Origin of the sequence: Spongiactinospora sp. TRM90649, assembly GCF_029382225.1 — a bacterium.
GTDB lineage: Bacteria > Actinomycetota > Actinomycetes > Streptosporangiales > Streptosporangiaceae > Spongiactinospora.
Genome location: NZ_JARLTC010000050.1, coordinates 1 through 54,488, shown reverse-complemented (window position 1 = coordinate 54,488; position 54,488 = coordinate 1). Strand labels below are relative to the sequence as shown.

Annotated in this window: 61 protein-coding genes (1 of these 61 running past the window's edge); 37 read left to right on the top strand and 24 right to left on the bottom strand. The window is 71.5% G+C overall.

The annotated features are described in order from the left end of the window. Positions 1–226: the 3' portion of a MerR family transcriptional regulator gene (locus P3X83_RS40420; protein WP_277310715.1), read on the top strand. It extends 194 nt beyond the left edge of the window; the window shows 226 of its 420 coding nt (coding positions 195–420); its start codon lies beyond the left edge, outside the window; it ends in the stop codon at positions 224–226. Between the two features lie 10 nt (positions 227–236). Here P3X83_RS40420 and P3X83_RS40415 read toward each other — a convergent pair whose 3' ends face one another. After that, complete coding sequence (locus tag P3X83_RS40415) at positions 237–1,169, bottom strand: MBL fold metallo-hydrolase (RefSeq protein ID WP_277310714.1); 933 nt, start codon at positions 1,167–1,169, stop codon at positions 237–239. A gap of 79 nt (positions 1,170–1,248) precedes the next feature. Between P3X83_RS40415 and P3X83_RS40410 the strand changes: the two genes are divergently transcribed. After that, a complete protein-coding gene (locus tag P3X83_RS40410; protein WP_277310713.1) occupies positions 1,249–1,932 on the top strand; it encodes a TetR/AcrR family transcriptional regulator in 684 nt (227 codons plus the stop codon). Here the strand turns inward: P3X83_RS40410 and P3X83_RS40405 are convergent. Next, a complete protein-coding gene (locus tag P3X83_RS40405) occupies positions 1,929–3,311 on the bottom strand; it encodes a carboxyl transferase domain-containing protein (RefSeq protein ID WP_277310717.1) in 1,383 nt (460 codons plus the stop codon). The two genes, P3X83_RS40410 and P3X83_RS40405, sit on opposite strands and share 4 nt — an antisense overlap. Positions 3,312–3,464: 153 nt before the next feature. Next, entirely contained in the window at positions 3,465–3,650 is a 186-nt protein-coding gene (locus tag P3X83_RS40400; protein ID WP_277310712.1) for an alpha/beta hydrolase fold domain-containing protein, read from the bottom strand. Between the two features lie 328 nt (positions 3,651–3,978). On the opposite strand from P3X83_RS40400, the gene P3X83_RS40395 reads away from it, so the two are divergent. The 4 genes from P3X83_RS40395 (at position 3,979) to P3X83_RS40380 (ending at position 7,579) form a co-directional block, all read left to right on the top strand. After that, positions 3,979–4,152: a hypothetical protein gene (locus P3X83_RS40395; RefSeq protein WP_277310711.1), complete on the top strand. Its 174-nt coding sequence runs from the start codon at positions 3,979–3,981 to the stop codon at positions 4,150–4,152. 66 nt (positions 4,153–4,218) lie between these two features. Beyond that, positions 4,219–4,332, top strand: a complete 114-nt coding sequence (locus tag P3X83_RS40390; protein WP_277310710.1) for a hypothetical protein — start codon at positions 4,219–4,221, stop codon at positions 4,330–4,332. A 253-nt stretch (positions 4,333–4,585) separates the two neighbouring features. After that, positions 4,586–6,133: a M64 family metallopeptidase gene (locus P3X83_RS40385; RefSeq protein WP_277310709.1), complete on the top strand. Its 1,548-nt coding sequence runs from the start codon at positions 4,586–4,588 to the stop codon at positions 6,131–6,133. 411 nt (positions 6,134–6,544) lie between these two features. Further along, a complete protein-coding gene (locus P3X83_RS40380) occupies positions 6,545–7,579 on the top strand; it encodes a hypothetical protein (protein ID WP_277310708.1) in 1,035 nt (344 codons plus the stop codon). Positions 7,580–7,829: 250 nt separating this feature from the next. Here P3X83_RS40380 and P3X83_RS40375 read toward each other — a convergent pair whose 3' ends face one another. Further along, positions 7,830–8,810: a WYL domain-containing protein gene (locus tag P3X83_RS40375; RefSeq protein ID WP_277310707.1), complete on the bottom strand. Its 981-nt coding sequence runs from the start codon at positions 8,808–8,810 to the stop codon at positions 7,830–7,832. 63 nt (positions 8,811–8,873) lie between these two features. On the opposite strand from P3X83_RS40375, the gene P3X83_RS40370 reads away from it, so the two are divergent. Further along, positions 8,874–10,010 (top strand): epoxide hydrolase family protein, encoded by a 1,137-nt coding sequence (locus P3X83_RS40370; RefSeq protein WP_277310706.1) that lies wholly within the window; start codon positions 8,874–8,876, stop codon positions 10,008–10,010. Positions 10,011–10,157: 147 nt separating this feature from the next. Here the strand turns inward: P3X83_RS40370 and P3X83_RS40365 are convergent, their stop codons facing one another. Beyond that, positions 10,158–10,658, bottom strand: coding sequence for a carboxymuconolactone decarboxylase family protein (locus tag P3X83_RS40365; protein ID WP_277310705.1), 501 nt, complete (start codon positions 10,656–10,658; stop codon positions 10,158–10,160). A 161-nt stretch (positions 10,659–10,819) separates the two neighbouring features. Here P3X83_RS40365 and sigJ point away from each other — a divergent pair, with 161 nt between their 5' ends. After that, positions 10,820–11,776, top strand: coding sequence for an RNA polymerase sigma factor SigJ (gene sigJ / locus P3X83_RS40360; protein WP_277310704.1), 957 nt, complete (start codon positions 10,820–10,822; stop codon positions 11,774–11,776). Positions 11,777–11,799: 23 nt separating this feature from the next. Here sigJ and P3X83_RS40355 read toward each other — a convergent pair whose 3' ends face one another. The 6 genes from P3X83_RS40355 to P3X83_RS40330 are packed head-to-tail and all read right to left on the bottom strand — an operon-like array spanning position 11,800 to position 18,446. Beyond that, positions 11,800–12,297, bottom strand: coding sequence for a MarR family winged helix-turn-helix transcriptional regulator (locus P3X83_RS40355; protein ID WP_277310703.1), 498 nt, complete (start codon positions 12,295–12,297; stop codon positions 11,800–11,802). 46 nt (positions 12,298–12,343) lie between these two features. Then, positions 12,344–13,906 (bottom strand): amidohydrolase family protein, encoded by a 1,563-nt coding sequence (locus P3X83_RS40350; RefSeq protein ID WP_277310702.1) that lies wholly within the window; start codon positions 13,904–13,906, stop codon positions 12,344–12,346. Continuing rightward, on the bottom strand, positions 13,903–14,586 hold the full coding sequence (locus P3X83_RS40345) for an ABC transporter ATP-binding protein (protein WP_277310701.1): 684 nt from the start codon (positions 14,584–14,586) through the stop codon (positions 13,903–13,905). Before P3X83_RS40345 ends, P3X83_RS40350 begins: the two co-directional genes overlap by 4 nt. A 14-nt stretch (positions 14,587–14,600) precedes the next feature. Next, positions 14,601–16,409, bottom strand: coding sequence for an ATP-binding cassette domain-containing protein (locus tag P3X83_RS40340; RefSeq protein ID WP_277310700.1), 1,809 nt, complete (start codon positions 16,407–16,409; stop codon positions 14,601–14,603). Then, positions 16,396–17,253 carry a branched-chain amino acid ABC transporter permease gene (locus P3X83_RS40335; protein WP_277310699.1) on the bottom strand — a complete coding sequence of 286 codons (858 nt, stop codon included), beginning with the start codon at positions 17,251–17,253 and terminating at the stop codon, positions 16,396–16,398. The genes P3X83_RS40340 and P3X83_RS40335 overlap by 14 nt, the downstream gene beginning before the upstream one ends. Beyond that, the gene (locus P3X83_RS40330) at positions 17,253–18,446 is read right to left on the bottom strand and encodes an ABC transporter substrate-binding protein (protein ID WP_277310698.1); all 1,194 of its coding nucleotides are present in this window, start codon (positions 18,444–18,446) and stop codon (positions 17,253–17,255) included. The genes P3X83_RS40335 and P3X83_RS40330 overlap by 1 nt, the downstream gene beginning before the upstream one ends. 97 nt (positions 18,447–18,543) lie before the next feature. Here P3X83_RS40330 and P3X83_RS40325 point away from each other — a divergent pair, with 97 nt between their 5' ends. Next, on the top strand, positions 18,544–19,479 hold the full coding sequence (locus P3X83_RS40325) for a TIGR03619 family F420-dependent LLM class oxidoreductase (RefSeq protein ID WP_277310697.1): 936 nt from the start codon (positions 18,544–18,546) through the stop codon (positions 19,477–19,479). A gap of 339 nt (positions 19,480–19,818) precedes the next feature. After that, a complete protein-coding gene (locus P3X83_RS40320; protein ID WP_277310696.1) occupies positions 19,819–20,607 on the top strand; it encodes an SDR family oxidoreductase in 789 nt (262 codons plus the stop codon). Here the strand turns inward: P3X83_RS40320 and P3X83_RS40315 are convergent. Continuing rightward, complete coding sequence (locus tag P3X83_RS40315) at positions 20,600–21,100, bottom strand: nucleotide disphospho-sugar-binding domain-containing protein (protein WP_277310695.1); 501 nt, start codon at positions 21,098–21,100, stop codon at positions 20,600–20,602. The two genes, P3X83_RS40320 and P3X83_RS40315, sit on opposite strands and share 8 nt — an antisense overlap. Positions 21,101–21,421: 321 nt before the next feature. On the opposite strand from P3X83_RS40315, the gene P3X83_RS40310 reads away from it, so the two are divergent. Further along, on the top strand, positions 21,422–21,829 hold the full coding sequence (locus P3X83_RS40310) for a YciI family protein (protein ID WP_277310694.1): 408 nt from the start codon (positions 21,422–21,424) through the stop codon (positions 21,827–21,829). Next, complete coding sequence (locus P3X83_RS40305) at positions 21,826–23,025, top strand: DUF6596 domain-containing protein (protein ID WP_277310693.1); 1,200 nt, start codon at positions 21,826–21,828, stop codon at positions 23,023–23,025. The genes P3X83_RS40310 and P3X83_RS40305 overlap by 4 nt, the downstream gene beginning before the upstream one ends. Positions 23,026–23,138: 113 nt before the next feature. Here the strand turns inward: P3X83_RS40305 and P3X83_RS40300 are convergent, their stop codons facing one another. Continuing rightward, entirely contained in the window at positions 23,139–24,617 is a 1,479-nt protein-coding gene (locus P3X83_RS40300) for a hypothetical protein (protein WP_277310691.1), read from the bottom strand. 165 nt (positions 24,618–24,782) lie between these two features. Between P3X83_RS40300 and P3X83_RS40295 the strand changes: the two genes are divergently transcribed. The 5 genes from P3X83_RS40295 (at position 24,783) to P3X83_RS40275 (ending at position 28,335) form a co-directional block, all read left to right on the top strand. Beyond that, positions 24,783–25,445, top strand: a complete 663-nt coding sequence (locus P3X83_RS40295; RefSeq protein ID WP_277310690.1) for a response regulator transcription factor — start codon at positions 24,783–24,785, stop codon at positions 25,443–25,445. Beyond that, complete coding sequence (locus P3X83_RS40290) at positions 25,442–26,581, top strand: HAMP domain-containing sensor histidine kinase (RefSeq protein WP_277310689.1); 1,140 nt, start codon at positions 25,442–25,444, stop codon at positions 26,579–26,581. The genes P3X83_RS40295 and P3X83_RS40290 overlap by 4 nt, the downstream gene beginning before the upstream one ends. A 29-nt stretch (positions 26,582–26,610) precedes the next feature. Continuing rightward, complete coding sequence (locus P3X83_RS40285) at positions 26,611–26,946, top strand: PadR family transcriptional regulator (protein WP_277310688.1); 336 nt, start codon at positions 26,611–26,613, stop codon at positions 26,944–26,946. Then, complete coding sequence (locus P3X83_RS40280; protein WP_277310687.1) at positions 26,943–27,335, top strand: DUF1048 domain-containing protein; 393 nt, start codon at positions 26,943–26,945, stop codon at positions 27,333–27,335. Before P3X83_RS40285 ends, P3X83_RS40280 begins: the two co-directional genes overlap by 4 nt. A gap of 193 nt (positions 27,336–27,528) precedes the next feature. Then, entirely contained in the window at positions 27,529–28,335 is an 807-nt protein-coding gene (locus P3X83_RS40275; RefSeq protein ID WP_277310686.1) for a hypothetical protein, read from the top strand. Here P3X83_RS40275 and P3X83_RS40270 read toward each other — a convergent pair whose 3' ends face one another. Further along, positions 28,336–29,028 carry a TioE family transcriptional regulator gene (locus P3X83_RS40270; protein ID WP_277310685.1) on the bottom strand — a complete coding sequence of 231 codons (693 nt, stop codon included), beginning with the start codon at positions 29,026–29,028 and terminating at the stop codon, positions 28,336–28,338. 100 nt (positions 29,029–29,128) lie between these two features. Here P3X83_RS40270 and P3X83_RS40265 point away from each other — a divergent pair, with 100 nt between their 5' ends. Beyond that, a complete protein-coding gene (locus P3X83_RS40265; RefSeq protein ID WP_277310684.1) occupies positions 29,129–30,295 on the top strand; it encodes an erythromycin esterase family protein in 1,167 nt (388 codons plus the stop codon). A gap of 82 nt (positions 30,296–30,377) precedes the next feature. Beyond that, the gene (locus P3X83_RS40260) at positions 30,378–30,581 is read left to right on the top strand and encodes a hypothetical protein (protein ID WP_277310683.1); all 204 of its coding nucleotides are present in this window, start codon (positions 30,378–30,380) and stop codon (positions 30,579–30,581) included. 64 nt (positions 30,582–30,645) lie between these two features. Here P3X83_RS40260 and P3X83_RS40255 read toward each other — a convergent pair whose 3' ends face one another. Beyond that, entirely contained in the window at positions 30,646–31,014 is a 369-nt protein-coding gene (locus P3X83_RS40255) for a nuclear transport factor 2 family protein (RefSeq protein WP_277310682.1), read from the bottom strand. A gap of 122 nt (positions 31,015–31,136) precedes the next feature. Between P3X83_RS40255 and P3X83_RS40250 the strand changes: the two genes are divergently transcribed. Further along, the gene (locus P3X83_RS40250) at positions 31,137–31,715 is read left to right on the top strand and encodes a hypothetical protein (RefSeq protein WP_277310681.1); all 579 of its coding nucleotides are present in this window, start codon (positions 31,137–31,139) and stop codon (positions 31,713–31,715) included. Here the strand turns inward: P3X83_RS40250 and P3X83_RS40245 are convergent. Next, positions 31,688–32,320: a TetR family transcriptional regulator gene (locus P3X83_RS40245; protein WP_277310680.1), complete on the bottom strand. Its 633-nt coding sequence runs from the start codon at positions 32,318–32,320 to the stop codon at positions 31,688–31,690. The genes P3X83_RS40250 and P3X83_RS40245 overlap by 28 nt on opposite strands. A 104-nt stretch (positions 32,321–32,424) precedes the next feature. Here P3X83_RS40245 and P3X83_RS40240 point away from each other — a divergent pair, with 104 nt between their 5' ends. From P3X83_RS40240 to P3X83_RS40230, 3 genes are all read left to right on the top strand, one after another. Further along, positions 32,425–33,603, top strand: a complete 1,179-nt coding sequence (locus P3X83_RS40240; RefSeq protein ID WP_277310679.1) for an FAD-dependent monooxygenase — start codon at positions 32,425–32,427, stop codon at positions 33,601–33,603. Next, positions 33,600–34,229, top strand: coding sequence for a DUF3159 domain-containing protein (locus tag P3X83_RS40235; RefSeq protein ID WP_277310678.1), 630 nt, complete (start codon positions 33,600–33,602; stop codon positions 34,227–34,229). Before P3X83_RS40240 ends, P3X83_RS40235 begins: the two co-directional genes overlap by 4 nt. Before the next feature lie 106 nt (positions 34,230–34,335). Next, the gene (locus tag P3X83_RS40230) at positions 34,336–34,725 is read left to right on the top strand and encodes a nuclear transport factor 2 family protein (protein ID WP_277310677.1); all 390 of its coding nucleotides are present in this window, start codon (positions 34,336–34,338) and stop codon (positions 34,723–34,725) included. 13 nt (positions 34,726–34,738) lie between these two features. Here the strand turns inward: P3X83_RS40230 and P3X83_RS40225 are convergent, their stop codons facing one another. After that, a complete protein-coding gene (locus tag P3X83_RS40225) occupies positions 34,739–35,689 on the bottom strand; it encodes a helix-turn-helix domain-containing protein (RefSeq protein ID WP_277310676.1) in 951 nt (316 codons plus the stop codon). A 372-nt stretch (positions 35,690–36,061) separates the two neighbouring features. On the opposite strand from P3X83_RS40225, the gene P3X83_RS40220 reads away from it, so the two are divergent. Continuing rightward, positions 36,062–37,504, top strand: coding sequence for an aldehyde dehydrogenase family protein (locus P3X83_RS40220; RefSeq protein WP_277310675.1), 1,443 nt, complete (start codon positions 36,062–36,064; stop codon positions 37,502–37,504). Between the two features lie 74 nt (positions 37,505–37,578). Beyond that, positions 37,579–38,055, top strand: a complete 477-nt coding sequence (locus P3X83_RS40215; protein WP_277310674.1) for a hypothetical protein — start codon at positions 37,579–37,581, stop codon at positions 38,053–38,055. 147 nt (positions 38,056–38,202) lie between these two features. Here P3X83_RS40215 and P3X83_RS40210 read toward each other — a convergent pair whose 3' ends face one another. Next, on the bottom strand, positions 38,203–39,714 hold the full coding sequence (locus P3X83_RS40210) for an ABC transporter substrate-binding protein (RefSeq protein WP_277310673.1): 1,512 nt from the start codon (positions 39,712–39,714) through the stop codon (positions 38,203–38,205). A gap of 399 nt (positions 39,715–40,113) precedes the next feature. Here P3X83_RS40210 and P3X83_RS40205 point away from each other — a divergent pair, with 399 nt between their 5' ends. The 4 genes from P3X83_RS40205 to P3X83_RS40190 are packed head-to-tail and all read left to right on the top strand — an operon-like array spanning position 40,114 to position 44,633. Next, positions 40,114–41,055: an ABC transporter permease gene (locus P3X83_RS40205; RefSeq protein ID WP_277310672.1), complete on the top strand. Its 942-nt coding sequence runs from the start codon at positions 40,114–40,116 to the stop codon at positions 41,053–41,055. Positions 41,056–41,060: 5 nt separating this feature from the next. Beyond that, positions 41,061–41,966, top strand: coding sequence for an ABC transporter permease (locus P3X83_RS40200; protein ID WP_277310671.1), 906 nt, complete (start codon positions 41,061–41,063; stop codon positions 41,964–41,966). Further along, a complete protein-coding gene (locus P3X83_RS40195; protein WP_277310670.1) occupies positions 41,967–43,733 on the top strand; it encodes an ABC transporter ATP-binding protein in 1,767 nt (588 codons plus the stop codon). It abuts the gene before it with no gap. A 12-nt stretch (positions 43,734–43,745) separates the two neighbouring features. Next, positions 43,746–44,633 (top strand): AraC family transcriptional regulator, encoded by an 888-nt coding sequence (locus P3X83_RS40190; protein ID WP_277310669.1) that lies wholly within the window; start codon positions 43,746–43,748, stop codon positions 44,631–44,633. Between the two features lie 13 nt (positions 44,634–44,646). Here the strand turns inward: P3X83_RS40190 and P3X83_RS40185 are convergent, their stop codons facing one another. Next, entirely contained in the window at positions 44,647–45,030 is a 384-nt protein-coding gene (locus tag P3X83_RS40185; RefSeq protein WP_277310668.1) for a VOC family protein, read from the bottom strand. A gap of 36 nt (positions 45,031–45,066) precedes the next feature. On the opposite strand from P3X83_RS40185, the gene P3X83_RS40180 reads away from it, so the two are divergent. From P3X83_RS40180 to P3X83_RS40170, 3 genes are read left to right on the top strand one after another with little or no spacing between them, the layout of a single operon-like run. After that, positions 45,067–45,315: an arginase family protein gene (locus tag P3X83_RS40180; protein ID WP_277310667.1), complete on the top strand. Its 249-nt coding sequence runs from the start codon at positions 45,067–45,069 to the stop codon at positions 45,313–45,315. Between the two features lie 57 nt (positions 45,316–45,372). Continuing rightward, complete coding sequence (locus P3X83_RS40175) at positions 45,373–46,875, top strand: N-acyl homoserine lactonase family protein (RefSeq protein ID WP_277310666.1); 1,503 nt, start codon at positions 45,373–45,375, stop codon at positions 46,873–46,875. 23 nt (positions 46,876–46,898) lie between these two features. Then, positions 46,899–47,636, top strand: a complete 738-nt coding sequence (locus P3X83_RS40170; RefSeq protein ID WP_277310665.1) for a VOC family protein — start codon at positions 46,899–46,901, stop codon at positions 47,634–47,636. Between the two features lie 25 nt (positions 47,637–47,661). On the opposite strand, the gene P3X83_RS40165 is transcribed toward P3X83_RS40170, so the two are convergent. After that, positions 47,662–47,958, bottom strand: coding sequence for a hypothetical protein (locus tag P3X83_RS40165; RefSeq protein ID WP_277310664.1), 297 nt, complete (start codon positions 47,956–47,958; stop codon positions 47,662–47,664). 96 nt (positions 47,959–48,054) lie between these two features. Further along, a complete protein-coding gene (locus tag P3X83_RS40160) occupies positions 48,055–48,702 on the bottom strand; it encodes a TetR/AcrR family transcriptional regulator (protein WP_277310663.1) in 648 nt (215 codons plus the stop codon). A gap of 234 nt (positions 48,703–48,936) precedes the next feature. Between P3X83_RS40160 and P3X83_RS40155 the strand changes: the two genes are divergently transcribed. The 3 genes from P3X83_RS40155 to P3X83_RS40145 all read left to right on the top strand — a co-directional run bounded on the left by P3X83_RS40155 (position 48,937) and on the right by P3X83_RS40145 (position 50,370). Beyond that, positions 48,937–49,086, top strand: coding sequence for a hypothetical protein (locus P3X83_RS40155; protein WP_277310662.1), 150 nt, complete (start codon positions 48,937–48,939; stop codon positions 49,084–49,086). A 94-nt stretch (positions 49,087–49,180) separates the two neighbouring features. Beyond that, a complete protein-coding gene (locus P3X83_RS40150) occupies positions 49,181–49,630 on the top strand; it encodes a hypothetical protein (protein ID WP_277310661.1) in 450 nt (149 codons plus the stop codon). Positions 49,631–49,731: 101 nt separating this feature from the next. Then, on the top strand, positions 49,732–50,370 hold the full coding sequence (locus P3X83_RS40145; RefSeq protein ID WP_277310660.1) for a GntR family transcriptional regulator: 639 nt from the start codon (positions 49,732–49,734) through the stop codon (positions 50,368–50,370). Between the two features lie 71 nt (positions 50,371–50,441). Here the strand turns inward: P3X83_RS40145 and P3X83_RS40140 are convergent, their stop codons facing one another. Further along, complete coding sequence (locus tag P3X83_RS40140; RefSeq protein WP_277310659.1) at positions 50,442–51,071, bottom strand: carotenoid oxygenase family protein; 630 nt, start codon at positions 51,069–51,071, stop codon at positions 50,442–50,444. Between the two features lie 3 nt (positions 51,072–51,074). On the opposite strand from P3X83_RS40140, the gene P3X83_RS40135 reads away from it, so the two are divergent. Both P3X83_RS40135 and P3X83_RS40130 read left to right on the top strand, forming a co-directional pair. Beyond that, positions 51,075–51,428, top strand: coding sequence for a hypothetical protein (locus P3X83_RS40135; protein WP_277310658.1), 354 nt, complete (start codon positions 51,075–51,077; stop codon positions 51,426–51,428). Next, entirely contained in the window at positions 51,428–51,613 is a 186-nt protein-coding gene (locus P3X83_RS40130; RefSeq protein ID WP_277310657.1) for a DUF4158 domain-containing protein, read from the top strand. Before P3X83_RS40135 ends, P3X83_RS40130 begins: the two co-directional genes overlap by 1 nt. 205 nt (positions 51,614–51,818) lie before the next feature. On the opposite strand, the gene P3X83_RS40125 is transcribed toward P3X83_RS40130, so the two are convergent. Both P3X83_RS40125 and P3X83_RS40120 read right to left on the bottom strand, forming a co-directional pair. Continuing rightward, positions 51,819–52,856, bottom strand: coding sequence for a beta-propeller fold lactonase family protein (locus P3X83_RS40125; protein ID WP_277310656.1), 1,038 nt, complete (start codon positions 52,854–52,856; stop codon positions 51,819–51,821). 102 nt (positions 52,857–52,958) lie between these two features. Beyond that, positions 52,959–53,864: a hypothetical protein gene (locus tag P3X83_RS40120; RefSeq protein ID WP_277310655.1), complete on the bottom strand. Its 906-nt coding sequence runs from the start codon at positions 53,862–53,864 to the stop codon at positions 52,959–52,961. Positions 53,865–54,488 lie beyond the last annotated feature (624 nt).

The window sequence follows — 54,488 nt, the reverse complement described above, 5'->3', positions numbered from 1 at the left end:
GGAGCAGATCCGCGAGGTGCTCTCGGTGTCCGGCGGGGCCGAGCGCCATGAGCTGCTGCGCCGCCACCACGCCGATCTGGAGCGCAGGCTCGCCGAGATCACCGCGTCCAAGGCGCTGGTCGAGCACCTGATGCGCTGCACCGCCGAGGACTTCACCCGGTGCCCCGACTACCGGCGGATCGCCGAGGGCGTCGCCGGGCCGCACGAGGACGGATGCGTCGTCTGAGCGGCCCGCCTCAGACGTCCCGCCCGGCGGCGTCGTAGCAGGCGCGGGCTGCGAAGGCGATCCACTCGGGCCGTTCCCAGGTGCTCCACCGGGCGCGGGCGGCCCGGTCGATCTCGGCCGCGGCCTGCTCACCGGTACGGCCCGCGGCCCGCAGGCGGGCGGCCTCGTCCCGCACGTAGCTCAAGAAGCCGTGGACGTCGGCGATCAGCGACACCCCGGCCACCTCGCCGTGCCCGGGGACGACGACCTCCGGGCCGAGGGCGATGAGCCGGTCGAGCACGTCGATCCACCGCGACGGATCGACGTCGGTGTCGTGCGGCGGCAGGTACGGCGTGATCGGGAAGATCCGGGTCTCCAGCAGGTCGCCCGCGAACAGCACCCGGCCGTCGATCAGCACGACCTGGTCGGAGGCGGTGTGGGCCGGGCCGACCGGGCGCAGCGTCGCCGTCCGGCCGCCCAGGTCGAGTTCGGCCTCCTCGTCGTAGATGAGGTCCGGATCGACGAGTTCGACGCCTTCCAGCGAGCCCGCGATGTTGGCGCCGAGGCCGCGGAACATGCCGAGGTAGACCGCCCCCTTGCGGCGCAGCTCATCGCGCTGCCCCCGGTTGTAGACGATGGTCGCCTCGCCCGCGAACGCCTGGGCGCCGAAGGCGTGCTCGGGGTGGAAGTGGGTGACCGTCAGGTACAGCCTGCGGTCACCGGCCAGGCGGCGGGCCTGGTCCAGGACGTAGGCGCCGTTGGCGGGCCCCATGCCGGTGTCGATGACCAGCGCGGCCCGCTCGCCCACGACGATGCCGACGTTCGGGACGAGCTCCACCCTCCGGTCGGGGATCACATGGACACCGTCGGCGACCTGGACCGGCTCGCCCCGCACGATCGGCGCGGGACCGCCGCTGACGTCGGGCACGCCCCGGGTGTCCGGCTCGTGGCTGGTGGCGCTCATGGCCACTCCAATCTAATCAGTGTTCAGATCGACTTCCTTCCGAAGGTAACACGGATCTGAGCGCTGTTAAGATTCGGCCATGGGCAAGACGCGGTACCACCACGGGGAGTTGCGGAACGCGCTGCTGGACGCGGCCGAGGAACTGGTCCGCGAGCAGGGGTCGGTGGGCTGGTCGCTGCGGGAGGCCTCGGCCCGGGTCGGGGTCAGCCCGAGCGCCGCCTACCACCACTTCGCCTCACGCGACGCCCTGGTCGGCGCGCTGTCGGCGCGGGTGCGCGCCCGGCTCGGTGAGCGGATGAGCGATGCCGCGGCCCGCGCGCACGACGCGGGGGCCGACGCCCATCGGGGCCTGGTCGCGGCGGGCCGCGCCTACGTCCGCTGGGCCATGGAGGACCTGGCGGTCGCCCGCCTGACCCTCGGCTTCGGCGGCCTGGACGCGGCCGAGACCGGCGTGCCGCACCCGCACGACGTGATCGACGCCGAACTCGACCGGCTGGTCGCGATCGGCGCGCTGGACGCCGCCCGCCGCGAGGGGGCCGACTTCGTGGTCTGGGCCGCCGTCCACGGCCTCGCCGGACTGCTCGCCGACGGCCTCCTGATCCTCGACGGCCCGGAGGCCGCCGACCTGCAGACCGAACGCCTGATGCGGGCCGTGCTGACCGGCCTGACACAGGAGACCGCGCCGCCCGGGGGCTGGCCGGTGGCGCACTCCGCGCACACCCGTCGCCGCGCCGCGCGGCACGGCGACGGGCCGCCCGGCTAGAGCGGAATGTTGCGATGCGCCCCACGGGCGGGCGCGGCCCCCGCGATGGCGAGGGCGATGGCACGGCGGGTCCGCGCGGGCTCGACGACCTCGTCGACCACGCCGCTGTCCTGCGCCCGCCGCAGCCCACCGGCGATCTTCTCGTGCTCGGCCACGAGACGCCGCTCCACCGCAGGCCGCTCCTCCTCGGTCGCGGCGGCCAGCTCGCGCCGGTGCAGGACGCGGACGGCGGCCACCGCGCCCATCACCGCCAGGCCGTCGGCGGACGGCCAGGCGAAGACCCTCGTCGCCCCCAGCGCGCGGGAGTTCATCGCGATGTAGGCGCCGCCGTAGTCCTTGCGGGTCACCAGCGTGACGCGCGGCACCACCGCCTCGGCGAAGGCGTGCAGCAGCTTGGCGCCCCTGCGGACCACGCCGTCGTGCTCCTGCGCGACCCCCGGCAGGTAGCCGGGGACATCGACGATCACGACCAGCGGCACCCCGAAGGAGTCGCACATCCGGACGAACCTCGCCGCCTTCTCCGCCGACGCCGAGTCCAGGCAGCCGCCGAGCCGGATCGGGTTGTTGGCGATCACGCCGACCGTGCGCCCGCCCAGGCGGCCGAGCGTGGTCGTGATGTTCGGCGCCCACTTCGGCTGCAGCTCGACCGGCTCGCACCCATCATCCAGCAGCCCGGCCACGATCGGCTTGACGTCGTAGGCCCGCCGGGGGTCGTCCGGCAGGACGCCGCCGAGGTCGGCGTCCGCGACCTCCTCCGGCATCACCCGGCCCTGACGGCCCAGCAGCGCGGTGATCCGCCGCGCGACCGTGAGCGCCCCGGCGTCGGTCTTGGCCACGACGTGCACGACCCCGCCGGGCTTTCCGGGCTTCGCGGGCGGGGCCGTGGCAGGGTCGTCGTAGCCGCCGGCATGGACGACGTCGGCGCCGGGCACGAACACGCGCCCGCCCTCGGAGGCGATCACGATGTCGGTGAGCGCCGGGCCGTACGCGGCGCCACCGGCGGCCGTGCCGGACACGACGGAGATCTGCGGCACGACGCCGGAGGCGTGCGTCATCGCCGCGAAGATCCGGCCCGCGCCGTGCAGCGACTCGATGCCCTCGGCCACCCGCGCGCCGCCGGAGCGCCACAGCCCGACGACGGGCAGCCGTTCGCGCACCGCCAGGTCGTAGGCGCGCACCACCGCCTCGCAGCCGGCCGCGCCCATCGTCCCCAGCCGCACGAAGGCCACGGCCTTCAGCCCGTCGACCAGGCCGGTCGCGGCGAGGGTCCCGTCCTCGCCGCCGATCGGCCGCAGCGACCTGTCGTCGAACAGACTCTCCAACCGGGTCTCAAGCTGGGTCTCAAGCTGGGCCGGTGGATCGGGCGAGTCCACCGGCACAGGCGTGGGGCTGCTGGCAACGGTCACGAGTGACGCCTCCCGGCCGGGCCGGGCGGGGATCGCCCGGCGGTCATGTCCCACCGTGCACCGCGCGCCGGTGCGCCGTTCATGCGGTACGCGCACGAACTTGGGACGGCGAACCTTGTGCCTCTCCTACAAGGCCACCGTTGCGCCCGCCCCCGCGGCCGGCCGGGCGGCCCACGGGTGCTCGGTGTCCAGGTCGCCCATGACGAATCCGCCGCCGTGCAGCCAGACGATGGCGCCCCGCGCGTGGTGCGGGCGATAGATCCGCACCGGCAGGCCCGGATCCGCAGGCACCGTGCGGTCCTCGATCTCCATGTCCGAGGTGTCCGGGGCGGGCAGCCGAGGCGGCCAGACCGGCCAGGGCCTTGCGCTGGGTGATCGGGTCGGACAGGTCGGCCGGGGGGAAGAGCGGGACGAATACTTCGAGTTCAGGGTCCATACCGGTCATCCTGTCGCCGGCCGCCCTCGCGGATCGACCGCCATTCGTCGGGCATCCCTTCCGGCCGGCGCGCCGATCGGAACATATGCTCGTTGACATGGAGGCGCTGGCCGTACGACTGTCGGGACTCGACGCGCACGTCTAGGGGGCGATCCGCGTCGTCACGTTCTACGACACCCTGATCCGGCGGCGGTCGACCTCACGGTGCTCGCCCGCGCCTCGGCGGGCCTGGCCGAGTGCGCGGCCGGGATCCGGCTGCACGGCACCGGCCAGGTGATCCGCATGTCGCCCGACGGCAGGCCGACGGCGGGTCCCCAGGCGTCCGATGTGGCCGCGGTCGCCCGCCTGACGATACCCCGGAGGACCTGGAGACCCTAGACGCCTACTGCGTGACCGGGTCGCTGCGTCCGTGCGGCCGATCTGCCGCACCTGCACCACAGCAGCGTGGCCAGGCGGCTCGACCAGATCGGGACGGCCCTGGGCATCGAGCTCACCGAGCCCACGGGGCTGGTCCGGGCCCGGGTGGCCCTCACCGCGTGGCGGCTGCTCGGCGACTAAGAGTCCGGACCCAAATGGTGTTACGGAAAATCGCCTCATAATCACTCATCGAATACATCCCCGTTCAGCTTGGGATTTTCTTCGCTGTCACCCGCTCTCCATCAGAAATCTCCCGAAAATCACGCGCGTATGCCGCATCGGCGGCATACGATCACCGTAAGGGATGGGAAAAATTCCAGGCCGCTTAACGTCTGGAATCCCGGGGGCCCCCTTCTCATCCTCCGTGTTCACGAACAGGGAGGATCATTTGAACGTGCGTGCGTTAGCCTCGGCGTTAGCCGTGGCCTCGGTGTCGGCCGCCCTCCTGGCGTCGCCGGCGATGGCCGAGCCCGCGAAGCCTGACGTCCCCCACGAGGTCTTCGCCCCGAACGGGACGATCAAGCGTGTCGAGGTCGACCCGGACGACCTGCCCAAGGTCTCGAAGTCGCTGGTCGCGGCGCCTTCGAGGCTGAAGGAGGTGGAGATCAACGGGCCCAGTGCCAACCGCATCGACCTGGTGTTCCTCGGCGATGGGTACACCGCGGCCCAGCAGACCGAGTACGGCACGGAGATCGACGCCGCCTGGGCGGAGATGGTGCAGCGCGAGCCGTACAAGTCGTACCGCAAGCTCTTCAACGTGTGGCGGATCGAGATCGACTCGCCGCAGTCGGGCGTGAGCGGCGACCCCACCGCTGACGTGCAGGTGGACAGCCCGCTGGCCTCGACCTTCTGGTGCGGGGGCACCGAGCGGCTGCTCTGCGTGGACACCGTCAAGTCGTGGGAGTACGCGCGGGCGCTCGTGCCGGGAGCCGACCAGGTCCTGGTGCAGGCCAACAGCACCAAGTACGGCGGTGCCGGCTACGGTGGCTCCGACCTCGGCACCTTCTCGCGCAACCCCTCCTCCAGGGAGGTCGTGCTGCACGAGCTCGGCCACTCCCAGGGCGACCTGGCCGATGAGTACGACTACGGAGGCCCGGACCAGTACCCGGGCGCGACCGAGCCGGGAGCGGCGAACGTCACGATCGACAACACCGGCGGCAAGTGGGGCGTGTGGCTCGGCGAGGCGACCCCTGACGGCGGCGTCATCGGCGCCTTCGAGGGTGGCTCCTACAGCCGCCTCGGCATCTGGCGTCCCAGCGCGAACTCCCTGATGCGCAACCTCGGCCAGGACTTCGGCCTGGTCAACAGGGAGAAGCTGGTGCAGTCGTTCTACACCCAGACCGACCCGGTGGACTCGGCATCCACCCCGAGCGGCGGCACGCACAACGCGTCGCAGTCGCTCACGCTGACCACGCTGGACGTGCCGCTGGCCGTCAAGTGGCAGGTCGACAACGTGGCCGTGCCCGCCTGGGACGGCAAGAAGACGCTGACCCCGGCCGACTTCGCGACGACGGGCAAGACCAACTTCGCGCTGAAGGCCACGGTCACCGACGAGACCGCGATGGTCCGCAACACGATCTACAAGCCGGAACTGACGCAGACGCTGACCTGGACGGTCGGCCAGAACACCAGCACCAATCCCAACGCGGTCTTCGAGAAGACCTCCGACTGGGGCACCGGCTTCGAGGCGAACGTGACCGTGACGGCGGGCAGCACCGCGCTGACCTCCTGGACCGTCGAGTTCGACGTGCCCGCGGGCTACAGCATCCTGAGCACCTGGGACGCGAACCGGACCAGGACCAACAACCACTACACCTTCACCAACAAGTCCTACAACGGCGCGGTCGACCCCGGTGAGTCCGTGGTCTTCGGCCTGGGCGGTGTGACCGGGAACTTCCCCGGCATCACCAACTGCAAGATCAACGGTAACCCGTGTAGCTGACGGTAGCGAGCCGTGGGCGTCCGTCCTTTGATCTTCGCGCAATAGACCAAAGGGCGGGTGCCCTTGATGCCCGCTGTCCCAGCGAGGCCCTCCGCGTCCCTTTTGGGCCGGGGGGCCTAATACGCTTATTGGGCCCCCTCGATGCGATCCTGCAGCCTTCGTTGCACCTTTGGCGCATTATGTCCATTTAAGGGCAGAATGGTAGATCGCCGCCCCTGAAGTGCCGCAAAGTCACGAGCCTCACGCCGCCTGACGGCGACACTCCGCGACGCCCTCGGGAGTCGGGCCGCCCAAGGTTCGGCGGGCGGACTCGGAGTCCTTCGGTCTATGCGTGATGCGCACTGTATGCGTGGCGCGCAAATTCTGTGTAGGGTGCGGGACGTACCTCCCATCCACACACGAAGGCCTTGGATGCGCACCTACGGCATCACCTACGACACCGGCTTCACATCCGCCGGAACCACCACCCATGAACCCTTCGACCCGGATCTCGTCTGCCGCGAGATGCGGATCATCCGCGATGACCTGCACTGCGACGCCGTCCGCGTCACCGGGGGAGTCCCCGATCGGCTGGAGGTCGCCGCGCGTCACGCCGCCGAGGCGGGACTGGCCGTCTGGTACTCCCCGTTCACCAACGGGCTCACGCAGGACGAACTGCTCGCGTTCATCATCGACGCCGCCGAGCGCGCCGAGCGGCTGCGCACGTCGGGGGCGCAGGTCGTGTTCCTCACCGGATCCGAGATCAGCCTGGTCACCGACGGATTCCTGCCCGGCGACGACCTGGTGGAGCGGCTCGGACTGATGGCTTCCGCCCCCGAGCGGCTCCGCGACGCGCTCCCCGCGCTGCGCGCCGACGTCAACGCCTTCCTCGCCCGGGCCGTCGCCGCCGTGCGCGAACGGTTCGGCGGGCCGGTCGGCTACGCCTCGCTGCCCTTCGAGGGCGTGGACTGGGAACCGTTCGACCTGGCCGCCACCGACGCTGGATACCGCGACGCGACGAGCGCGCCCGCGTTCCGCGAGACCGTGCGCGCGCAGCTCCCGCCGGACAAGCCGTTCGCGGTGACCGAGTTCGGCTGCACCACCCACCGCGGCTCCGCCGACCTCGGCGCGCGCGGCGACTCCATCCTCCGGTGGGACGAGCGGGCCCGGCCCGGCCTGAGCGCGATCGCCGTGCGGGACGAAGCCGAGCAGGCCGCGTACGTGCGCGAACTCCTCGACGTCTACGCCGAGGCGGGCGTGGACGCGGCGTTCGTCAACACCTTCGCCCGCCGCGACCTGCCGACCTCCGACGACCCCGCGCACGACCTCGACGCCGCCAGCTTCGGCGTCGTCAAGCCCCTGCCGGACGGCCGCACCGGCACCGCCTACCCGGGGATGCCGTGGGAGCCGAAGGCCGCCTTCCACGCGCTGGCCGAGTACGGACGGGCCCGGACGGCCTCGGCATAACGCTCATCGGCGTAACGGTCAGGGGATGCCCCCGGCCCAGGCGGCTGGGCCGCGCCGGAGGCACGACCTCCCACGCGAACGCCCGGTCGTCTCCGGGCACGACGGGCCGAATTCCCCATCGTAGGTGCTCGCGTCGCGGGAGGAGGCCGGGGCGAGCGGAGACACGACGCCGGCCCTCCCCGGCGGCGACGTCCACGTGCGCCAGGACGGCTCGCGCTGGTGCTGATCCACGGCCTCGCCGCGTCGGCCTTCACCGCGAGTCACGTGGGCCGGGACGGCTGACGGCCGCCGCCGCGTGGAGGCGGTCGGCCATGGCGCCGATCCGCTCGACCAGCTCCGGCGGGTCGTGTACCTCGAACCCGATGCCCAGCAGGGCGACCCACACGACGATCTCGTCGAGTTCGTTCGCGCCGCACCGCAGGACGCAGGTCTCCGCATCGATCGGCTGCACGCTCGCCACCGTCGGCGGCATGTGCCCGCCGACGACCTCCGCCGGGGCGTGCATGGTGAAACGGGCCTGGTGGCGGTAGGGGGCGGCGGAGATCGCCCGGGAGGTGTAGGCGGCGAGGTCCTCGTCGGGAGGGTCGCGCGGGACGAAGCGCGGCCCGTTCGGCGTCTTGAGTCTGAGCCGATCGACCCGGTAGGTCCGCCAGTCCCGCCGGTCGAGGTCCCAGCCGACGAGATACCAGCGGCGGCCCGAGTGCACGAGCCGGTGGGGCTCGGCCGCGCGGCCGCTCTCCGCGTTGTCGTGCGACCGGTAGTCGAATCGCAGTCCCTCGTGATCGCGGCAGGCCGTGGCGATGGCGGTCAGCACGCCGGGGTCCACCGGGGCGGCGGCGGCCGTCATGGGCACGGTCATCGACTGGAGGGCGTGCACGCGGTGCCGCAGCCGGGCGGGCAGCACCCGTTCGAGCTTGGCCAGCGCCCGCACGGACGTCTCCTCGATCCCGGCGACCGTGCCCCCGGCCGCGGTGCGCAGCCCGACCGCGATGGCCACCGCCTCCTCTTCGTCGAGCAGCAGCGGCGGCAGCCCCGTGCCGGCGCCCAGCCGGTATCCCGGCGCGCCGGGCGTGGCGTCCACGGGGTAGCCAAGTTCGCGCAGCCGGTCCACGTCGCGCCGGACGGTCCGCGCGGTGACGGCGAGCCGTTCGGCCAGTTCGGGGCCGGACCAGTCGCGGCGGGTCTGCAGCAGGGACAGCAGTTTGAGAAGTCGGGCCGAGGTCTCCAGCATGCCGTCGATCCTTCCGTACAGCTAGGACCGAACCTGTCCTAGCTCGGTTCTAGCGTAGTGGGCATGGCGAAGATGAACCCGTTCCGCATCGATGTCCCGCAGGCCGACCTGGACGACCTCCGCGAGCGGCTGGCCCGCACCCGCTGGCCGGACGAGCTGCCCGGCACCGGCTGGTCGTACGGCGTGCCGTCCGGGTACGCCAGGGAGCTGGCCGATTACTGGCGGACGGCCTACGACTGGCGCGCGCACGAGGCGGCGCTCAACGAGTTCCCGCAGTTCACCACCGAGATCGACGGGCAGAACATCCACTTCCTGCACGTCCGCTCACCCGAGCCGGACGCGCTCCCGCTGATCCTCACGCACGGCTGGCCCGGCTCGATCGCCGAGTTCATGAAGGTCATCGGCCCGCTCACCGACCCCCGCGCGCACGGCGGCGACCCGGCGGACGCCTTCCACGTGGTCGCGCCCTCGCTGCCCGGTTTCGGCTTCTCCGGCCCGACCCGCGAGACCGGCTGGAGCCCGTCGCGGGTGGCCCGCGCCTGGGCCGAGCTGATGAGCCGCCTCGGCTACGACCGCTACGGCGCGCAGGGCGGCGACACCGGCTCGGTGGTCTCGCCCGAAGTGGGCCGTGTCGCCCCGGGCAACGTCGTCGGCGTGCACGTCAACGGCGCGCTGGGCTTCCCCACGTTCCAGCCCGGCGAGGCGGACGGGATGACCGAGACCGAGCTGGCCCGGCTGGCCCTCTACACCGACCACGACCGCTCCGGCTACGCCATGATCCAGTCGACCCGGCCGCAGACGCTGGCCTTCGGCCTGCACGACTCGCCCGCGGGCCAGCTCGCGTGGATCGCGGAGAAGTTCAAGGAGTGGACCGACCCCGCGCACGACCTGCCAGAACAGGCGGTGGACCGGGACCAGTTGCTCACCGACGTCAGCATCTACTGGTTCACCGGCACCGCGGCCTCCTCGGCCCGGCTGTACAAGGAGGGCGCCGCCGAATGGGGGCGGGCCAATGAGAAGTCCGGCGTGCCCACGGGCGTGGCGGTCTTCCCCGGCGACGCGGCGATCCGCCGTTTCGCCGAGCGGGAGAACAACGTGATCCACTGGTCGGAGTTCGACCGGGGCGGCCACTTCGCCGCGATGGAGGCCCCGGACCTGCTGATCGCCGACGTCCGCGCGTTCTTCCGGCTCGTCCGCTAGACCGCGCGGCCCTGGGAAGGTCACCACCGCGCGTGGCGGATGCGCAACCGCCCCAGCCGGACGACCCCGGAGATCCGGATCGTCGCCCCGCCGCGGCCCTTCCCCCGCAGGGCCGGCCCACGCGCGGCTAGCGCGCGCGGGCGGGGATCACTTGCTGTAGTTCTTCCCGATCGGCCGGCCCGGGATCGGCTTGCCGATCAGCGCCACCGGGATGAACAGGCAGAAGTGCCCGATCGCCATGGTCAGCGTCCAGAGCGCCTGCTCGTCGTAGTGCGCCGACGCCCGGGCGAACAACTCGTCCGAGACACGTTCCCCGGACGGGTTCGGCAGGAGAACGGCCTCCAGCAGTTCCAGCGCCACCCGTTCGGCGTCGGTGAAGTAGGGGGCGTTGTGCCAGGTGGCCAGGGCGGTGAGGCGCTCCTCCGATTCGCCCGCCTTGCGCATGGCGGTGCCGACCCGGATGGCGTGATAGGTGCTGCCGACGATCTGACCGGCGCGGAGCTGGATGAGGCTGATGGTGCTCTGCGGAACCGGTCCCTTCTGGATGGCGTTGTGCACCGCCGCGGAGAGCTTCGCCAGCTCGGGGAAGTGCTCGGTAGGGTCGAGCAGACGTGACTTGACCTCTTCGGTCATGGTCGGCGTGGACATGGTGCGACGTTCCTCTCGATCACGGTGAACTCTCGCGGCCGGGCCCGGGTCGCTCAATGGTCCGACGACACAGCCGCCGAGAATGTGAGGTGCGCTCCGGCCTCACAATCCGGCGCGCCGTCTCGTCGGACAGATGAGGACGTGAACCAGCGGGGGAGACGATGAGCGATCCATCCGGGCCGGGAGACGGCCCGCTCGATCCGAGCCTGAGCGCGATCATGAGCGAGCGGCGCCAGTTGATCAATCTCGCGTACCGGCTGCTCGGCTCGCTGGCCGACGCCGAGGACGCGGTGCAGGAGACCTATGCCCGCTGGTACGCCATGTCACCGGAGGGGCGGGAGGCCATCGAGTCTCCCGGCGCCTGGCTGACCAGGGTGGCCGGTCGTGTCTGCCTGGACCTGCTCGGTTCGGCGCGGGCCCGCCGGGAAAGCTACGTGGGCGAGTGGATCCCCGAGCCGCTGCCCGACCGCGCCGAGTGGGGCGAGGTAAGGCCCGCCGCCGACACCGCCGACCCGGCCGACCGGGTCACCCTGGACGAGTCGGTCAACATGGCCTTCCTCGTCGTGCTCGAAGAGATGACCCCGGCCGAGCGGGTGGCGTTCATCCTGCACGACGTCTTCTGCCACCCCTTCGCCGAGGTGGCCGAGATCGTCGGGCGCAGCCCGGCGGCCTGCCGTCAGCTCGCCTCCTCCGCCCGCCGCCGCATCCGCGCCGCCCGGCCGCAGGCGTCCGCGCCCGCGTCCCCGGCGGCGCGGCGCTCGGCCGTCGTCCGCGACTTCAAACGGGCCTGGGAGGCCAAGGACATCGACGCCCTCATCGGCCTGCTCGACCCCGAGGCCACCGCCATCGTCGACGGCGGCGGCCTGGTCAGCGCCGGGCTGCGGCCGATCGCGGGCGGCGCGCGGATCGCCCGCTACCTGCTCGGCCTCGCCGACAAGGCGGTCGACCCGACCATCCTGGAACGCACGGTCAACGGCCAGCCCGGCCTGGTCGCCCTGCAGCAGGGCGTGACCGTGACGGTGACCGCGTTCGAGATCACCGGCGACCGGATCAGCCGCATCTGGGCGGTGCGCAACCCGGAGAAACTCCGCCAGTGGCCGACGGAGGCGCAACCCTAGGGAAGGCCCCCGAAGGCCGCCGGTCAGACGCTTTCCAGGTGCTCCAGGATCCGCTTGAGCGAGATGGCCAGGTCGCGCCGCCGCTCGCTGTCGAGCTGCTTCACCACGAACGCCTCCTGCCGGTTGAACTCCGGGAACAGGTCCCGCATCAAGCGCTCACCGGTCACGGTGAGCGCCAGCATCACCCGCCGCCCGTCGGTGGGATGCGGGAAACGCCGCAGATGCCGATACGACTCCAGGGTCTTGACCACACCGGTGAGCGTGCCCTTGGAGATGCCCGCCTCGGCGGCGACGTGGCGCGGCTCGCTGTCGCCCCATATCCACACCACCCACATCACCACGAACCCGGTCCAGGTCAGACCGGTGTCACGGAGCACGGTCTGCTCCAGGTGATTGCGGATCGCCGAGGAGGCGCGGTAGATGTTCGACACCGCCCACATGGCCTCGAAATCGACGTTCAGGCCACCCAGTCGCTCGCCGATCGCCTCCTCGGTCTGCCGCAACGTGTGGTGTCCCGTCATAGCGCGAAAGTATAGTTCGGCATCTAACGATCTCGGCTCTCGCGGCTCAGGCACCGGACCAGACGACCCGGCCGTCGAACACGGTCAGCTCGACCGGCGCCGTCACGACCTCCTCGACGTCGGTCGCGCCGCTCACGAACAGGTCGGCCGCCATGCCCTCGCCGAGGGTGCCCTTCCACGTCTCGGCGAAGTCCTGCCTGGCCCCGGCGACCGTGTACGTGCCCAGCGCCTCGGTGAGCGAGATGCCCTCGCCGTCCCTGGCGGTCAGCGCGGCCACGCCCACCCGCCAGTCCGGGCCGGTCACCGGGGCGTCGGAGCTGCACGCGGTCAGCACGCCCGCGTCGATCGCCGACCTGGCCGGCCACTCCCGCTCGGCCGCCTCCGCGCCGAACATGTCCCGCGTCGTGCCGGACTCCATGGCCTGCAGCACCGGCTGCAGGTTGATCCCGTAGCCCAGCTCGCCCAGCGTGGCCAGCGCCGACGCGGAGGCGTACTGGCCGTGGATCACATAGTGCCTGGCGTCGTGCCTGGGATGCTCGCGGGAGATCGTGGCCAGCGCTTCCACCACGGCGTCGATGCCCCGGCTGCCCACCACGTGCACGCCCGCCTGCAGCCCGGCCAGGTGCACCAGGCGCAGGATCTCGTCCAGCTCGGCCACCCGCTCGGCGTCCGTCGCGCCGTGCGTGCACAGCGAGCCGTGCGCGCCCGACGGGTACGGCTCCCGCATCCACGCGGTCTCCGTGGGCGGGATCCCGTCGGCGAACACCTTCACGCCGAGCAGCCTGAGCACCCGCTCGTCCACGCCGTCCAGGTCCTTGGGCAGGTCGGCGAGGTAGGCCGCGGTGTCCTCCACGGACGCGCCGGACATGCCACTGGGCAGCCCGAGCACGCTCACCCGCGCGGTCAGCTCACCCGCCCGTGCCAGCTCCGCGTACGCCGAGAGCACGTCGGCCCCCATCCCGCCCGCGAACGTCGTGCCGCCACCCGGGCCCAGGCCCGGCTCGGTGAAGCTGGTGATGCCATAGCCGTTCAGCTCGGCCAGCACCTCGCGCAGCACCCGCACCATGCCGCCCTGGGGCGGCGGCACCAGGCCCTGGACCAGCCCCTGGTCGCCGTGCTGCAGCAGCCCCTCCCCGCTCAGCCCGGCCAGTTCCAGCGCCCTGGAGTTCGCCCAGGTGGTGTGGCCGGAGAAGTCCTGCAGGACCACCGGGTGGTGCGGCGCCACGTCGTCCAGGTCGGCCTTTCCCGGCATGCGGTGCTCGGCCAGCCGTCCCGGGTTCCAGCCGGTGCCCCGGATCCACTCGCCGGGGCCCGCCCGCCGTACGGCCTCGGCGACCGTCTCGCGCACCTCGGCGATCGAGCCGAGCGCCACGTCCAGGCAGAACGGCGGGCGGTGCAGCCCGTAGCCGCACGCGTGCAGGTGCGAGTCGTTGATCCCCGGCAGCACCACGCGGCCGCGCAGGTCCACCACTTCGGTGCCGGTCCACCCTGAGGCGTCGCCGACGTGCACGATCTTCCCGTCGCGCACCGCAAGGCCCGGCGCGGTCGGCCGCGCCGGGTCCATGGTGAGCACGCGCCCGTTGACCAGCACCAGATCCGCCTCGTTCACGTGTCATCTCCCAGATATGCGCGCTTGAGCGCGGCATCGGATTCGCGCAGCGGCGAGGGGTCGCCGCCGTATGTGATCGTTCCGTGCGCCAGCACGTACGCCGTGTCCGCCAGGGCCAGCGCCGCGTGGGCGAACTGTTCCACCAGCAACACCGCGCACCCCTCGTCTGCCAGCCGCCGGATCACCGGCAGCAGCCGGCGCACGATCCCCGGGGCCAGGCCCAGGGACATCTCGTCGAGCAGCAGCGCGGCCGGGCCGGTCAGGATGGCCCTGGCCAGCACCAGCATCTGCTGCTCACCGCCGGACAGCAGCCCCGCGCGCACGTCGAGCCGCCGGTCCAGTTCCGGGAACAGTTCGACCGCGCGCGCGGGGTCGCCGACCAGCGCGATGTTCTCACGGGTGGTCAGAGTGCCGAACACGGCCCGGCCCTGCTCCACGTGCGCCAGGCCGTACCTGGCGCGGCGGGTGCGGGGCCAGCCGGTGAGCACCCGGCCGCCCAGCCCGATCTCGCCCTTGACGGCCGGGACGACGCCCGAGATCGCTTCGAGCAGCGTCGTCTTGCCCGCGCCGTTCGGCCCGAGCAGGACCGTGACCCGGCCCCCGCCGGCGGTCAGCGTCACGTCCCTGACCACCGGCTGGCCGCCCCTGGCCACGCTCACGTCCCGCAACTCCAGATCCATGGGTCCTCCTCCGGTCAGGTCGTGGGCTCTTCGCCCAGGTAGGCCCGCAGGACCCGGGGCTCGGCGAACACCTCGGCGGGCGGCCCCTCGGCGATCACCTCGCCGAAGTCGAGCACCGTCACGCCCGAGCAGGCCGTCCTGACCAGGTCGAGGTCGTGCTCGATGAGCAGCACCGCGGCACCGTACCTGGTGGGGACCTCCCGCAGCCAGGCGCCGAGCCGCTCGCTCTCGGAATGCCCGAGCCCGGCCGCCGGTTCGTCCAGCACGGCGACGGCGGGGCGGGCCAGCAGCGTGCCCGCGACCTCCAGCAGCCGCCGCGTGCCCACGTCCAGCGCCGCGATCGGGTCGCCGGGCGCGACCGCCACCAGCCCGGCCAGCCCCTCGGCCAGCTCGGCGTCGCCGAGCGGACGGCGGGCCGCGAAGCGCAGGTACTCCCGCACGGTCAGCCCCACGGGCACCCGGTCCTGCTGGAACGTCCGGCGCAGCCCGGCGCGGGAGCGCCGGTGCACCGCGAGCCCGGCCACGTTGACGCCGCCGACCTCGACCGTGCCGCCGCCCGCCGGGACGAACCCGCTGATCGCGTCGACGAGGGAGGACTTGCCCGCGCCGTTCGGCCCGACCAGGCCGTGCACGGCCCCGGCGGGCACGGTGAGCGTCACGTCGTCCACCGCGACCACCCGGCCGTACCGGACGCTGACCCCGGAGATCCGCAACGCGTCCGGGCCGCCGGGCGGGGGCACGGCGGGTTCCAGTGCCGCCGGTGGCGTCACGGCGGGAGAGCCCGGCCCGGAGCGGGTACGGCGCCGCCTGCGCAGCACCGCGCGCAGGCCGTCGCTCATGCCCGACCCCTGCGTCATCGCCTGCACCGCGCCGACCGCGAACACCACGTTCGCCCACTGCTGCGGCACTCCCAGCCGCCGCAGCAGCTCGGCCACCAGCACGCCGAGGGCGCCTCCGATGAGCGCGCCCTCCGCGTGGTGAGCGCCCGCCATGATCGCCACCGCGTACGCGACCAGCGACTGACCGGGGTCGAAGTTCCGCGACACCACCATCGCGAGCTGCCCGGCGAGCAGCGCCCCGGAGGTCCCCGCGATGAACGCGCTGACCGCGAACGCGCTCAGCTTGGCCCCGGGCACGCTGGTCCCGGCCGCCGCCGTTGCCCGCTCGGACTCCCGCAGCGCCCGCCACGAGGCCCCGAGCCGGGTCCGCCGTACCAGCGCCAGGGCCACGCCGACCAGGGCGAACACCCCGCAGCAGAACAGGAAGAACTGCCGGTCGGAACCCAGCCCGGCCGGTCGGCCCACCACGATGCCCTGGCTCACGCCGGGGAAGGAGTTGGCGGCCATCACGATGTCGACGGTGGCCGCGAAGCCCAGGGTGATGATCGCCAGGTGCACGCCGCGCAGCCGCAGCGCGGGCAGCCCGATCAGCAGGCCGAACGGCACGGCTGCCAGCCCCGCGAGGGGCAGCCACACGTACAGGCCGCCGGGTACGCCCCACACGTTGAGCTGGGCGGTGGTCCACGCGCCGATGGCGGCGAAGGCCATCTGGCACAGCGAGACCATCCCCGCCTGCCCGGCCACCACCCCGAGGCTCTGCAGCAGCACGCCCGAGATCACCGCCGACATGGCGAGGAACACCCAGTAGGCGGGGAGCCCGGCGGCCAGCCCGTAGGCGAGCACCGCCAGGCCGACGGCGGCGGCGCCCCACCGCACGGGGCCGCGTGAGGCCAGGGCGCGCAGGCCCTGCGGCGGTGTGCCGTCCGGGGCCGGGGCGTCGTCCGGCGCGGTGCGGCCGAGAGTCGATTCGTCAGCGGGACGCATCCCACACCTCCCGGCGCCGGCTCCACAGGAGGATCAGCAGGATGGCCGCGAAGGGCACCACGTCGCGGTACTGCTGCACCACCGACGATCCGGCGAGCACGCCCTCCAGCAGCCCGAGCGCGATGCCGCCCGCCAGTGCGCCGTCCAGGCGGCGCAGCCCGCCGAGCAGCGCCGCCGCGCAGGCGGGCACGATGAGCATGCTGAGCGACAGGATGTCGCTGGAGCGCACCGGCGCCACCAGCAGCAGCACCAGCGCGGCCAGCGCGCCCGCCAGCGCCCACACGGTGATCGTGAGGGCGCGGGTGCCGATGCCGAGCAGCTCGGTGGTCACCGGCCGCTCGGCCATGGCCCGCAGGCGCAGCCCGAGCGGCGTCCTGGTCAGGACCAGCGACGTGCCCACGCCGATCACCACGGCCAGCAGGATGAGCACCAAGGCCCCCTGGGTGACCACCACGCCCGCGACCGTGGCGACCCGCCCTGCGGCCGGGTTGGGCAGCACCCGCGGTTCGTCGCCGAACGCGATGTAGGCGAGCGCGATGATGCCGATGAGCTGCGCGATCGACACGGCGGTACGCGTCTGCGGGCCGCTCTCGGCGAACCACCGGGTCATCACGAAGCCGCACCCGGCCGACACCAGCGCCCCGGCCGCCACCCCGGCCAGGGCGGCGGCCCAGTACGGCCAGCCGATCCCGGCCAGCGCGGCCATCACGTACACGCCCGCCACGCCGGTGGCCGCGATGGCGAGGTTCACCGTCGCGGTCAGCCGGTACATGGCGGTGAGCAGGAGGCCGAGGGCGGCGAAGGTGCCGCCCGCGGCCAGCCCGGAGACCAGCCCCTGGAACATCAGCCGAGCGTTCCGGGGTACTTGACCCACTCGGGCGTGATGACCTGCCACTGCCCGCCCTTGAGCTGCACGATCTTCCCGGCCCGGTTCGACAGGTGCTTGGCGGCGTCGCCGAACTCGTACGGCGTGCCGGTCATCTGCGTCTGGATCGGCTTGAGCGCCTTGAAGGCCGCCGCCACCGACTGCCGGGTGATCGGGCCCTTGATGCTCTTCAGCACGTCCACGAAGTAGGTGGCCGCCAGGTAGCCGCCCTGCCCGAAGGAGGTGAGGGGCACGCTCTTGGCGGTCATCAGCGTGCGCCAGTCCTTGAGCGCGGGCGACTCGGCGTCGGTGAACGGCTCGAACTCGGCGTTGGCGTACATTCCGTCACCGTCGGCGCCCAGCGCCTTGCCCACGGCCTCGGTGTAGGGGGCGGTGGTCATGAGCCAGTCGATCCCGGTGATGTCCTGCTGCTTGACGACCTTCATCCAGGAGATCGCCATCGGCTCGGTGCCGTTGTACAGGACCGCCTGGCAGCCCTCCTTCCTGGCCCGCAGCACGAACGGCGTCGGGTCGGAGTCCGGCTTGACCGTGCGGTCGTCGAGCGTGAGCTTCTTGCCGGTCAGCGCGGTCCAGCTCTTGACGGCCCCGCCGTAGGCGTCGTTGGTGTTGCCGAGGATCGCCAGGAACATGCAGACCTTGTCCCGCTTGAGCACCTCGGAGGCGTAGTAGAGGTTGATCGCCATGTTCAGGTACGGCCCGGTGTTCACGGGGGAGATCGCCGGGGACTCGAAGCAGGTCGGGTCCACGCCGGTGCCCTGGATGGAGACGATGCCGGACTGCTGGTAGAACGGCGCGTTCACCGCGCAGTCGAGCAGGCTGGCCGAGCCGACCAGGGCCACCACGCCCTGGTTGGTGACCACGTCCCTGGCGGCCTGGGCGGCCGCGGCGGGGTCGCCCTTGTCGTCGCCGCTGATGTACTCGATCTTCTGGCCGTTGACGCCGCCCTGCTCGTTGACCCGGTCGAAGACCGCCTTGGCGGCGGCCGAGGAATCGGGGAACGTGACGGCCCCGCTCAGCGAGCTGACTCCACCTACCTTGATCGGGCCGGTGCCGCCGGTGGGGGCGGCGGCGGTGGGTTCGTCGGACAGGCCGCAGCCGGTGGCGGCCAGCGATACGCAGAACAGGACGGCGAGTGCCCTTTTCGGGATCATGGGCGAGCCTCTCTTGGAATTTTGGAGGGATCGTAAGGTGCCGAACGATCCGTTTCAATAGCTAGATTGATAGAGATTGTTCGGGTATGAATGATTGATGGACCAACCCCGAATGCAACTCGTGCTGTCCGAGAACTGGACGATGACCTCCGGCCGCGACCTCACCACGCTGGTCCGGTGGGCGCGCGAGGCCGAGGACGCCGGGTTCGACTCGGTCATGATCAGTGAGCACATCGTGCTCGGCCCCGACGCGGGCGCGCGCGGGCGCATGGCCAACCCCCGCGAGTACGCGTTGCCGGGCAACCAGGATCCGTACACGCCCTGGCCCTACTCGCTGAGCCTGCTGGCCGCCATCGCGTCGGTCACCTCCAGACTGCGCCTGTCCGCCACCGCCGTGCTCGCGCCGCTGCGGCACCCGCTCGCGCTGGCCCGCGAGCTGGGCACGCTCGACCTGCTGTCGGAGGGCCGGCTGATCGTGCTGCCCACGGTGAGCTGGAGCAAGGACGAGTACGCGGCGCTCGGGGTGCCGTTCGAGCGGCGCGGCCGGCTCCTCGACGAGCACCTGGAGATCTGGGAGCTGCTGTGGCGTGAGTCGCCGGTGTCCTACCACGGGGAGTACTACCGGTTCGACGACGTGTACCTGGAGCCGAAGGCGTACCGGGAGACCGGGCCCGAGCTGTGGTTCGGCGGGGCCGGCGCGAGCCCGCACCTGGTGCGCAGGCTGGCGCGGTGGGGGAGCGGGTTCAACCCGCTGGGCTACCCGCCGGAGGCGGACATGCAGGCGCTGGCCGATGGAATGAAGGCCGCCGGGCGCGACTTCGGCGAGCTGGAACTGGCCGGCGGCACCAGGGCGATGTTCCCCGACGGGACTTCGTGCGCGCCGCTCGGGCCGGCGCTGGAGCACATCCCGGCGCGCATGGCCGAGGGCTACACGACGTTCTGCATCAAGCCATCGCAGTTCATCGACGACCCGGACAAGGTGGGCGAGTTCTGCCACGAGGTCATCCGGCGGGTCACCGCGCTGACGTCGTGAGGGCGGCCCGCGCGGGGGCGGGGCGATCAAAGCGTGAGCGCCTCCCTGACCAGGGCCGTGTCGGTGAACTGTTCGAAACGGCTGGCGACACCGTCCTCCAGGTGCCACACGTGTTCGACAGCACCTCGTCGACGCCCGCGTAGGTGCCCCCGTAAGGGAAACCGGCCATCTCGGTCCATCGCGCGCCGGGGCCAACATGGCCACGATGCCCTTGACGTCGCCGGCGGCCGAGGCCGCGTACGACGCGCGTACGGCGTCGAGGTTGTCGCTCATGACGGGTCCTTCGGCCAGGGCGTCGTCTATGAAAACATATAGCCTCTTGTCGGAAAGGAGTAGGCGATGAGACTCAAGGGTAAGGTCGCGCTGATCGTCGGAGGGGGTACGGGCATCGGCGCAGCCACCGCCCGCAGGTTCGTCGCCGAGGGTGCGAGCGTGGTGCTGACCGGGCGTCGCCCCGGGCCGCTCGCCGAGGTCGCGGCCGATCTGGGTGAGGAGGCGCTGGCCGTCCCCGCCGACATGGCCGACGGCGGTCAGGCGCGCGAGGCCGTACGCGCGGGGCTGGAGCGGTTCGGAGCCCTGGACGTGGTCATCGCCAACGCCGGAGGCCACGGGGGCGGCGCGGTCGCCGACACCGGCGACGAGGACTGGGCGCTCAGCATCGAGTCCAACCTGACGAGCTGTTTCGTGACGTGCCGGGAGACGCTGCCGGCGCTGGTGGAGTCCAAGGGCGCGATCGTCGTCGTCTCGTCGATCGCGGGCCTGGCCGCCGGCCCCGCCGTCGCCGGATATGTCACCACCAAGCATGCGCTGGTGGGCCTGACCCGTTCAATCGCCCGCGACTACGGCCCCCAGGGCGTCCGGGTCAACTGCCTCTGCCCCGGCTGGGTGCGCACCCCCATGGCGGATGAGGAGATGGACGAACTGGTCCGGCGCGACGGCATCACCAGAGACGCGGCCTACGACCTGGTCACCAAGGACGTTCCGCTGCGCCGCCCCGCCACCGCCGAGGAGATCGCCGCGATCTGCCTCTTCCTCGGCTCATCCGACAGCTCCATCATGACCGGCAGCGTCATCGTCGCCGACGGCGGCGCCACCGCCGTCGACCTCCCCACCCTCGCCTTCAGCTGACCCCCGCCATACCGCCCCGCCCCGTGGCCGTCCGTCCGGTCAGGGCCTCGATCTCGGCGACCGCAAGGTCGGTGGCCGTCTCGGCGGCGATCTCGTCGGCCAGTCGCCGCGCCTCGCGCCGGTACGACGCGTCGTGCAGGACCCGCTCGACGGCCCGCGCGATGGCGCGGGGCGAACTCCTCCGGCCCACGGTCACCCCTGCGCCGGCGAGTTCGATGTGCCGTGCCACCTCGGTCTGGTCGCGTACGAGCGGCATGCAGACCAGGGGGACCCCGGCGGCCAGCGACTTGACGGCCGTCCCGTGGCCCGCGTGCGTGACGGTCACCGCCGAGCGGCTCAGCGCGACGCGGTGCGGGGCCGCCGAGGTGACCAGCACGTTGCCGGGCGCGGGGATCGCCGCCGGGTCCACGGCCGGGCCGGTGGTCACCAGCCCGCGCACCGGCAGCGTGCCCAGCGCATCGGCGATGCGCGTCAGTGGCGCGCGCTGGTTCATGAACGACGAGCTCAGGCCGACCAGGATCAGCGGCGCGTCGCCTTCGGGCAGCCTCAGGTCGCCGTCGGAAAGGTCGCGCGCCCAGGCCGGGTCGTCGAGCCGGGGGCCGACGTGCCGCAGGTGGGCGGGGAAACGCCTCGCGGGGTAGTCCAGCGCGCGCGGGGACTACATTCATTTGTGTCACCAGTAAAGCCAAAAGCATGAGTGTGACCGGCGTCACCCGAATCCGCCGCGCCCGGTGTCGAGAACCGAGGACCGGCTCCGTCCCAGGGCAAGAGCGGCCATGATGGGCCGTGCGAGGACGAAGAGGAGAACGCGAGCATGAAGTATCTGCTGCTGAAGCACTATCGAGGCGGCCACGCCCCCGAGGCCGACTTCGTGCCGATAGACCGGTGGACGCCGGAGGAGGTCGACGCGCACATCCAGTTCATGCGCGACTTCGCCGCCCGCCTGGAGGAGACCGGCGAGTTCGTCGACGGCCAGGCCCTGGCGCCCGAGGGCGCGTTCGTGCGGTACGACGGCGAGGGACGCCCGCCGCTGATCGATGGCCCGTTCGCCGAGACCAAGGACCTCATCGCCGGGTGGATGATCATCGATGTGGAGTCCTGGGACCGCGCGGTCCAGCTCGCCGGGGAGCTCTCGTCCGCTCCCGGCGCGGGCGGCAAGCCGATCCACGAATGGCTGGAGGTCCGGCCGTTCCTCAGCGAGACGCACACGGTGACCGAGTGAACGAGCCGTTGCTGCGGGAACTCGTGCCCGCGGTGATCGGCGTCCTCGGCCGGCGCGGAGCCGACTTCGCGTCGGCCGAGGACGCGGTACAGGAAGCCCTGCTCCGGGCGCTGGAGACCTGGCCCGACGATCCGCCCCGCGACCCGAAGGCGTGGCTCATCACGGTCGCGTGGCACCGGTTCCTGGACGCCAGCCGCGCCCAGGCGTCGCGGCGGGGACGGGAACTCGCCATGGAGGTCGAACCCCCGGCCGGGCCGGTGACCGCCACGGACGACACCCTGCGGCTCTACTTCCTGTGCGCGCACCCGGCCCTGCCGGGAAGCTCGGCCGTCGCCCTGACGCTGCGCGCGGTCGGCGGCCTGACCACGCGGCAGATCGCGGCGGCCTACCACGTCCCCGAGGCGACCATGGCGCAGCGGATCAGCCGGGCCAAGCGGCGCATCGCGGGGCTGCCGCTCGACCGGCCCGGCGACCTCGACACGGTGCTGCGCGTCCTCTACCTCGTGTTCAACGAGGGCTACGGCGGAGACGTCGACCTGGCGGCGGAGGCGATCCGGCTCACCCGCCAGCTCGTCGCGCTGACCGACGAGCCCGAGGTCGCCGGACTGCTCGCGCTCATGCTGCTGCACCACGCGCGGCGCGCGTCCCGCACCGGCCCGGGAGGCCGCCTGGTGCCCCTCGCCGAGCAGGACCGATCGCGCTGGGACACCGCCCTGGTCGCCGAGGGAGTGATGATCCTGCAGGCCGCGCTGGCCCGCGACCGGCTGGGCGAATACCAGGCGCAGGCCGCGATCGCCGCCCTGCACGCCGACGCCCGGTGCGCGGCCGAGACCGACTGGGTGCAGATCGTGGAGTGGTACGACGAACTGCTCGCCCTCACCGGCAGCCCGGTGGTGCGGCTCAACCGCGCGGTGGCCGTCGGCGAGGCCGACGGGGCGCGGGCCGGTCTCGCAGCGCTGGCCGGGGTGAGCCCCGACCTGCCCAGGTACACCGCGGTGACCGCCCACCTGCAAGAACGCGCGGGTGACCTGGAGCGCGCCGCCGAGTCGTACGCCGCGGCCGCGCGCGCCGCCACCAGCGTGCCGGAGCGCGACCACCTCACCCGGCTGGCCGCCCGGGTCCGGCAGCGGGCGTCCCAGAGGGGCAGGGAGGAAGGTCCGCCGAAGCCAGCCGGGCCGGGTCGGTCAGCGCCGTGATGTGTCCGCGATCGTGCTGAACATCGCGCTGACCAACTTCGTCAACCGGCTCAACCACGTCTCACGGCAGCAGGCCGGTAAGACCTGGTGAGGTGAGCGGGGCGGCGTCCGGGCTACCGGAGGGTCCTCCTGTGGAGCACGGCGGCCGCCGCCCCAACGGCCAGGATCGCGTATCCGCAGGTCACGGCCAGCCCAGCCCACGGAGGAAGCGGGTAGTAGCCGCCGATCAGCGACATGTTCACGTCCACGTGCGCGAACGTGGGGACGCTCTGCGTGATCGCGAACCCGGCGGCGGGGGTGACCGCCAGCAGCCAGGGGGCCACCCCCGCCGAGGCCAGCAGGTAGGGCACGACGACCAGCGCGACGGCCAGCCCGCCGGCGACGACGGGCCGCCCGAGCAGCGCGGCGAGGCCCAGAGCCAGCACGGCGGCGACCGCCGTCAGCGCCGCGAAGCCCACGATCACCCGCAGCTCGGTGCCCAACGTGATCGGCTGGATCGGGTTCTGGTTCGCGCGCAGCAGCGCGAGCCCGGCGGGGACCACGATCCCCGAGGCCGCCAGCCCGCCCGCGAAGGCGACCGCGCCGGCCACCGTGGCCTGCGCCGCCAGCAGCCGCACCGGGCGCGGACCCGGCTCGGCCGCCCGCCGCCGCTGCGCGGCGGTGCGGAACGTGACCGCCGCCACCAGCACCGGGATCAGCCCAAGGGCCCCGCCGATCAGCGTGAGGTCGGCCCGCAGGCCGCCCTCCACCGTGGCGGGCCCGATGTCACCGCCCCCGGTCACGATGAACTTGCCGCCGGACTCGACGGCCCCGCCCGGGTGATGCGGGGTCTTGCCATCGGATTCCATGGCGACGCCGACGTCGTCGCGCCGCCACGAACCGCTCGCGCCCTGCGGCGTGATCTGGTCGAACGTGGCGGTGACCTGGGCGAACGCCTTCGCCGTGTCCCACAGCACGCCCGGCGAGGTGGCGAACAGCCCGATCTCGACGGTCTCCGGCAGTCCGGCCAGCCGGACCGCGCCGACCTTGGTCCACGTCCGGCCGTCGTCCGACTCGTAGCCGCTGACGGTGTCTCCCGACCTGGTCAGCCGCAGCCACTGCGGGCCGTTGTGCGGGCCGCCGGCCACGTCGTGGACGTAGTCGTGCTGCATCCGCACGCCGTGGGCCCCGGTGAGCATGACGGCGGCGTACGGCGTGCCCTGCTTGAGGGTCGGCCTGACCAGGAGCCCGGCCTTCGCCCAGGGCACCACCCCCTCCGCGACGTTGCGCACTCCGGGGACGGCGTCCGGCAGCCGAATCTGCCCGGTCATGCCCGACACCCGGGCCGTGAGGTCACCGTCCCCCTTGAGCGGCCGGTGCACGAAGTAGTACTTGTCCTTCACCGCCGTGCCGTCGGGTCCGACCAGGGGCGCGGGGCAGGGGCCCTCGCCTTCGCCGGTCACGCATGAGCTGCGGGCGCCCCCGGCGAGCAGCAGTCCTAGCGACACGGTGACCAGCACGGAGGCCGCGACGGCGAGCACCCGGCCGCGCCCGGCGCGGAACCCGGCCCACTCCGCGCGCAGCAGCCGGAGGAAAGAGGTGGATGAACTCATGCCGACGGTTGTACGCGGCGACCGGTCGCGGCCCGGTCGCACGCGTCGCGACTCTGCCGCGACTCTGCCGCGACTCTGTTGCGACAAGGGATCTGGCATCGTTGCGGGCATGGCACCTCGACCCGGCGGCCGATCCGGCCGCCCCGCGACCGGCGGTGTTCGACGTTGAGGGTCCTCGTCGCCGAGGACTTCGAGGTCCTCGCCCGTTCCATCGGCACCGGGCTGCGCCGCGAGGGCATGGCCGTGGACGTCGTCCTGGACGGCGCCGCCGCCCTCGACCGCCTGGCCGTCACCCGCTACGACGTGTTGATCCTCGACCGTGACCTGCCCGGCGTCCACGGCGACGACATCTGCCGGCGGCTCGCCCACGAGCGCAGCCCGACCCGCGTGCTGATGCTCACCGCCTCCGGCACCATCGAGGACCGCGTGGAGGGCCTCGGCCTCGGCGCCGACGACTACCTGCCCAAGCCGTTCGCGTTCGCCGAACTGGTCGCCCGCGTCCGCGCCCTGGGCCGCCGCGCCACCCCGCCGGTGCCGCCCACCCTCGCCTGGGGGGACATCACCCTCGATCCGGCCCGCCGGGTCGCGTCCCGGGACGGCCGGCGGCTCGCGCTGAGCCCCAGGGAGTTCGCCCTGCTCGAATGCCTGCTCGCCGTGCCGGGAGTGGTCATCTCCGCCGAGGAGCTGCTCGAACGCGTCTGGGACGAGGCCGCCGACCCGTTCAGCAGCGCCGTCAAGCACACCATGCACCGGCTGCGGGCCAAGCTCGGCGACCCGCCCGTGATCGAGACCGTCCGCGAAGGCGGCTACCGCATCGGGCCGTCATGATCTCCGGGCGGCTGGTCAGAAGGTCGTTGCGGACGCGGCTCGCGCTCGCCTACGCGGCGGGGGTCTACGCCGCCGGGGTCTTCGTGGTCGTCCTCATCGACATCCCGCTCGCGGGCGTCCAAGCCACCGTCCCCGGGGACGAGCCCGCGTCAGGCGTGATCACCGGCACCGGAACGGGGATCGACCTGCCCCGGCTCCTTTTGGGGTCCGCGGTCGCCCTGATCCTGCTGATCCCGGTCGCCCTGGCCCTCGGCTGGTACGTCGCGGGCCGGTTCCTGCGCCCGCTGAGTGCCATCACCGCCACCGCCACGATGATCTCCGCCGGAGACCTTCACCGGCGTCTCGGCCTGGGCGAGCCCACGGACGAGCTGACCGAGCTCGGCCGCACCCTGGACGACCTGCTCGCCCGCCTGGAGGCCGCCTTCGACGCCCAGCGTCACTTCGTCGCCAACGCCTCCCACGAGCTGCGCACCCCGCTGGCGGGGCTGCGCACCCTGCTCGAAGTCACCCTGGCCGATCCCGGCGCCGACGCCGAGACCCTGCGCGCGGCCTGCCGGGAGGCGCTGGCCCTGGGCGAGCACCAGGAGCGGCTGGTCCAGGCGCTGCTCGCGCTGGCCACCAGCGAGCGCGGCGTCACCCGCTGGGACACCCTCGACCTGGCCCACGTCGCCGGGCAGGCGCTCGCCTCCCGACGCGACCAGGCCGCGCGGGCGGGCATCGACCTCGCCGGGGACCTGACGCCCGCGGTGACGGCCGGAGACCCGAGGCTGATCGAAAGCCTCGTCGCCAACCTGATCGACAACGCCGTCCGTCACAACCACGCGGATGGGCACGTGCGGGTCACCACGCGGACCTCCGGCGCGCACGCGACGCTCACGGTCACCAACAGCGGGCCGGTGATTCCCGGCGACCAGATCCAGCGTCTCCTGCAGCCCTTCCAGAGGTCGGCGCCCGAGCGCCACGGCCACCGCGACGGTTACGGGCTCGGCCTCGCCATCGTCGACGCCGTCGCACGGGCGCACCAGGCCGTGCTCACCATCGACGCGCGTCCCGAAGGGGGCCTGTCCATCACCGTGCGGTTCACGCAGGGACGAGACCTTGCGGCCCCGCTATTCAGTGTTACTATGTACCAGTAGTCAGCATTACTTAGTAGCTGAGGTGTTCCATGGGCAAGCAAGTGACGGAGATGCTCAAGGGAACGCTGGAGGGCATCGTCCTCGCGATCCTGTCCGGCCGGTCCGCGTACGGCTACGAGATCACGGCGTGGCTGCGCGACCAGGGCTTCACCGACATCGCCGAGGGCACCGTCTACGCGCTGCTCGTCCGGATCGAGCAGCGCGGCCTCGTCGACGTGCGGAAGGTCGCCTCCGAGAAGGGGCCGCCGCGCAAGGTGTACTCCCTGAACGCCCAGGGACACGAGCATCTCGAAGAGTTCTGGAGGACCTGGAGCTTCCTCGCAGAACGGCTCGAACAGCTCCGCAGCGGAGGGAAGCAGACATGACATCAGAGCCGGCCGAGCCGAAGAGCCGCTACCTGCAGTACCTGGAACTGGTCATCGGGCCGCTCGAACAGAAGCGGCGCTACCGGCAGTTCAAGGCGCGCACGGAGCGGCTTCCCGCCGGGTACCGCATCGCCATCGACGCGCTGCAGCGGTACATGCAGCACTTCGGGCCGGGGGAGGCGGAGGGCCTGCTGTCGATGCTGGAGGACCTCGCCGACCTCTTCGAGCAGAGCGCGGCCGACGGCATCCCGATCCGCGAGGTCGTCGGTGAGGACCCCGTGGAGTTCGCCGAGGCGTTCCTGCGGAACTACCCCGAAGGACACTGGGTCAGCCGGGAGCGCGAACGGCTGAACAAGGCCATCGACCGCGCCACCGGCGACGACTCCTGAAGACTCTCCCGATCACCCGGGACGCGTGACCGCCGGCCGGTGCCGTTGACGGAAAGCGCCCTCATCCCCACGCCGCAGCGCCCCACCTTCCTCAGCCGTGCCCGGGACCGGGCCGACGGCCGGGCGCGCGGCTTCCCCTGACGGACCCAAAAGGGGCAACATGTCCGGCTCGCAATGGCGAGGTCGCCTCGCCGTGCCCGAAAACCCCCATCCGACCACCGAACGGTCACTCGCCCCCGACCTGGCGCGCGGCTTCATGCTGTTGCTGATCGCGATCGCGCACGCGCCGGTCTTCGTCGGCCCCGCCGCCCCCGACCCTCCGGTGCTCGACACCCTCAGTCAGTTCCTCAAGGTCTTCGCCGCCGACAACCTCGCGCGGGTGCTGTTCGTGTTCCTGTTCGGCTACGGCCTCGGTCAGCTCACCGGCCGCCGGTCCGCCGCCGGCGAGGACTGGCCGCCGATCCGCGGGCTGCTGCGCCGCCGCGGATTCTGGCTGCTCGTCATCGGCTTCCTGCACGCGACGCTGCTGGTGCCGATCGACATCGTCGCGACGTACGGCATGGCGTTGCTGATCATGACGCCCGTCCTGCGCGCCCGCGACTCGGTGCTCCTCTGGACGGCGGCGATCTCCTTCGTGCCCGCGACGGCCATGGTGGCCTGGACGACCGTCCGGGCGCACGCCGCGGCGGCGGCCGGCCACCCGGAGACGCTGGCGGCGTTCATGCGGGACGACTTCGCCGGGCAGGTGCTCTTCCACCTGGTGATGTGGCCCGCCAAAGCGCCGGCGACGGTCCTGCTCGTGGTGCCCGGCATCGCGATCGGCGTCTGGGCCGCCCGGCGCCGGATCCTCGACGAGCCCGAGCGGCACGTGGCCCTGCTGCGCCGCGGCACCGTCGCCTTCCTCGCGCTGGCCGTCGCCGGCAGGCTCCCGATGACGCTGATGCGCCGGGCCGGTCACCGGGGGCCCTTCGAGATCGCCCTGCGGCGGCTGTCCCGCTGATCAACCGCCGGCGGTTTCACGGGCCCGCAAGTAGGCGTCCAGCTCGGCGGCGCCCCTGAGCATGGCGCGGCCCCGGGCGGACAGGCGGGTCCGCCAGTCGCGCAGCGCCGACTCCAGCGGGGCGACGCCTCCGGCGGAGCGGACCTGGGCGATCAGCGGGGCGATCTGCTCCAGCAGGTAGCCGCCCCGTCTGAGCTGGTGGGCCAGCCGGGCGTCGCGCACGTCGGCCGCGTCGTAGACCCGATATCCCGTCTGCGGATCGCGGCGCGGCCGTATCAGCCCGGCCTTCTCCCATTTGCGCAGCGTGGCGGGGCGAATGCCGAGCCGCCTGGCCAGCGGGCCGATGAAGGTGTCGCCGCGCTCCTGCGGCACCGGCGCCAGGTCGCGCAGCGCGGCCTCGACGGCCTGCAGGGTGCGGCGGTCCTCGGTGAGCTGGCCATGGCTCTCGTCGATGATCCGCAGCGCGTCGTCGGTGGCGCCCCGGCCGACCGCCTGCATGATCGACGTCGCCACCTGGTGACCGTGGCCGGGCACGAGTGCCAGAAAGGCGCGCAGTGCCTGCGCGTGCGACGGTGTGTAGGTGCGGTACCCGTGCACGGTGCGTTCGGCGGCGGGCAGGATGCCCGCGTCCTCGTAGTTCCGGACCGCCTGAGTGGACAGGCCGTGCTCGCGTGCCAGGTCTACCGGCCTCATGGATACATCACCGTTTGAAGGTCAGTCGCAGTGGACCAGCGATTTCTAGGGATTCTTCAGGAAAAGTTTAACTGGTGTGTTCAACGATACTGTCGAAGGTATGGACATCAAGGACACAGCCCTGCCATTCGACGGCCAGGGCGTCTCGGAGTTCCTCCGTTCCCTCCCCGGCAAGCCCCTGCTGCTCGGCCTGGGCGAGGCCAGGCACTTCGTGGGGGCCCTGCAGGAGTCGCGCAACGAGCTCTTCCGGCATCTGGTCGAGCACGAGGGCTACCGTGCGTTCGCCATGGAGAGCGACTGCCTCATGGGCCTGGTTGTGGACGACTACGTCACGACGGGCGCGGGCACGCTCGACGACGTCATGGAGCACGGATTCAGCCACGGCTTCGGCGCGTCGCCGGCCAACCGCGAGCTGGTGCGCTGGATGCGGGCCTACAACGAGGAGCACGAGGAGAAGCTCCGGTTCTTCGGGTTCGACGCCCCGCTGGAGTACTGGGCGGCGAGCCCGCGTCAGGCGCTCACCTCCCTCTACGACCTGCTCGACGGCCCGCTCCCCGGCGCCGTGGTGAGCGCCGAGACCCTCGACGCGCTGCTCGGCCCGGACGACCGGTGGTCGAACGAGGCCACCGCCATGGATCCGTCCCTGTCGATCGGCCGGACCGCCGAGGCCGAACGGCTGCGGCTGATCGCCGACGACCTGGCGGCGCTGCTCGACACGCAGTCGCCCGGGCTGAGGGCGGAAGTCCGGGAGCGGGCGGCACTGTACGCGCGCACCGCCGCCGGCCTGCTCCGCTACCACTACTGGATGGCCGACGAGTCCCGGGCGCGCTGGACCAGGCTGTCGGCCCTGCGCGACGCGATGATGGCCGCCAACCTGCGGGCCGTGGCCGAGCGCGGCCCGGCCCTGGTCTTCGCCAGCAACCTCCACCTGCAGCGGAACAAGAGCCTGATGGCTTTCGGCGACCAGCGGTTGGAGTGGTGGAGCGCGGGGGCGCTCGCCGCGACCCACCTCGGCGACCGCTACGCCTTCCTGGCCTCGGCCTTCGGAACGGCCGACGGCGACACCCCGGCCCCGGAGACCGTCGAGGGCGTCCTGTCCACGCTCCCGTGGGACCGGACCATCATCGACGCCCGCCGCCTGGCCGCGGCCGTCCCGAGACCCGAACCGCGCGAATCCCGTGATTTCGCCTATTTCCCGCTGGACCCGGCCCACCTCGACATGATCGACGGCATCGTCTTCCTCAAGCGGGTCGCCTGGTCGCACTGACCGGACCGGCCGATCGTGGCGGTCACCCGGCCTCCGCCCTGACCGCCACGATCGTGGCCCCGGTGTGGATTGTCGTAGCGGGGTGGCAGCATGGCGCCTGGTGGGCGGGTTCGAGGAGCGGCACGCGTCGGTGCTCGCCCGGCTCGGCCCGCACAAGACCGGCAAGGGATGCCTCTACCAAAAGCGGCTCGGCGACAGCGACGAGAGCGTGCTGCGCGAGCTGGTCGACCGCACGGTGCGGGTGCACAAGGGCGTCGACCGGAGCTCCCGCGCGGCAGACGCCTGACCCCGGCGCTCCGCGAGGGCGGCCTGGTGTTCCTCCAAGCCGCCCGCACGCGGAGCCGGCCGGGTCAGCGGTGGTCGTTCTCCTTCAGTTCGATCACCCAGGCGCGGCGCTCGGCGATCTTGCCGTCGCGCATCACGAACACCTCCGCCATGGACATGCGCAGCTCGCCGCCCTCGGCCCGCTCCACTGTGCCGCGCAGCTCGGCCATCACGACGTCGTTCTGCTCGACCATGCGGACGACCTCCAGCCGGGGAGGGTCGATGAGCCCGGGAGGGCCGTCGATCGCCTTGTCGTAGGCGTCCTTGCCGGTCAGGTTGAAGGCGCCGAAGACGGTCCACTCGATGTCATCGGTCAGGCAGGACAGGATCTGCTCGTGATCGTTCTTGCGGAATCCGTCGAGGTAGGTGTTGATGGTCTCGATGTTTCGTGACATGTCCGTTCCTTCGTTCCGGGGCTTCCTCGTAGGTGGTCGGAACGGCCCGCGCGTTCTCGACATCACTCCGGCGGAATTCTCCGGCGACCGCCCGCCGGGTTCGCTGGGTTCGCGGGATGTCGATGGATTCGCCGCGGTCGCGCGCCCTCGATGACGCCGTCCGGCTGGCCGGGGTGGACCTGCTGTACCTGGGCACGGTCCGCCAGTCGCGGAGCACCTGGGAGCGGGAGCCCCACCTGCTCCAGGACTGCGTCCTGCGCCTCGACCGGCCGCTCGGCCTCGACCTGCTCGATCAGGTGCGCCCGCCGTCCGAGCCGGGTGACCTGCCCGGCCTGGACTGGCTTGAGCGGATCGGCACGGATCGCCCCGCCGCGCTGCGGCTGCTCATCGAAGGCCGGCACCCGCCCGCCGCCCCGGCCGGAGACGACCACCGGCCGTCCCCGCTGCGCGTGCCGCCGATGCTGGCCGGGCCCCGCCTCGGCGACCTGGCCCGTTCCCCGATCATCCAGCGCCTTCTCTCGGTCAGCGAGGAGTTCGGCGCCGCCTGGCGGGACCACCGCATCGAGGGCTTCACCTCCCGCGAACGGCTCTTCCACCACCCCACCGCGGGCGTCCTGCGCTACGAACACCACCGCCTGGCCTTCGCCGACCAGCCCGACCCGCACGCGGTCATCTACACTCCGGCCGCCCCCGCTGCTTGACGGCCCGACCCCGGGCCGGTCAGGCAGTGCTGGACGACGGGGCCGAACAGGGCCACCAGGTCGTCCACGGACGCCGAGGCGATCGGCTCGATCCGGACGATGTAGCGGGCCACCGCCAGGCCGAGGATCTGCACGTTGACCATGCCGGCCCGTAGTCCGGCGTCCGGCGTCCCGAGCATCGCGGCCAGGCGGCCGGACAGCTCCCGGTCGATGTACTCGCGCAGCAGTTCCTGGGATCGGTCGTGCGTGGGGGCCGAGCGGGCGAGGGTCACCAGCGGGGCGCGGTCGGATCGGTCGAGGTTCTCGACGAGCGTACGGATGATCCGCTCGCCGATGCCGTCGAGGCCGTGGTCGAAGATCGACTCGATGGCCGGGGGCACCCGCTCGGGCAGCTCGATCGCGGCGGCGAACAGCCCCTGTTTGGTGCGGAAGAAGTAGAAGACCATCGCCGGGTCGACTTCCGCCTCGGCGGCGACCGCGCGCACCGTGGTGCCGCCGTAGCCGTGCTCGCGGAACAGCGCGCGGGCGGCGTCGAGGATGCGCTGCCTGCTTTCCGCGCCGGTTCGCCAGCGGCCGGGACGGCCGGGGTTCTCAGGTTCTGACATGGCCGGGCCAGTCTATCGACATTTTCTTCACCGCTCGATGAGGTTTCCCCTCCGACGAAGGTTAGGGTAAACCTCACCAACCGATGAAGAAAGGTGGCGACTGGATGCGGGTGATCGTGATCGGCGCCGGGCTGGGCGGGCTGACGTTGGCCCACGGGTTACGCGGGGCGGGGATCGACGTCGCGGTCTACGAGCGGGACGCGGAGCGGGGGCGTCCGCAGGGCGTCAGCCTGCACCTCGACGACCGGGGGACCTCGGCGCTGCGCGCCTGCCTGCCGCCGGGGCACGCGGAGATGGTGGCGGCCACCTCGGGCGGGCCGAGGGACGCGACCCTGCTGCTGTCCGAGGTGGACGGCGAGCTCGCGGTCACCGGCACGCGACCGGCCGACGGTACGGTGCGCCGGCCGGGACAGCCGGTGAACCGGCGGCTGCTGCGGTCGGTGCTGCTGACCGAGCTGGAGGACGTGGTCCGCTTCGGGGCGGCGTTCACCGGATACGAACGGCGTCCCGACGGCACCGTCCGGGCATGGTTCGCCGACGGCGGTACCGACACCGCCGACGTGCTGGTCGGCGCGGACGGAGTCGGCTCGGCGGTCCGCCGCCAGTACCTGCCGCAGATGAGCGTGGCCGACACGGGCAGGCGCATGCTGATGGGCGCGACACCACTGCGCGCCGTGGCCGGTTCCGGACCGCCGGAACTCATCGGCGACAGCGCCGCCAACGTGCGGATGAACGGCATGACCATGGTGCTGGGCCCGCACCGGTTCACCCACCCGCCGCTCGCCGCGCGGGCCCGCTGGCTGCCCGCCCTGCCCGCCGAAGCGGTGGCCGGCGCCGAGGACCACCTGATGTGGTGCCTGCCGGTCACCCGCGAGCGGCTCGGATCGGCCGGGGCCCTGGCCACGGTGTGGCACCTGGCCAGGGAACTGGCCGTGGATCTGCACCCGGCGCTACGGATGGTCGTCGAGGAGGCGTGGCCGCAGGTCACGGTCGCGCTCCGGATCGGGATGATCCCGCCCGTGCCGGCCTGGCCCGCCAGCGCGGTGACGGTCATCGGCGACGCCGTCCACGCGGCCCCGGGGTTCGGCGGCAACCTGGCCATGCGAGACGCGCACCGCCTGCGCGACGCCCTGGTGTCGGCGGACCAGGGAGAGCGGGACCTGCTCGCCGCGATCGGGGCCGCCGAGGAGAGGATGCGCCAGGAGGGCGTGCCCGCCATGGACGCCGACGGCCGCGCCGTCCCGGGTGACGCCCGGATCGGCGTGGCGGGGCCGGGCGCATGATCGTCGGGCTGCTGACCCAGAGGTCGCTGTCGGCGTTCGCCGCCGTGGGCGGCTGGCGCACGGTCGCCGAGGCCGTCGTCTCCAAGGCGCTGTTCGCGGTCGCCTACCTGCTGACCGGCCAGGTGGCGGCGTCCGCGCTGGTGGCGGTCGGCGGCGTGGCGGTGTTCGCGGTCGTCCGGGTGTGCACCGGGGGGAAGATCTGGCAGGCGGCGGCCGGGCTGGTCGTCGTGGGGGTGTCCGCGTCACTGGCCGGGAGCACCGGGCAGGGGGCCGCCTACTACCTGCCGAGCGTCCTGATCGCGATCGGCGCGGGGGTGGTGTTCCTGGTCTCCATGCTGGTGCGGTGGCCCGTGATCGGCCTGGTCGCGGGGAGGGTGTCCGGCGACGGGCTCGCCTGGCGGCGCGACCGCGCCCTGCGCCGGCGCTACCAGGCGTGCACGGCGCTGTTCGCGGCGAAGTTCGCCGTCCAGGCGCTGGTGTCGATGCGGCTGTACCTGTCGGACCAGGTGGTCGCCCTCGGCATCGCCTCCACACTGCTGGCCACCCCGGCGGCGGCCCTGTGCGCCTATACGTGCGGGCGGATCCTTCGGGCCGGCGCTACACCGCGCTACACGGATGCTCAATAAGCGTGCGGAGAGAGACAAGGAGAACGGCGGGCCGGTCGGTACGTTGGGGACCGCCGCACCGGTGTGCCGCCGGTCGGTCTATCGCCCGCCTGATCGGAGTGACATCGTGCAGAACATCGACATCATCGCCGCTCACTACGCCGCCTCCGCCCGCGGTGACCTCGACGGCATGCTCGCCCCGTTCGCGCCAGGCATCCGCTGGACCGAAGCCGAGGGATCGCTCTACGCGGGCACCTACGTAGGCCCCGACGCGGTCGTGGCGAACGTCTTCGCGCCGATCGGCGAGCAGTTCGAGAGGTTCGACGTCGAGATCGACACCACGCTCGACGCCGGTGACCGGGTGGTCGCGCTGGGCCACTACGCGGGCAAGCACCGTGGCACCGGCCGCGCCTTCCGCGCCCGGATGGTGCACGTCTGGTCGCTGGCCGACGGCAAGGTGGTGGCGTTCGAGCAGGTCGTGGACAACGCGGCGATCAACGCCGCCGTGGCGGACTGACCTCCGCGGGTCGTCAGGCCGCGCGGTGCTGCCGGTAGGCGCTCGGCGAGAATCCGAAGGCCGCCTTGAAGATGCGGCTGAAGTGCGCCGCGTCCAGGAAACCCCAACGGGCCGCCAGCGCCGCGACGGACTGGTGAGCGTGCAGTGGATCGAGCAGGTCGCGGCGGCAGTGCTCCAGCCGTCGCGACCTGATCCACGCGGCGACCGTCGTTCGCTCGGCCCGGAACAGGTTGTGCAGGTGGCGGGTGGAGATGAAGTGCGCCGCCGCCACCTTGGCCGGGCAGAGGTCTGGATCGCCGAGGTTGGCCTCGATGTAGTCGCGAATCCGGTCGACGAGCGTGTGGTTGGGGTTCTCCGCCTGATGCGCGGTGCCGAGCTCGTCGGCGAACATCGTGGTCACCAGGTCCAAGGCGTTGTGCGCCAGGCGCCGCCCGCTCACGCCGGAGAACTGGTCGAGGTTCTGGGCGAGCTGGACCAGGAAGGGGCTGATCACCCGGCCGAGGCCGGTGTCGCCCGGCATCCGGACTGCGGTCAGCCGCCCCACCGCGTCCACCGGCAGATCGACCAGCGTGCGCGGGAACATCACGATGAGCGAGCGGAACTCGTCGTCGTGGGTGAGGGTGTACGGCCGGCTCGTATCGTATATGGCCAGGTCGCCGGGGGAGAGGACCGCCTCCCGGCCGTCCTGGATCAGCAGGCCGGTGCCGGACAGCTGCAGGCTCAGCTTGAAGAGCGCCGAGGAGTCCCGGTTGATCATTGTCGAGGTGCGGCGCACGGTGTGGCTCGACGCGGTGATCTCGCACAGCGACACATCGGTGAGCACCCGGCGGCGCATCGCGCCCCGGAAGCGCCGGGAACCGTCTCTTGTCACCCCGAGCGACACGAAGGACCGAGAAACGAGGTCCTGCCACTCATCGAAGGACGACGCGACGGTGACAGCGAGGTCGTTTGCGGTTGACGTCACCCTGCTCCTCCTCGCCAGAAGGGTCCACTGCGCGGTAACGGCAGGCCAAGAAGCCAGGTCGTGTCACCATATAGGATCCCGTCCGAAAAAGGGACCCATGAGCGGCTTCCGAAAAGGGCCGGGGCGAGGTCATCGCCCCTCTCACACCTGATCACCCGGCCCCGGCGACCTCTTCTGGGAACGGTCCAAAACACCGCCGCCCGGCTCGCCCCCCGTTGGCCGCAACCCCTGTGGGGCGGCAGCTTTTCGCGCGTGGTCAACGGCCTTACGCGCATAGTCAAGGTGACCACGGTTGTCAGACCCCATGCTGGCGGAAGCCCCCCGCCCGCGTGGGGGCGCCGAGGAAGTGCACTCCAGCAGGAAGAGGCGGCAGTGGCGACCAACGTCTACATCGACGGGACATGGGTGCCGGCATCCGGCGGCGTCATCCCTACCTATGATCCCGCTACGGAGGAATTGCTCGAAGAGGTCGGCTTCGCCGACGCGTCCGACGTCGACGCGGCCGTCGCCGCCGCACGGCGTGCCTTCGAGAATCAGCAGTGGCGATCCATGCCGCCGGCACGGCGGGCCCGGCTGCTGTTCGACCTCGCCGACCTCATCGAGGCGAACGCCGAGGAGCTGGCCGTCCTGGAGACCCGGGACCAGGGGCAGCCGATCGGCGTCTCCCGCGCGGTGAGCGTGACCGGCGCCGCCGAGCACTTCCGCTACTACGCCGGCTGGGTCACCAAGATCGAGGGCACCACCTCGCCGGTCTCGTTCCCGGACACGCTGCACTACACCCGCCGTGAGCCGGTCGGGGTCTGTGCGCTGATCACGCCCTGGAACTTCCCGCTCATGATCCTCGCGTGGAAGCTCGCCCCCGCGCTGGCCACGGGCAACACCGTGATCATCAAGCCGGCCGAGCAGACCCCGCTGACCTCCATCCGGCTCGTCCAGCTCGCCGACCAGGCCGGTTTCCCGCCCGGGGTGATCAACCTGCTCACCGGCGACGGCACCACCGGAGCGGCGCTCGCCGAGCACCCCGGAGTGGACAAGGTGTCGTTCACCGGCTCGACCGAGGTCGGCCGCTCGATCGTGCGGGCCAGCGCCGGCAACCTCAAGCGGGTGACGCTCGAACTCGGCGGCAAGGCTCCCTCGATCATCGCCGCCGACGCCGACATCGACGCCGCGGTCGCCGGGAACATCGCCGGCAGCGTCCTCAACAGCGGCCAGGTCTGCGCCGCCTACACCCGCTTCTACGTCGATCGCAAGCGCACCGACGAGTTCGTCGGCAAGCTCGCCGCGGGCGTGAGCGGGATGCGTATCGGCCCCGGCCTGGACGAGTCCACACAGCTCGGCCCGCTCGTCTCCGCCGAGCACCTGAGCTCGGTGGAGCGGCTGGTGGCCACGGGCCCGGCCGAGGGCGCCGAGCTCGTCACCGGCGGGCAGCGCGCGGCGGACCGCGGCTGGTACTTCCAGCCGACGGTCTTCACCGGGGTCAAGGACGACATGACCATCGCCACCAAGGAGATCTTCGGCCCCGTGCTGTCGGTGCTCTCCTACGACGACGAGGACGAGCTCGCCGCGGTGATCGCCCGCGCCAACCAGACCGACTACGGCCTGGCCGCGACCGTCTGGACCAAGGACCTCGCGGTGGCGCACCGGGTCGCCAACGGCATCCGCGCGGGTGCGATCTTCATCAACATGCCGTCCATCCCCGACATGGCCGCCCCCTGGGGCGGGTTCAAGGCCAGCGGCTGGGGCCGGGAGATGGGGCCGCACGCGATCGACGCCTACACCGAGGTCAAGGGCGTCTGGTGCCACTACGGAAGCTGAGCGGGACCGACGAGCCCCGCCACGGCGCACAGACCTTTTCCGTTTCACAGAAGATCTGATCGAAGGAGATCGACATGTCCAGTCCATATGAGCGGTTCTTCGTGCGGCAGATGCCGAACTGCCTCGACGATCTCGTCAACGAGGGCGAGGTCTCCGGCACGCCCGAACCGGACAACGTGGGCGAGGCCCTCGCGCTGGTCCGCTCCCAGGAGATTCCCGAGAGCAAGATCCACATGACCTACTGCTGGATCAACGAGTGCAGTGAGCCCGTGAAGTGGGTGAACGAGCACGTGCACGACTACGACGAGGTCCTGATCTGGACGGGGAACGACCCCAAGAACCCGCACGACCTGGGCGCCGAGATCTACTTCGACATCGAGGGCGTGCGGCACACCGTCACCACGAGCGGTTCGGTCTACATCCCGGCCGGCACGCGTCACTGTCCGCTGGGCTTCAACCGGGTCGACCGGCCGTTCCGGTTCAGCGCCCTGTCGCTGGCCCCCAGCTACGCCAACCGCGACTACGTCCCTGAGACGGCCGCCGCCGAGTAGCGCGAGCCGTACCCGATCACGGCGGGCCGGTGCTGACAGCAGCACCGGCCCGTCGTTCGCGTTCCCCGCGCCGGCGGGTGGAACACGGCCGGCACCGTCCCCGACCCGATGGTCGGAGACGGCGCCGGTCGGCCGTGGCGGGTCCGGTCAGCCGACCGAGACGCCGCCGAGGAGGTAGGCGGAGCGCCCGAGCAGGTCGGACTGCAGTCCCTGCACCTTGGCGCTGTGCGGGGTCAGGTCCTGCGAGGTGACCGCGATGATGTTGCCACCGCGCTCCCACTGGATCTTCTGCAGCTTCTGGATGTCGCTGCACTGCCGGTCGGCCTCGCTGCTCGCGAACAGGTCGGCGGCGATCTCGTTGAACTCCGGGTCGTTGAAGTGCGCCGCGTTGTTCCCGCCCTTGGGCAGCAGGTGGTCGGTGATCGCGTTGACCATCGGCGAGCTGGTGATGTTGATGATGAACGGCCACTCCAGCCACTTGTTCAGCAGCGTCGCGACGTCCATCTTCCGCACCGTGACGGTGACCCCGGCCTCGGCGGCCTGCTGGGAGAAGAGCTGCGCCAGCTCCATCATCCCGGGGAACGCCCCGTCGGTGACCAGCTCGACCTTGAGGTCGCTCTTGCCCGCGTCGGCCAGCAACTGCTTGGCCCGGGCGATGTCCTGGGCGCGCTGCGGCACGTCCGGAGCGGGACAGGACGCGCTCACGCCGTTGTAGTCGTTGGCCGGCTTGGCGAAACCGCCGAACGCGTTGCTGGCGATCTGGTCCCGATCGACGATCAGCTTCATCGCCTCGCGGACCCGGTTGTCGTTGAACGGCGGGACGTCGGTGCGCATGTCCAGCGAGAGCACGGTCATGCTGTCGCTCTTCAGCACCTTGACCCCGGCGCCCTCAAGGGTCTTGGCGTCGGAGAAGGGGACGGCCGGCGCCACGTCGATCTGCCCGCCGCGCAACGCGTTGGTGATCGCCGTCTGGTCCTGGAAGAAGTGCACGTTCAGCGTGCCGAACTGCGGCTTGGTGCCCCAGTAGGCGTCGTACCGTTCCAAAACGGCCTGCGCGCCCGGCGAGAAGCTCTTCACGGTGAACGGCCCGGTGCCGTCCACCTTGTCCTTGGTGGAGCTCGCGCCGATCATCTTGAAGGCGCTGTAGGCCCACGCCGCGGCGAACGGGCCGAACGGGCGCTTCAGCTTGAACTCGACGGTCAGGTCGTCGATCTTCTTCTGCCCGTCCGGCGAGACGAAGTCGAGGTTCGAGGCGAACGGGTAGCCCTCCTCGGTCAGCAGCGACTTGACGCTGAAGATGACGTCGTCGGCGCCGAAGGTCTTGCCGCTGTGCAGCTTCACGTTGGGCCGCAGCTTGACGGTCCACACGTCCAGCTTCTTGTTCGGCGTCATCGACTCGGCCAGCCCGAACTTGACCGAACCGTCCGTGCCGTACGAGGTGAGCTGGTCCAGCGTGTTCGTCCAGAGCACCTCCTCGGAGATGGTCTGCTGCGGCGCGTACGGATACAGCATGTCCTTCGTGCCGCCGACCACCCCGAGGCTGAGGGTGCCGGAGTCGGCGGTGCCGCCGGTGGCCGAACTCGGACCGGACTCGGCCGGAGGGGAACAGGAGACTGTTGCGGCTGCGACGAGCACCAGGGCGAGACCTGGCGCACCCACGTTCCATCGCCGGCTTCGACGTCGCCATATTGACAAGCGCATGTAGGTCTTCCCTCCGGAGGGTCGGTGTCAGGGCGGGCTCGCCGTGACGTAGGTATCCGGTTGCTCGGAGTCAACCGCTAGACCTGGGACGCCGTCTTGTGCGGCAGCGCACGACCGCTTGTCGTCGGGAGCACTTTCTCTCTCCGCGGGGCGGGCGCGGGCGACCGTCGGCGTGCGTTGGGCAACAACCACACTGCACGCAGGTGCAAGACGCCCTCCCGCCGGTCTGCTGGGATCGACATCGCCTTCGGGCACAGGTGAGATCGACGCGAAGGAACGGGAATGGTCGCGGAACTAGCCGGTGCACCCCGGTCGGCGGGCCCCCGCCGCAATCTCACTCGACGCCGGTCCACGAACGTGTTCGGCCGTGTCGGGTGGATCGCCGTCCAGGCCGTCGTGATGCTGTTCGTGGTTACGACCCTGGTCTTCTTCGCCACCCAGGCCATGCCGGGCGACGTCGCCAAGGTCATGCTCGGCATGTCGGCGACGCCGGAGCGGGTGGAGGCCCTGCGGCACCAGCTCGGCCTGGACCAGCCGCTGCTCGTCCAGTACTGGCACTGGCTGAGCGGCGTGCTCAGCGGCGACCTGGGCACCTCACTGGCCAGCGGCCAGCCGGTCTCCCGGCTGCTCGGCGAGCGGCTGGCGAACTCCGCCACGCTCAGCGTGTTCTCGGTCGTGCTGATCCTGCCCCTGTCGCTGCTGATCGGCATCCTCGCCGCGCAGTTCAAGGACAGCCTCTTCGACCGGGCCTTCCTCTGGTCGTCGATGATCGCCAACGCGCTCGCCGACTTCGTCGTCGGCACCCTGCTGGTCGCGCTGTTCGGCACCACGGTGTTCCACTGGTTCCCGCCGGTGTCGCTGATCCCGGCGGGGGACATGCCGTGGTGGCACCCGCAGGCGCTGACGCTGCCGATCGCGACCCTGGTCATCGGCGGCGTGATGTACCTGTCGCGGCTGATCCGCGTCTCCTTCATCGACGTGCTCAACAGTGAGTACGTCGAGATGGCGCGGCTCAAGGGACTCGGCCCGACCAGGATCCTGCTCACCCACGCGCTGCCCAACGCGCTCGCCCCAGCCGTGCCCGCCGCGAGCCTCGTGGCGGCGTTCACCGTCGGCGGCGTGGTCGTGGTGGAGTACCTGTTCGGCTATCCGGGCATCGGCGCGCTGCTCATCGAGTCGATCAGCAACCGGGACCTCCCGGTCATCCAGGCCGTCGTGCTGGTGATCGCCGCCGTCTACTACTTCTTCAACCTACTGGCCGACCTGCTGCACACCGGCAAGAGCGGAGAGCGGAGGTGAGTACCGTGTCAGAGACCGTCGACGCGGTCGACCTGAATCTGAGCGACCCGGAGGGCCCCGCCCGCGCCGCGCGAGCGCGGAACCGGCCGGGCGCGCTGCGGATCCTCCGCTCCGGACAGGTCCGGCTGGGCTGCACGCTCGTACTGCTGACCATGGCGTTCGCCCTGGTGGGGCCGCTGCTGACACCGAATGACCCGGCCAAGAGCATCGCGCTGCCGTACGCGCCGCCCGGTGACGGGCTGCCGCTCGGCGCCGACCAGCTCGGCCGCGACGTGCTGTCCCGCGTGCTGGCCGGTGGGTTCCACCTGGCGTGGATGGCCCCCGCTGCGGCGATCGCCGCCGTCGCCCTGGGCGCACTGGTGGGCATCGCGGCCGCCTTCTACGGCGGTTTCGCGGACACCGTCCTGATGCGGGTCATGGACGTGCTGCTGGCGTTCCCGGCCCTGCTGTTCACGTTGCTCTTCGTGTCCGTGATCGGTCCCAAGCCGTGGCTGCTGGTGGTGCTGACGGCGATCGGCATGACGCCCGGCGTCGCTCGGGTGATCCGGGGCGCGGCCCGGCCGCTCAACGATCGCGAGTACGTCATGTGGTCGCGCACCGTCGGGATACCCGACCGCACGATCCTGCTGCGCTGCTTCCTGCCCAACGTGTCCTCTCCGCTGCTGGTGGAGCTGGGCATGCGGCTGATGTGGTCGATCGGGATCCTCGCCGCGATCAGCTTCCTCGGTTACGGCATCCAGCCGCCCGCCGCCGACTGGGGCCTGATGATCAGCGAGAACCGCACCGGGCTGTCGAACATGCCATGGGCCGTACTGGCCCCGGTCGCCTGCATCGTGCTGTTCACGATCGGCGGCAACCTGATCGCCGAGGGCGCCGCCCGGGTGATCGCTCGGACCGAGGGGCGGGGCTGAATGAGTGCGATCGAGGTCCGTGGGCTGACCATCGCGTTGCGCGACGGGAGCCCCATCGTCGAGGACGCCTCCTTCGACCTGGAACCGGGTCAGGTCCTCGGCGTGGTCGGCGAGTCGGGCTCGGGCAAGAGCACCATGTCGCTGGCCATGCTCGGCTACGCCCGCCAGGGCGCCCGGATCACGGCCGGTCAGGTGCTGGTCGACGGTACCGACGTGCTCTCGCTCGGGCCGCGCGCGCTGCGCCGGTTCCGCGGCAACGTGGTGGCCTACGTGCCGCAGGACCCGGCGACGGCGCTGAACCCGGCGCTGCGCATCGGCGTCCAACTGGCCGAGGTCCTCGAAGGGGACGCCAAGGAGATCGACGCGCGGATCCGCGAGGTGCTCACCGCGGTCGGGCTGCCGTCGGACGAAGCCTTCCTGAACCGCCGTCCCCGCGAGCTGTCCGGTGGCCAGCAGCAGCGGGTGGCGCTGGCCATGGCGGTCGCGCCGCGCCCGCGGCTGACCGTGCTGGACGAGCCGACGACCGGCCTGGACGTCACCACCCAGGCGCGTGTGCTCGCGCTGGTGGCCCAGCTCTGCGCGGACAACCAGATGGCGGCCATCTACGTCTCGCACGACCTAGCCGTGATCGGGGAGGTCGCCGACCGGGTCGCCGTGATGTACGGCGGCATGATCGTGGAAGAGGGCCCCACCAAGGACGTCGTGGCCCGGCCCGCGCACCCTTACACCAGGGCGCTGCTGGCCGCCGTGCCGTCGGCGCGGGAACGGACGCGGCTCACGTCGATCCCCGGCCGCGCGCCCGGCGTCCAGGACACGCACCCCGGTTGCGTCTTCGCGCCGCGCTGCGCCTTCGCGGTGGACGAGTGCGCCACGGGCGTGCCGCCGCTGATCGGTCTGGTGCCGGGGCATTCGGCGCGGTGTATCCGGATCGAGGAGATGCCCGCGCGTCCGCCGCGCGACGCCGCCCCTCCCGCCTCGGCGGTGCAGGAGGCCGCGCCGGGAGACACGCCGCTCCTGCGCGTACGCGACCTGACCGCCGGGTACCGCGACCGCCAGGTGCTGTTCGACGTCTCCTTCGATGTGGTCGAGGGGGAGTGCCTGGCGGTCGTCGGGGAGTCCGGCAGCGGCAAGACGACCATGTCCCGCAGCCTGATCGGGCTGCGGGAACGCTGGGGCGGCTCCGTCGAACTCGGCGGGAAGGCGCTCGCGCCGACCGCCCGCGGGCGCGACCAGGACCAGCGCCGGTGCATGCAGTACATCTTCCAGAACCCCTACGGCTCGCTCAATCCACGGGTCACCGTCGGGGACTGTGTGGCCGAGCCGCTCCGGCACTTCTTCGAACTCGGCGCCAAGGCGGCGCGCGAGCGGGTGGCGGAGCTGTTGGAACGGGTGGAGCTCCCGGCCGCGCTGGCCTCCCGGTATCCCGCCGAGCTGTCCGGCGGGCAGCGCCAGCGGGTCGCCATCGCCAGGGCCCTGGCCTGCCAGCCGACCGTGCTGATCTGCGACGAGGTCACCTCGGCTCTGGACGTGTCGGTGCAGGCGGCGATCGTCGAACTGCTGCGCGGACTGCTCCACGACGGGCTCGGCATCGTGTTCGTCACCCACAACCTCGCCGTGGTCCGCAGCCTCGCCGACAGCGTGATCGTGCTGAGCGGGGGACACGTCGTCGAGCACGGCGGCGCCGACACGGTTCTCACCGAACCCCGCCACGACTACACCAAGGCCCTGCTCGCGGACACCCTGGAGGTCTCCGCGGCCACCGGTTGAGCAAGGAGGAGCATGACCAGAGCCTCGCGCCCGCCGTTTCCCGTCCACGTGATCGACGGAGGAGGGGGCCGGGACGCGCCGCAGTTCGAGATCGGCCCGGTGCTCAGCCACGGGCCGCGCGAGACCGCGGCGATCCCGCACCGGCACGAGTTCCTGGAGATCCTCTACGTCCGCGAGGGACGTGGGACGCACATCATCGACGGCACCGCCCATCCGATCGCGGCGCACCGGCTGTACCTGGTCCGCCGGGGCCAGGTGCACGCCTGGGTGACCCCGGCGCCGCTGGACGGAACCGTCGTGGTCTTCGACGAGGCCTTCCTGGCGGGGCCGGGGGCGTCCGCCGCGGTGGACTTCAGCCAGTACCCGAACATGCTCTGCCCCGGCGCCGGTCACGTCCCGAGGCTCGAACGGCTGCTCGCGGCCATGGCCGACGAGTACACCGAGGGCGACGACCGGGCGGACCCCATCACCCGGCACCTGCTCTCCGCGCTGCTCCTGCTGTGCCAGCGGTTCGACGGCTTCAACGCGCCGGAGGGATCGCGTGCCGGCCCTTCGGCGGAACTCGGCGTGGAGTTCACCAAACTCGTCGCGGAGAAGGCGTCCGCGACCCTCACCGTGCGGTCGGCGGCCATGCGCCTGGGGGTCACCCCGGGGTATCTGCGCGAACTGGTCGCCGCGCAGACCGGGCGGACGCCGGGGCAGATCATCCGCTCGGCGGTCCTCACCGAGGCGCAGCGCCTGCTGGCGAACACGGACATGAGCTGCGCCCAGGTGGCCGACCGGCTCGGTTTCGAGGACGCCTCCTATTTCTCCCGCTTCTTCCGGCGCGAGGCGGGGGCGCCGCCGTCGGCGTACCGCAAGCAGGCCCGCGAGCGGTACCAGGCCTGCCTTGGCGCGTGATCGGTTCCGGCGGTCAGAGCGGCTGGAGGCGGCGGCGCAGGAGGCAGAACTCATTGCCCTCCGGGTCGGCCAGGACGTGCCAGTCCTCGGCGCCGGTCTGCCCCACGTCGGCCCGCCTCGCGCCTAGGGCGAGCAGCCGCTCCAGCTCGGCGTCCTGGTCGCGGTCGGTGGCGTTGACGTCGATGTGCAGCCGGAGCTTCTCCGGTCGCGGGTCGTCGGTGGGGCTGATGACGAGAACCGGCTGCGGGCCGCCGAAGCCGGCGTCCGGCGGACCGATCCCGATGCTTCCGTCCTCCTCCCGGCCGAGTTCGACGTAGCCGAGGACCTCGCTCCAGAAGGCGGCGAGCAGCTCGGGATCGGCGGCGTCGATGACCAGCTCACTGATTCGGCATGCCATGCCCGTCAGTGTATGTAAAGCCGACCACCGGCCGCCGTGGAAGGGTTGCTCGGCATGGAGGTGGTGGAGGTGTCGCCGCCGTACGACAGTTCCGACGTCACCTCGCTGCTCGGGGTACGGCTGATCTGCGACGTGCTGGCCGCCTCGGTCAAGGCAGGCGAACTCGGGCGTACCAGGGGCGGCGAGCCCCAGACAGCCCGTGCCCGGGAAGGACGGGCTCGATGGCGCGTAGTGTTCGACGCCATCCTGGCGGGCGCGCTGGTGGTCCTCCTGCCCGGCGCCTGATCGCCGCCCTTATTATGTATACGCATCCGTTTGCGTATACATAATGCGGGAGGCCGCGTGCCGAAGATCCTGGGCAAGATCGGGCTGCTCGTGCTCGCCCTTGTGGCCGGAGCCGCCTGGCTAGTCATCCTGCGGCTGAAGAGCGTGCCCGTGCCGCTGCTGGTGGTCTATGGGCTGCTGCTGGCCGCGTCGGCGGCCGGGACGTTATGGCCGGGCGTGCTCGGCCGGCGGCGGGTACTGACGTTCCTCGGCGTACCGGCGGGTGTGGCCACGTTCGGGCTCTACCTGGCGGTCGTCTACCACGTCACGGACCTGCCGGTGCTACTCGCCCTGGCCGCTGTGGCGTGCCTGGCCTCGGCCGTCCCGCGCGGACGCCGCAGGGCGGACGGCGGGGCCACCCGGCCGAGCAGGCGGGTCTTCCTGGCGGGCGGCGCCGGGCTGGCGCTCGGCGCGCTGAGCGCGCTGGCGGCCGGCCACGCGGACCGGCGGCGCCGCGACCTGCTCACGCGAGGCGAGGCGCAGCGGCAGGCGGCCATTCGGGCCCCGGGCGCGCGGCGGCGGATCGCCGACGGCAAAGTACGGGTCTTCCCGATCCACACCGGCGACACCATCGTCACCTACGGCCAGTTCTACGGCGGCCTGGACGGCTGGGAGGGCCTCAACGGCTACCTGCGCACCCTGCTCGACAAGGCCCAGATCGCGGTCCCCGTCCACGCCTACCTCATCGACCATCCCCGGCACGGACTCATGCTGGTCGACACCGGCGTCAACTGGGAGCAGGCCCACGATCACGACGGGTACTACGGCATCACCTCGCGCCTGCTGACCGAGCGCGACGAATACCGGCTGACCCCCGCGCAGGACCTGCGGGTCCGGCTCGCCCGGCTCGGCTACGACGCCGGGGACGTCACCACCGTGTTCCTCACCCACGTCCACGACGACCACGCCGGAGGGCTGCGCCACCTGCCCCGGGCCGAGGTGGTGCTGGACCGGCGCGACTGGGACCAGGGCGTGCTCTACCCGCACTCGTTCGACCTGGTCAAGGAGCGTCTTTCCTTCCCGGCGTTCGACTCGGGCGCGTTCGGCGCCTTCCCCGCCGCTCAGGACCACTTCGGCGACGGCAGCGTCGTCCTGCTACCCGCGCCCGGCCACTCGCCCGGCCACATGTGCGTGCTGCTGCGCCTGGACGGCGGCGGCAGCGCGCTGTTCCTGGGCGACACCCTCTACACACTGCCCCACCTGGCCACGGACCAGGTCCGGCAGATGACCATCGGCGGCGCCGACACCGTCCACCAGATCGAGGCCGCCCGGCGCGTCCAGCGGCTCCTCGCCGCCGACCCTGGACTCGTGCCGCTGTTCGCGCACGACAACACCCGCTACCAGTCCGACCTGGTCACCGCCGCGTTCACCGACGGGTCTCCCGGCGAGGCGGGGCTGCGGGAGCTGCGCAGGCACATGGAGGCCGTCCTCACCCCCGGCTGGCGCCTGCGGCCGGGACACACACCACACTTCGTGCCCCCGGCGTCCGGCACGGGGCCCGGGCGTGTGGAGTTCCGCTGATCCGCCTCCATAGGATCGGGGGCATGGCTACACGGCTTGTGCAGATCGCGATGAACGCCCGGGACGACGCGGCGGTGGGCCGGTTCTGGGCGGAGGCCCTCGGCTGGGGCGTCGACAGCGAGGGACCCGGAGTGACCAACCTCGAACCCGTGGGCTTCGCCTATCCGGACCCCGTCGCGGTGTGCATCGACGTCCTCGCCGTCCCAGAGCCCAAGACGGTGAAGAACCGCGTGCACATCGATCTCGCCACCACCTCCGCGGACCATCAGGCGGAGCTGGTCGCGCGCCTGCTGGCGCTCGGCGCGACGCCCGCCGACGTGGGCCAGGGTGACGTCCCATGGACCGTACTCGCCGATCCTGAAGGCAACGAGTTCTGCGTGCTGGAGCCCCGGCCGGTCTACCAGGACACCGGGCCGATGGCCGCGGTGGTCGTCGACTGCGTCGATCCGCGGGCCATGGCCCGGTTCTGGGACGAGGCGATGGACTGGACCCTGCACGAGGTCACCGACGATCACGCGGTGCTGCGCTCGGCCAAGGGCGTGGGGCCCTATCTCGAATTCCTCCGCACGTCCTATGTGAAGACCGTGAAGAACCGCATCCACCTCGACCTGCGGCCGTACGCCGGTGACGACCAGGCGGCGGAGGCGGACCGGCTGCGGGCGCTCGGCGCCGTCGACGTCGACCTCGGCCAGGGCGACGTGCCGTGGACGGTCCTCGCCGACCCGGAGGGCAACGAGTTCTGCGTCCTCGCCCCGCGCTGAACCCGGCCGCCCACGGCCGCCGGGCTCAGTCGACGAGCGCGCCGACGGCCATTTTCGCGCCCGGCTCGGACAGGGTCAGAATGACGCCGGGACGCTCGCCGCCCATATACCGCGCCACGGTCTTGGTGGTGATGAACAGCGGCCGGAGAAAACCGTCGATCGGCCGCATGAACTCTTCAAGCGACAGTTCGTCCAGCGAAGTGCCCTGGTTATGCATGACGCTCACGGCGTTGAGGGCGATGTCGTTGCCCCCGGCCGCCGCCGCGATCTCGTCGGCGTGCGCCGACGGCAGCGCCGCCGTCGTGGGCGACATGTCGGCCATCGACCGGCTGCTGCACGCGGCCACCACCCCATGGCCCTCCGGCGATCAGACGGACGACGGGTAGACCTCCCGGGGCCGGACGGCCGAGCCGGGTTATCAGCGCCCCTTCGCCCGCAGGGCCGCCACCCGCGCCTGCCCGAGGGCGGCCATGGCCTCGATGACCAGCTCCATCTCGGCCGCCATGGTGCGGCCGGGATCGGCGTGCACCGCGATGAACGCGCCGTCGAAGGACGACACCCCGAAACCGGCCAGTGCGTCGGCGACGGCCCCGGCGATCTCCTCGCCCTCGGGGGCGAACGCCGACCTGATCATGTCGCGCATGTGGACGAGCCCCTCGGTCCGCACGTCGGCGACGATCTTGGCGACCTCGGGGGCCTCCTCGCTCATCTTCAGCAGGATGAAGAGCCGCAGGAAGTCCTGACGGGAGGTGAAGACCTCGCCGGTGCGGCGCAGATACCAGCCGAGCCGTTCGTGGGAGGTGCCGCCGGGGGGCAGCAGGGCGTGGCCGCGGCCGAGGTCGTCGAAGAAGTCGCGGGCGCCGCGTTCCATCACGGCGGCGAGCAGGCCGGCCTTGGAGCTGAAGTGATGATAGATCGCGCTCTTCGGCAGCCCGGTCTCCTTGCCGAGGTCGGCGAGGCTGGTGGCGGCATAGCCGCGGGCGGACATCATCCGGGAGGCGGCGTCCAGGATCTCCTCCCGTGAGCGGCGGCCCCGCCTGTTGAGAGTGTGCTGGGCGGTCTCCACGAGGTCCAAGTCTACGGGGGGTTGCCAAGGGCGCGTCCGGTGACGTTAGCTGCGTCACACGCTTTTAAACCGGTCGTTCGGTACAAAACTTGCCCTCGCCCGCATTGGCGCCGACGACCAGGGCCGAGGCCGCTACGCCACCAGCCTCACCGGGCGCGAGCTCGGACGGCTGCGCACCTGGTACACCCACCCGCACTTCCAGGCCGAGCACGACCTGGCGAGCCCATCTGCGGGGTGGCCGAGGACGGGGCCCTCCTCGTGCGCCCCGACCACATGATCGCCTGGCGCGCCCAGGACTCCGGCGACGCCCCGGCCGCCCGGCTGACCGAGGTCACCGGCAGGCTCCTGGGCCGCGAAAAGTACCAGGGTTGCCTCGGTGCATGAATGGGATCACCCGTGAGGCCGTTCGTACGATCGGCGTACACCCGCTGAGAAACAAGGAAATCCCAGCGGTCCGGGAACCCTGGAGGGGTCAGAAGTGAGCAGCCAGTACGGTCACCTGTTCGTCACCAACTTCCAGGAGTGCGGTAACGACATGATCTACGAGGGCGAGGTCGCCGCGCTGCGCCTGCCCCAGAACCTGGACGAGCCGCTGGCCGCGATGCGCTCGGCCGACGTGCCCCAGGCGACCACCTACATCACCACGAGCTGGGTGAAGGAGATCGACCACGAGGTCGAATGGGTCCGCGAGCACGAGCACGTCTACGACGAGGTCCTGATGTTCGTGGGCAACGACCCCAACAACCCCGACGACCTCGGCGGCGAGGTGTACATGACGATCGAGGGGGAGAAGCACGTGCTCACCACGACGAGCTCGGTCTTCATCCCCGCCGGCACCAAGCACTGCCCTCTCGGGTTCTACAAGGTCGAGCGCCCGTTTCGATTCTTCGCGGTCGCCCTCAGCGGCACCGGGCGGTACATGCCCTGACCGGGGACTTCACGCACGCCGTCGACCAGGACCGGGCTCCGCCCCGGCCCTGGTCGACGGCATCCCCGGCGGGCCGGTACGAAGAGGGAAGAATGGTGAGAGTGGCGCGTTCGTCAAAGGTCGACCAAGCCTACGAGATCATCAAGAATCGCATCGCGCACAACACATATGGACCCGGCACCCGCCTCGTGTTCGACCAACTGGCCCGCGACCTGGACATCAGCGCGGTCCCGGTCCGCGAGGCGGTTCGTCGTCTGGAGGCCGAAGGGTGGGTGACCTACCAGCCCAACGTCGGCGCCCAGGTGGCCAGCTTCGACGTCGAGCAGTACCGCGCCACGATGGAGACGCTCGCGCTGCTGGAGGGGTACGCGACCGCCACCGCCGTGTCGCACATCGACGAGAAGACCTTACGCAAGGCACGTGGGATCAACGAGCAGATGCGCACCGGCCTGGCCCGATTCGATCCGCTCAGCTTCACCCGGCTGAACCACGACTTCCACGTGCTCTTATGCGCCAAATGTCCGAACCTTCATGTGCGCGGCCTGCTCGAACGAGAGTGGCAGCGCCTCGACCTGCTGCGCCGTACCAGCTTCAGCCTCATCCCCGGCCGCGCCAGGGAGTCGGTGAACGAGCACGACACCCTGCTGCACCTGATCGCCTCGGGGGCCGATCAGGCGACGATCGAGGGCTTCAGCCGCTGGCACAAACTGAACACCCTGCGCGCGGTGGCACATCATTGATCAAGCCCCTCCACGACCACCCTCCGGCGGCAGGTTCCACAGCGCCGCGGGCCGCCGGGGGGAGCCGTCGCTCAGCCGAAGACGTCGTCCGCCGTCACCGGCGCACCGGGGAACGCCTTCAGGAAATCGGCCAGGGGACCGTCGCCGTCGCGTGACGCGAAGGAGACGCCGATGTCGTTGCCACCCAGGGGCAGCACCACGTGGCCGAGGCCGGGCGTCGCCAGGACGCCACGGTCGAAGCGGGCCAGGGCGGCGACGCCGATGCCGTCGTTGAGCAGCCGGTTGCCGCTGATCCCCTGGTTGGAGACGTGGCGGGCGGCCGCGCCCCGCTCGGTGAGGCGTCCGGCCAGCAGCTCCGGCCAGCTTTGGCCGGTGTCCGGGGTCGAGCCGACGCCGTCGGTGCGGGAGTCGCCCACCGTGACGACGGCACTGGCCGGGCCGCCGACGTCCAGGACCAGCAGCCGGGAGGCGGTGCCGTCGTGCCGGGTGGTGATGGACAGGAGCCATCCGTCGTCCTCACGGCGGGGGCCGGAGGTCGCCGGGACGGAGACCGCTTCGCCGATGTAGGTGTCCGGCTCCAGCCGATGGGTGGTGACGCCGCCGCCGTCCAGGTCGTATTTGACGATCGCGGAGTCGTCGGTTGTGTAGAGGTACCGGGCGGCGCGACCGACACGGTCGTCGTCCAGGGTCGGGAACTCCACCGGGTGGCTCGTCGCACTGTACGCGCCTACCACGCCCGCTTCCGCGGCGATGTGCCCACCGCGGCCGCCCAGCTGGGAGAGCCGTTCCGCTTCCAGAGCCCGTTCATCACCTCCGACGACCGGACGGGCCATCTGGCGACCCTGCCGGGGTTCGTCTCCATCGTGACCGGGGTCGACCTGATCAGCGAGCTGTACGGCGAGGCCCAGGCCACGCTCCTGTACGACGTGCACACCGCGACGCCGGTCGGTACCCAGCGCACCGCCGAGCACTTCCGCCTGGACGGCGACAAGATCGTGTCGATCATGCTGCTGTTCGACGCCTCACCCTGGCAGCCGATGAAGTCCCGCATCGAGTGATGAGACCCGGGAGCCCCGACCCGGACTCGCGGCCGGCACGTCCCGAATTCCTCTCTGATGAGCAGATCGCCCGCTACGGCCGTTTCCCCGAGGAATCCTCGACCGAAGAGCTGGAGCAGTACTTCCGGCTGGATCCCGGTGCATTGGACGCGCTGGCGCCTGGCCGCGCGGCGCGACCCGGCTGAATGCGGTCAACGACCAGGTGATGGGCATCGGCGGGCTGGCCGTTCCGGGCACGGTGCGTGACTCGTCGTTCATCCCGGACGCCATCCACAACCTCGACGGAGGCCCCGTCCCGAGACGATCAGATCGTCCGCGACGCAGCAGGGCCAGTTGCCGGCCGGCAACCCGAGGGGTTGTCGGATGGGGTGGCCCTGCTGCGGGCCGAGGTCATCGGGCGAGGGTGAGTACCGAGACGCTGTGGGAGCCGGTGTTGGTGACATACAGGAAGGAGCCGCCGGGGCCGGAGGCGGTCCAGCGGGGGTCGTCGCCGACGGCGACCTCGCCCACGACGGTGTTGGTGCGGGTGTCGAAGGTAAAGACGCTGTCGGAGCCGGAGTTGGCGACGTAGGCGACGCGGTTGCCTGAGTGCAGGGCCAGGCCGCGCGGGTTGGCGCCGACGGTGATGGTCCTGGTGACGGCGTTGTGGCGGGCGTCGATGACCGAGACAGTGCCGCCGATGGTGTTGCTGACGTAGACGGTGCGGCCGTCGGGGGTGACCAGGACCCCTCGGGGTTCGTCGCCGACGGCGATGGTCGCGGTGACGGTGTGGGTGGCGGTGTCGACGACCGAGACGGTGTCGGAGTCGGAGTTGGCGACGTAGGCGGTCCGTCCGCTGGGGGTGAAGGCGATGCCCCGGGGGGACAGGCCGACGGCGATGGTCGCGGTGACGGTGTGGGTGGCGGTGTCGATGACGGTGACCGCGCCCGAGCCGGTGCTGCTGACGTAGGCGAAGCGCCCGTTGGGGGCGATCGCCACCCAGCGGGGGGCGTCGCCGACCGGGACGGTCTTGATGACCTCTCGGTGCGCGGTGTCGATGACGGACACCTCGTCGGAGTCGCGGTTGGCGATGTAGGCGAAGGCGCCGTGGCGGACGAAGCCGACGCCGTAGGGGAAGGCGCCGACGCCGATGGTGTCGATCACGGAGCGGCGGCGCACGTCGATGACCGAGACGGTGTTGGATCCGGCGTTGGCGACATACGCGTGGCGCCAGCCGGGGGTGAAGGCGACGGTGCGGGGGTTGAGGCCGACGGCGATGGTGGCCAGCACCACCGGGCGCTTCACGCCGGGGTGGGGCTCGGCGCGGCCGCCGGCCGCGGCGGCCGACGCGGCCGGTGCGCCGATGGTGGCAAGCATGGCGCAGGCCAGCACGGACACCAGGAGGTGGCGGGCCACGCTGTGGCGGGGACCGGGACGGTCAGGCGACATGGATGACGTGACCTTTCCGTGAGGGGAAGGCTGCCGGGCCGGCCGCAGGCATGGGGCGGCCGACCGTACAGCCACTTGATGTGGAGCGGTCGGGGGTGCGGGTCAGGCGGGGGCGGCGGGTGCCGTCGGAGCCGGTGGGGACACTGGTTCGGCGGAGGCACGGCGGCGCGCCAGGGCGTAGGCGGCGGCGCTGATGTACAGCGCGACCGGCAGCACGTAGTCACCGTCGCGCTCGACGAACTGGAACCACTCCTGCCCGACCAGCGGACGCAGCAGCTCGGTGCCGAGTTTCCAGACCAGGACGAACAGCAGCAGCGGGCGCCACGGCTTGAGCAGGATCGCCAGGCCGAGCAAAATCTCGAAACCGCCGACCAGCACCATCAGATTGGCCGAGTCCACGGTGGCCTTGCCCAGGCCGAAGAAGGCGAAGAAGTCGTACCAGTAGCGCTTGTGCTCGAAGGCGCCGAAGCCGCCGTGGCCGATCAGCAGCATTGCCAGGCCGCCGCGCATGGCCCAGTGCATGGCGATGAGAGTGCGGTCGGAGATGGCGGCGGGCCTATCGACACGCTCGACCCAGCGGCGCAGAGACCAGCCGCCCCAGCCTGCCATGATCAGCAGAGCGAGCGGCATGCCGTAGTTGCCGCCGCGCTCCAAGAACTCCCACCAGCCCTCACCGACCGTAGGGCGCAGCAAGGCGGTGAAGACGCCCCAGACCGTGGTGTGCAACAGCAGGACGCGGGCCGGCCAGAACAGGATGAGCAGGCCGACGATGATGTCCACGGCACCGGTCACGTACATCAGGTAGTTCAGGGCGACATCGGGGGAGATGCCGAACAGGTCGTAATAGGGCAGCCAGGCCCGGGAGCGGCTCAGCCCCGCCCAGCCGTGCCCGATGAACTCGATGGACACTCCGATGCGCAGCAGCCAGTAGAGCCTGGTGGTGACCGAGGCCTCGGCGATGGTTTCGCGCAGGGGTTTTCGGCCTTTGAGGAAGGTGGAGGTGCTCATCACGGACGCCCCCAATCTTGGGCATTGACGTCGATATCCGAAAAATAGACTTAAGTGATGAGCAAGGAAAGAGGGAAATTTAGCCTATTTCTCCCGCGATTGACTCGATATTCGAATCAAGGCGCACTGAAGCCTGGCTCCGAGCCATTGCTTCACCAACACGTCAATGTGTCACCGGGTGGGTGCGAACGTGTGACGAATGGCCCGCGCCGACTGCTTCACGGCGCGAGAAGAGAAAACGGGAACCTGTTTACGGTCGTGTCAATTTCAAGTAAAGGCAATATTAAAACCCTCTCCATCGTCCATTTCGCCGGTGCGCGTGCGGCCCGCCGCCGACAGAGGCCTCCGTGCCGGGAACCCGTGATGGTTCCGGCCCCGGCAGCTCTGCCCGGGATGTCGGGGTGGGGCGCGAGGAGCGGTGGTGCGGATCTTGGGGATCGCCTACGGCGTTGACCCATAAATACATCTCAGCCACCATTGACTCAATGGAGATTGGGAAAAATGTCCTGCCGACGCGCCTCGCCCTGCACCAGGCCCTGGCGGATCCGGCCAGGCTGGCGATCGTGGACGCCCTGGCCGTCGGCGACCTGTCGCCTGGAGAGCTGGGCGACGCCCTGGACCTGC

What these genes read in the sequence shown, in the direction of transcription:
- P3X83_RS40415 (WP_277310714.1), bottom strand. Translation starts at nt 1,169, where the DNA reads ATGAGCGCCACCAGCCACGAGCCGGACACCCGGGGCGTGCCCGACGTC.
- P3X83_RS40410 (WP_277310713.1), top strand. Translation starts at nt 1,249, where the DNA reads ATGGGCAAGACGCGGTACCACCACGGGGAGTTGCGGAACGCGCTGCTG.
- P3X83_RS40400 (WP_277310712.1), bottom strand. Translation starts at nt 3,650, where the DNA reads ATGGAGATCGAGGACCGCACGGTGCCTGCGGATCCGGGCCTGCCGGTG.
- P3X83_RS40380 (WP_277310708.1), top strand. Translation starts at nt 6,545, where the DNA reads ATGCGCACCTACGGCATCACCTACGACACCGGCTTCACATCCGCCGGA.
- P3X83_RS40375 (WP_277310707.1), bottom strand. Translation starts at nt 8,810, where the DNA reads ATGCTGGAGACCTCGGCCCGACTTCTCAAACTGCTGTCCCTGCTGCAG.
- P3X83_RS40370 (WP_277310706.1), top strand. Translation starts at nt 8,874, where the DNA reads ATGGCGAAGATGAACCCGTTCCGCATCGATGTCCCGCAGGCCGACCTG.
- P3X83_RS40365 (WP_277310705.1), bottom strand. Translation starts at nt 10,658, where the DNA reads ATGTCCACGCCGACCATGACCGAAGAGGTCAAGTCACGTCTGCTCGAC.
- sigJ (WP_277310704.1), top strand. Translation starts at nt 10,820, where the DNA reads ATGAGCGATCCATCCGGGCCGGGAGACGGCCCGCTCGATCCGAGCCTG.
- P3X83_RS40355 (WP_277310703.1), bottom strand. Translation starts at nt 12,297, where the DNA reads ATGACGGGACACCACACGTTGCGGCAGACCGAGGAGGCGATCGGCGAG.
- P3X83_RS40345 (WP_277310701.1), bottom strand. Translation starts at nt 14,586, where the DNA reads ATGGATCTGGAGTTGCGGGACGTGAGCGTGGCCAGGGGCGGCCAGCCG.
- P3X83_RS40340 (WP_277310700.1), bottom strand. Translation starts at nt 16,409, where the DNA reads ATGCGTCCCGCTGACGAATCGACTCTCGGCCGCACCGCGCCGGACGAC.
- P3X83_RS40335 (WP_277310699.1), bottom strand. Translation starts at nt 17,253, where the DNA reads ATGTTCCAGGGGCTGGTCTCCGGGCTGGCCGCGGGCGGCACCTTCGCC.
- P3X83_RS40330 (WP_277310698.1), bottom strand. Translation starts at nt 18,446, where the DNA reads ATGATCCCGAAAAGGGCACTCGCCGTCCTGTTCTGCGTATCGCTGGCC.
- P3X83_RS40325 (WP_277310697.1), top strand. Translation starts at nt 18,544, where the DNA reads ATGGACCAACCCCGAATGCAACTCGTGCTGTCCGAGAACTGGACGATG.
- P3X83_RS40320 (WP_277310696.1), top strand. Translation starts at nt 19,819, where the DNA reads ATGAGACTCAAGGGTAAGGTCGCGCTGATCGTCGGAGGGGGTACGGGC.
- P3X83_RS40315 (WP_277310695.1), bottom strand. Translation starts at nt 21,100, where the DNA reads ATGAACCAGCGCGCGCCACTGACGCGCATCGCCGATGCGCTGGGCACG.
- P3X83_RS40310 (WP_277310694.1), top strand. Translation starts at nt 21,422, where the DNA reads ATGAAGTATCTGCTGCTGAAGCACTATCGAGGCGGCCACGCCCCCGAG.
- P3X83_RS40300 (WP_277310691.1), bottom strand. Translation starts at nt 24,617, where the DNA reads ATGAGTTCATCCACCTCTTTCCTCCGGCTGCTGCGCGCGGAGTGGGCC.
- P3X83_RS40290 (WP_277310689.1), top strand. Translation starts at nt 25,442, where the DNA reads ATGATCTCCGGGCGGCTGGTCAGAAGGTCGTTGCGGACGCGGCTCGCG.
- P3X83_RS40285 (WP_277310688.1), top strand. Translation starts at nt 26,611, where the DNA reads ATGGGCAAGCAAGTGACGGAGATGCTCAAGGGAACGCTGGAGGGCATC.
- P3X83_RS40280 (WP_277310687.1), top strand. Translation starts at nt 26,943, where the DNA reads ATGACATCAGAGCCGGCCGAGCCGAAGAGCCGCTACCTGCAGTACCTG.
- P3X83_RS40270 (WP_277310685.1), bottom strand. Translation starts at nt 29,028, where the DNA reads ATGAGGCCGGTAGACCTGGCACGCGAGCACGGCCTGTCCACTCAGGCG.
- P3X83_RS40265 (WP_277310684.1), top strand. Translation starts at nt 29,129, where the DNA reads ATGGACATCAAGGACACAGCCCTGCCATTCGACGGCCAGGGCGTCTCG.
- P3X83_RS40255 (WP_277310682.1), bottom strand. Translation starts at nt 31,014, where the DNA reads ATGTCACGAAACATCGAGACCATCAACACCTACCTCGACGGATTCCGC.
- P3X83_RS40250 (WP_277310681.1), top strand. Translation starts at nt 31,137, where the DNA reads ATGGATTCGCCGCGGTCGCGCGCCCTCGATGACGCCGTCCGGCTGGCC.
- P3X83_RS40245 (WP_277310680.1), bottom strand. Translation starts at nt 32,320, where the DNA reads ATGTCAGAACCTGAGAACCCCGGCCGTCCCGGCCGCTGGCGAACCGGC.
- P3X83_RS40240 (WP_277310679.1), top strand. Translation starts at nt 32,425, where the DNA reads ATGCGGGTGATCGTGATCGGCGCCGGGCTGGGCGGGCTGACGTTGGCC.
- P3X83_RS40235 (WP_277310678.1), top strand. Translation starts at nt 33,600, where the DNA reads ATGATCGTCGGGCTGCTGACCCAGAGGTCGCTGTCGGCGTTCGCCGCC.
- P3X83_RS40215 (WP_277310674.1), top strand. Translation starts at nt 37,579, where the DNA reads ATGTCCAGTCCATATGAGCGGTTCTTCGTGCGGCAGATGCCGAACTGC.
- P3X83_RS40195 (WP_277310670.1), top strand. Translation starts at nt 41,967, where the DNA reads ATGAGTGCGATCGAGGTCCGTGGGCTGACCATCGCGTTGCGCGACGGG.
- P3X83_RS40190 (WP_277310669.1), top strand. Translation starts at nt 43,746, where the DNA reads ATGACCAGAGCCTCGCGCCCGCCGTTTCCCGTCCACGTGATCGACGGA.
- P3X83_RS40185 (WP_277310668.1), bottom strand. Translation starts at nt 45,030, where the DNA reads ATGGCATGCCGAATCAGTGAGCTGGTCATCGACGCCGCCGATCCCGAG.
- P3X83_RS40170 (WP_277310665.1), top strand. Translation starts at nt 46,899, where the DNA reads ATGGCTACACGGCTTGTGCAGATCGCGATGAACGCCCGGGACGACGCG.
- P3X83_RS40165 (WP_277310664.1), bottom strand. Translation starts at nt 47,958, where the DNA reads ATGGCCGACATGTCGCCCACGACGGCGGCGCTGCCGTCGGCGCACGCC.
- P3X83_RS40130 (WP_277310657.1), top strand. Translation starts at nt 51,428, where the DNA reads ATGAGACCCGGGAGCCCCGACCCGGACTCGCGGCCGGCACGTCCCGAA.
- P3X83_RS40125 (WP_277310656.1), bottom strand. Translation starts at nt 52,856, where the DNA reads ATGTCGCCTGACCGTCCCGGTCCCCGCCACAGCGTGGCCCGCCACCTC.
- P3X83_RS40120 (WP_277310655.1), bottom strand. Translation starts at nt 53,864, where the DNA reads ATGAGCACCTCCACCTTCCTCAAAGGCCGAAAACCCCTGCGCGAAACC.